Source organism: Priestia sp. 3CA3 (genome assembly GCF_056836725.1).
The window spans coordinates 170,735-228,405 of record NZ_JBXENJ010000007.1; the positions used below are offsets into that span (position 1 = coordinate 170,735).

At 38.0% G+C, this 57,671-nt stretch carries 58 protein-coding genes (2 of these 58 running past the window's edge); 12 read left to right on the forward strand and 46 right to left on the reverse strand.

Annotation, left to right across the window (positions count from 1 at the left end):
• Both fliD and AC1VNJ_RS19375 read right to left on the reverse strand, forming a co-directional pair.
• Positions 1-454: the beginning of a flagellar filament capping protein FliD gene (fliD, locus tag AC1VNJ_RS19370; protein WP_033580411.1), read on the reverse strand. It extends 1,343 nt beyond the left edge of the window; the window shows 454 of its 1,797 coding nt (coding positions 1-454); its start codon is at positions 452-454; the stop codon falls past the left edge of the window.
• 202 nt (positions 455-656) lie between these two features.
• Positions 657-1,337 carry a hypothetical protein gene (locus tag AC1VNJ_RS19375; RefSeq protein ID WP_028412021.1) on the reverse strand — a complete coding sequence of 227 codons (681 nt, stop codon included), beginning with the start codon at positions 1,335-1,337 and terminating at the stop codon, positions 657-659.
• Positions 1,338-1,668: 331 nt separating this feature from the next.
• Here AC1VNJ_RS19375 and AC1VNJ_RS19380 point away from each other — a divergent pair, with 331 nt between their 5' ends.
• On the forward strand, positions 1,669-3,066 hold the full coding sequence (locus tag AC1VNJ_RS19380; protein ID WP_028412020.1) for an amino acid permease: 1,398 nt from the start codon (positions 1,669-1,671) through the stop codon (positions 3,064-3,066).
• A 39-nt stretch (positions 3,067-3,105) separates the two neighbouring features.
• On the opposite strand, the gene AC1VNJ_RS19385 is transcribed toward AC1VNJ_RS19380, so the two are convergent.
• On the reverse strand, positions 3,106-4,818 hold the full coding sequence (locus AC1VNJ_RS19385) for a high affinity choline transporter 1 (protein ID WP_028412019.1): 1,713 nt from the start codon (positions 4,816-4,818) through the stop codon (positions 3,106-3,108).
• A gap of 630 nt (positions 4,819-5,448) precedes the next feature.
• On the opposite strand from AC1VNJ_RS19385, the gene betB reads away from it, so the two are divergent.
• Both betB and AC1VNJ_RS19395 read left to right on the forward strand, forming a co-directional pair.
• Positions 5,449-6,939, forward strand: coding sequence for a betaine-aldehyde dehydrogenase (gene betB / locus AC1VNJ_RS19390; RefSeq protein ID WP_189643484.1), 1,491 nt, complete (start codon positions 5,449-5,451; stop codon positions 6,937-6,939).
• 21 nt (positions 6,940-6,960) lie between these two features.
• Positions 6,961-8,163 (forward strand): iron-containing alcohol dehydrogenase, encoded by a 1,203-nt coding sequence (locus AC1VNJ_RS19395; protein ID WP_016765895.1) that lies wholly within the window; start codon positions 6,961-6,963, stop codon positions 8,161-8,163.
• Positions 8,164-8,205: 42 nt separating this feature from the next.
• On the opposite strand, the gene cudC is transcribed toward AC1VNJ_RS19395, so the two are convergent.
• The 15 genes from cudC to AC1VNJ_RS19470 form a co-directional block, all read right to left on the reverse strand.
• Positions 8,206-8,760, reverse strand: coding sequence for a choline uptake/conversion transcriptional regulator CudC (cudC, locus tag AC1VNJ_RS19400; RefSeq protein ID WP_028409671.1), 555 nt, complete (start codon positions 8,758-8,760; stop codon positions 8,206-8,208).
• 226 nt (positions 8,761-8,986) lie between these two features.
• Complete coding sequence (gene csrA, locus AC1VNJ_RS19405) at positions 8,987-9,217, reverse strand: carbon storage regulator CsrA (RefSeq protein ID WP_028412017.1); 231 nt, start codon at positions 9,215-9,217, stop codon at positions 8,987-8,989.
• A gap of 24 nt (positions 9,218-9,241) precedes the next feature.
• Positions 9,242-9,664, reverse strand: a complete 423-nt coding sequence (gene fliW / locus AC1VNJ_RS19410) for a flagellar assembly protein FliW (protein WP_028412016.1) — start codon at positions 9,662-9,664, stop codon at positions 9,242-9,244.
• An 81-nt stretch (positions 9,665-9,745) separates the two neighbouring features.
• Complete coding sequence (gene flgL / locus AC1VNJ_RS19415; RefSeq protein ID WP_028412015.1) at positions 9,746-10,627, reverse strand: flagellar hook-associated protein FlgL; 882 nt, start codon at positions 10,625-10,627, stop codon at positions 9,746-9,748.
• 2 nt (positions 10,628-10,629) lie between these two features.
• Positions 10,630-12,153, reverse strand: coding sequence for a flagellar hook-associated protein FlgK (gene flgK / locus AC1VNJ_RS19420; RefSeq protein WP_028412014.1), 1,524 nt, complete (start codon positions 12,151-12,153; stop codon positions 10,630-10,632).
• A gap of 18 nt (positions 12,154-12,171) precedes the next feature.
• Positions 12,172-12,633, reverse strand: coding sequence for a flagellar protein FlgN (locus tag AC1VNJ_RS19425; protein WP_223546706.1), 462 nt, complete (start codon positions 12,631-12,633; stop codon positions 12,172-12,174).
• 21 nt (positions 12,634-12,654) lie between these two features.
• A complete protein-coding gene (gene flgM, locus AC1VNJ_RS19430; RefSeq protein WP_014457790.1) occupies positions 12,655-12,909 on the reverse strand; it encodes a flagellar biosynthesis anti-sigma factor FlgM in 255 nt (84 codons plus the stop codon).
• Positions 12,910-13,068: 159 nt separating this feature from the next.
• On the reverse strand, positions 13,069-13,482 hold the full coding sequence (locus AC1VNJ_RS19435) for a TIGR03826 family flagellar region protein (RefSeq protein WP_028412012.1): 414 nt from the start codon (positions 13,480-13,482) through the stop codon (positions 13,069-13,071).
• Between the two features lie 61 nt (positions 13,483-13,543).
• Positions 13,544-14,236 carry a ComF family protein gene (locus tag AC1VNJ_RS19440; RefSeq protein WP_028412011.1) on the reverse strand — a complete coding sequence of 231 codons (693 nt, stop codon included), beginning with the start codon at positions 14,234-14,236 and terminating at the stop codon, positions 13,544-13,546.
• Positions 14,233-15,723 carry an ATP-dependent helicase ComFA gene (locus AC1VNJ_RS19445; protein ID WP_028412010.1) on the reverse strand — a complete coding sequence of 497 codons (1,491 nt, stop codon included), beginning with the start codon at positions 15,721-15,723 and terminating at the stop codon, positions 14,233-14,235. The genes AC1VNJ_RS19440 and AC1VNJ_RS19445 overlap by 4 nt, the downstream gene beginning before the upstream one ends.
• 97 nt (positions 15,724-15,820) lie before the next feature.
• Complete coding sequence (locus AC1VNJ_RS19450; protein WP_028412009.1) at positions 15,821-16,666, reverse strand: DegV family protein; 846 nt, start codon at positions 16,664-16,666, stop codon at positions 15,821-15,823.
• A 106-nt stretch (positions 16,667-16,772) separates the two neighbouring features.
• Complete coding sequence (locus tag AC1VNJ_RS19455; protein WP_028412008.1) at positions 16,773-17,210, reverse strand: YaaR family protein; 438 nt, start codon at positions 17,208-17,210, stop codon at positions 16,773-16,775.
• A gap of 120 nt (positions 17,211-17,330) precedes the next feature.
• Positions 17,331-17,762, reverse strand: a complete 432-nt coding sequence (gene fliS / locus AC1VNJ_RS19460) for a flagellar export chaperone FliS (RefSeq protein ID WP_081732844.1) — start codon at positions 17,760-17,762, stop codon at positions 17,331-17,333.
• A 378-nt stretch (positions 17,763-18,140) separates the two neighbouring features.
• On the reverse strand, positions 18,141-18,824 hold the full coding sequence (locus AC1VNJ_RS19465; RefSeq protein WP_013059772.1) for a response regulator: 684 nt from the start codon (positions 18,822-18,824) through the stop codon (positions 18,141-18,143).
• A gap of 77 nt (positions 18,825-18,901) precedes the next feature.
• The gene (locus tag AC1VNJ_RS19470; protein WP_034264327.1) at positions 18,902-20,050 is read right to left on the reverse strand and encodes a sensor histidine kinase; all 1,149 of its coding nucleotides are present in this window, start codon (positions 20,048-20,050) and stop codon (positions 18,902-18,904) included.
• 438 nt (positions 20,051-20,488) lie between these two features.
• On the opposite strand from AC1VNJ_RS19470, the gene AC1VNJ_RS19475 reads away from it, so the two are divergent.
• Together AC1VNJ_RS19475 and AC1VNJ_RS19480 are read left to right on the forward strand one after the other, a co-directional pair.
• Positions 20,489-21,124, forward strand: a complete 636-nt coding sequence (locus AC1VNJ_RS19475) for a YigZ family protein (protein WP_028412006.1) — start codon at positions 20,489-20,491, stop codon at positions 21,122-21,124.
• A gap of 195 nt (positions 21,125-21,319) precedes the next feature.
• Positions 21,320-22,318 (forward strand): LCP family protein, encoded by a 999-nt coding sequence (locus tag AC1VNJ_RS19480; protein ID WP_028412005.1) that lies wholly within the window; start codon positions 21,320-21,322, stop codon positions 22,316-22,318.
• Between the two features lie 38 nt (positions 22,319-22,356).
• Here the strand turns inward: AC1VNJ_RS19480 and AC1VNJ_RS19485 are convergent, their stop codons facing one another.
• Positions 22,357-23,409 carry a glycosyltransferase family 4 protein gene (locus AC1VNJ_RS19485; RefSeq protein ID WP_013059776.1) on the reverse strand — a complete coding sequence of 351 codons (1,053 nt, stop codon included), beginning with the start codon at positions 23,407-23,409 and terminating at the stop codon, positions 22,357-22,359.
• Positions 23,410-24,038: 629 nt separating this feature from the next.
• Between AC1VNJ_RS19485 and AC1VNJ_RS19490 the strand changes: the two genes are divergently transcribed.
• On the forward strand, positions 24,039-24,572 hold the full coding sequence (locus tag AC1VNJ_RS19490; protein WP_013059777.1) for an NfeD family membrane protein: 534 nt from the start codon (positions 24,039-24,041) through the stop codon (positions 24,570-24,572).
• Between the two features lie 20 nt (positions 24,573-24,592).
• Entirely contained in the window at positions 24,593-26,122 is a 1,530-nt protein-coding gene (locus AC1VNJ_RS19495; protein WP_028412004.1) for a flotillin family protein, read from the forward strand.
• A 36-nt stretch (positions 26,123-26,158) separates the two neighbouring features.
• On the opposite strand, the gene AC1VNJ_RS19500 is transcribed toward AC1VNJ_RS19495, so the two are convergent.
• From AC1VNJ_RS19500 to galU, 3 genes are all read right to left on the reverse strand, one after another.
• Complete coding sequence (locus AC1VNJ_RS19500; protein ID WP_028412003.1) at positions 26,159-26,866, reverse strand: WecB/TagA/CpsF family glycosyltransferase; 708 nt, start codon at positions 26,864-26,866, stop codon at positions 26,159-26,161.
• A gap of 66 nt (positions 26,867-26,932) precedes the next feature.
• Positions 26,933-28,216 (reverse strand): nucleotide sugar dehydrogenase, encoded by a 1,284-nt coding sequence (locus tag AC1VNJ_RS19505; RefSeq protein ID WP_028412002.1) that lies wholly within the window; start codon positions 28,214-28,216, stop codon positions 26,933-26,935.
• A gap of 246 nt (positions 28,217-28,462) precedes the next feature.
• Positions 28,463-29,347, reverse strand: coding sequence for a UTP--glucose-1-phosphate uridylyltransferase GalU (gene galU, locus AC1VNJ_RS19510; protein ID WP_028412001.1), 885 nt, complete (start codon positions 29,345-29,347; stop codon positions 28,463-28,465).
• A 241-nt stretch (positions 29,348-29,588) separates the two neighbouring features.
• Here galU and AC1VNJ_RS19515 point away from each other — a divergent pair, with 241 nt between their 5' ends.
• The 3 genes from AC1VNJ_RS19515 (at position 29,589) to AC1VNJ_RS19525 (ending at position 35,118) form a co-directional block, all read left to right on the forward strand.
• Positions 29,589-31,151: a replication initiation protein gene (locus tag AC1VNJ_RS19515; protein ID WP_482641192.1), complete on the forward strand. Its 1,563-nt coding sequence runs from the start codon at positions 29,589-29,591 to the stop codon at positions 31,149-31,151.
• Positions 31,144-33,774, forward strand: a complete 2,631-nt coding sequence (locus tag AC1VNJ_RS19520; protein ID WP_482641193.1) for a DEAD/DEAH box helicase — start codon at positions 31,144-31,146, stop codon at positions 33,772-33,774. Before AC1VNJ_RS19515 ends, AC1VNJ_RS19520 begins: the two co-directional genes overlap by 8 nt.
• A gap of 297 nt (positions 33,775-34,071) precedes the next feature.
• Entirely contained in the window at positions 34,072-35,118 is a 1,047-nt protein-coding gene (locus AC1VNJ_RS19525) for a C40 family peptidase (RefSeq protein WP_028411998.1), read from the forward strand.
• Between the two features lie 282 nt (positions 35,119-35,400).
• Here AC1VNJ_RS19525 and ssb read toward each other — a convergent pair whose 3' ends face one another.
• A complete protein-coding gene (gene ssb, locus AC1VNJ_RS19530; protein WP_482641194.1) occupies positions 35,401-35,763 on the reverse strand; it encodes a single-stranded DNA-binding protein in 363 nt (120 codons plus the stop codon).
• Between the two features lie 96 nt (positions 35,764-35,859).
• On the opposite strand from ssb, the gene AC1VNJ_RS19535 reads away from it, so the two are divergent.
• Positions 35,860-36,297 carry a YwpF-like family protein gene (locus tag AC1VNJ_RS19535; protein ID WP_028411996.1) on the forward strand — a complete coding sequence of 146 codons (438 nt, stop codon included), beginning with the start codon at positions 35,860-35,862 and terminating at the stop codon, positions 36,295-36,297.
• A 523-nt stretch (positions 36,298-36,820) separates the two neighbouring features.
• The gene (locus AC1VNJ_RS19540) at positions 36,821-37,243 is read left to right on the forward strand and encodes a helix-turn-helix domain-containing protein (RefSeq protein ID WP_028411995.1); all 423 of its coding nucleotides are present in this window, start codon (positions 36,821-36,823) and stop codon (positions 37,241-37,243) included.
• Positions 37,244-37,271: 28 nt separating this feature from the next.
• Here AC1VNJ_RS19540 and fabZ read toward each other — a convergent pair whose 3' ends face one another.
• From fabZ to upp, 23 genes are all read right to left on the reverse strand, one after another.
• Positions 37,272-37,706: a 3-hydroxyacyl-ACP dehydratase FabZ gene (fabZ, locus tag AC1VNJ_RS19545; RefSeq protein WP_013059788.1), complete on the reverse strand. Its 435-nt coding sequence runs from the start codon at positions 37,704-37,706 to the stop codon at positions 37,272-37,274.
• 83 nt (positions 37,707-37,789) lie between these two features.
• Positions 37,790-38,611: a flagellar hook-basal body protein gene (locus AC1VNJ_RS19550; RefSeq protein WP_033580402.1), complete on the reverse strand. Its 822-nt coding sequence runs from the start codon at positions 38,609-38,611 to the stop codon at positions 37,790-37,792.
• 23 nt (positions 38,612-38,634) lie between these two features.
• A complete protein-coding gene (locus AC1VNJ_RS19555) occupies positions 38,635-39,459 on the reverse strand; it encodes a flagellar hook-basal body protein (RefSeq protein WP_482641195.1) in 825 nt (274 codons plus the stop codon).
• 114 nt (positions 39,460-39,573) lie between these two features.
• A complete protein-coding gene (gene mreB, locus AC1VNJ_RS19560; RefSeq protein WP_013059791.1) occupies positions 39,574-40,575 on the reverse strand; it encodes a rod shape-determining protein in 1,002 nt (333 codons plus the stop codon).
• Between the two features lie 186 nt (positions 40,576-40,761).
• Entirely contained in the window at positions 40,762-41,025 is a 264-nt protein-coding gene (gene spoIIID / locus AC1VNJ_RS19565; RefSeq protein WP_013059792.1) for a sporulation transcriptional regulator SpoIIID, read from the reverse strand.
• 275 nt (positions 41,026-41,300) lie between these two features.
• Positions 41,301-42,131, reverse strand: a complete 831-nt coding sequence (gene spoIIQ / locus AC1VNJ_RS19570; protein WP_028409695.1) for a stage II sporulation protein SpoIIQ — start codon at positions 42,129-42,131, stop codon at positions 41,301-41,303.
• Between the two features lie 161 nt (positions 42,132-42,292).
• Complete coding sequence (gene spoIID, locus AC1VNJ_RS19575) at positions 42,293-43,315, reverse strand: stage II sporulation protein D (RefSeq protein ID WP_028411991.1); 1,023 nt, start codon at positions 43,313-43,315, stop codon at positions 42,293-42,295.
• Positions 43,316-43,476: 161 nt separating this feature from the next.
• A complete protein-coding gene (gene murA / locus AC1VNJ_RS19580; protein ID WP_028411990.1) occupies positions 43,477-44,781 on the reverse strand; it encodes a UDP-N-acetylglucosamine 1-carboxyvinyltransferase in 1,305 nt (434 codons plus the stop codon).
• A gap of 31 nt (positions 44,782-44,812) precedes the next feature.
• Positions 44,813-45,553 carry a YwmB family TATA-box binding protein gene (locus AC1VNJ_RS19585; RefSeq protein WP_028411989.1) on the reverse strand — a complete coding sequence of 247 codons (741 nt, stop codon included), beginning with the start codon at positions 45,551-45,553 and terminating at the stop codon, positions 44,813-44,815.
• A 160-nt stretch (positions 45,554-45,713) separates the two neighbouring features.
• Positions 45,714-45,950, reverse strand: a complete 237-nt coding sequence (locus AC1VNJ_RS19590; protein WP_013059797.1) for a DUF1146 family protein — start codon at positions 45,948-45,950, stop codon at positions 45,714-45,716.
• Between the two features lie 274 nt (positions 45,951-46,224).
• Positions 46,225-46,629, reverse strand: coding sequence for a F0F1 ATP synthase subunit epsilon (locus AC1VNJ_RS19595; RefSeq protein WP_028411988.1), 405 nt, complete (start codon positions 46,627-46,629; stop codon positions 46,225-46,227).
• A 26-nt stretch (positions 46,630-46,655) separates the two neighbouring features.
• Entirely contained in the window at positions 46,656-48,077 is a 1,422-nt protein-coding gene (gene atpD / locus AC1VNJ_RS19600; RefSeq protein ID WP_013059799.1) for a F0F1 ATP synthase subunit beta, read from the reverse strand.
• Between the two features lie 36 nt (positions 48,078-48,113).
• Positions 48,114-48,971 (reverse strand): F0F1 ATP synthase subunit gamma, encoded by an 858-nt coding sequence (locus AC1VNJ_RS19605; protein ID WP_013059800.1) that lies wholly within the window; start codon positions 48,969-48,971, stop codon positions 48,114-48,116.
• 105 nt (positions 48,972-49,076) lie between these two features.
• Positions 49,077-50,585 (reverse strand): F0F1 ATP synthase subunit alpha, encoded by a 1,509-nt coding sequence (gene atpA, locus AC1VNJ_RS19610; protein WP_013085461.1) that lies wholly within the window; start codon positions 50,583-50,585, stop codon positions 49,077-49,079.
• A gap of 15 nt (positions 50,586-50,600) precedes the next feature.
• Positions 50,601-51,146, reverse strand: coding sequence for a F0F1 ATP synthase subunit delta (locus AC1VNJ_RS19615; RefSeq protein ID WP_028411987.1), 546 nt, complete (start codon positions 51,144-51,146; stop codon positions 50,601-50,603).
• Positions 51,143-51,661 (reverse strand): F0F1 ATP synthase subunit B, encoded by a 519-nt coding sequence (locus AC1VNJ_RS19620; protein ID WP_013085463.1) that lies wholly within the window; start codon positions 51,659-51,661, stop codon positions 51,143-51,145. Before AC1VNJ_RS19620 ends, AC1VNJ_RS19615 begins: the two co-directional genes overlap by 4 nt.
• A 102-nt stretch (positions 51,662-51,763) precedes the next feature.
• A complete protein-coding gene (atpE, locus tag AC1VNJ_RS19625; protein WP_013059804.1) occupies positions 51,764-51,976 on the reverse strand; it encodes a F0F1 ATP synthase subunit C in 213 nt (70 codons plus the stop codon).
• 90 nt (positions 51,977-52,066) lie between these two features.
• Complete coding sequence (gene atpB / locus AC1VNJ_RS19630) at positions 52,067-52,777, reverse strand: F0F1 ATP synthase subunit A (RefSeq protein ID WP_013059805.1); 711 nt, start codon at positions 52,775-52,777, stop codon at positions 52,067-52,069.
• A gap of 18 nt (positions 52,778-52,795) precedes the next feature.
• Positions 52,796-53,167: an ATP synthase subunit I gene (locus AC1VNJ_RS19635; RefSeq protein ID WP_013059806.1), complete on the reverse strand. Its 372-nt coding sequence runs from the start codon at positions 53,165-53,167 to the stop codon at positions 52,796-52,798.
• A 6-nt stretch (positions 53,168-53,173) separates the two neighbouring features.
• Positions 53,174-53,395, reverse strand: coding sequence for an AtpZ/AtpI family protein (locus AC1VNJ_RS19640; protein ID WP_013085464.1), 222 nt, complete (start codon positions 53,393-53,395; stop codon positions 53,174-53,176).
• A 297-nt stretch (positions 53,396-53,692) separates the two neighbouring features.
• The gene (locus AC1VNJ_RS19645; protein WP_033580400.1) at positions 53,693-55,885 is read right to left on the reverse strand and encodes a S8 family serine peptidase; all 2,193 of its coding nucleotides are present in this window, start codon (positions 55,883-55,885) and stop codon (positions 53,693-53,695) included.
• Positions 55,886-55,952: 67 nt separating this feature from the next.
• Positions 55,953-57,104 carry a non-hydrolyzing UDP-N-acetylglucosamine 2-epimerase gene (gene wecB, locus AC1VNJ_RS19650; RefSeq protein ID WP_033580399.1) on the reverse strand — a complete coding sequence of 384 codons (1,152 nt, stop codon included), beginning with the start codon at positions 57,102-57,104 and terminating at the stop codon, positions 55,953-55,955.
• 22 nt (positions 57,105-57,126) lie between these two features.
• Positions 57,127-57,671: the 3' portion of a uracil phosphoribosyltransferase gene (gene upp, locus AC1VNJ_RS19655; protein WP_013059810.1), read on the reverse strand. Its footprint extends 85 nt past the window's final position; 545 of the gene's 630 nt are visible here — the last part of the coding sequence; its start codon lies off the right edge, out of view; it ends in the stop codon at positions 57,127-57,129.

Consider the following 57,671-nt stretch of genomic DNA (forward strand, 5'->3'; position numbering starts at 1 on the left):
TTGTATCAGCACTTATTGTAATGTCAGGTTGCTTGACCTCTTTTCCACTCCACGCACTGCCAAGCAAGGTTTTTTGTTCCCATAAACTTTTAGTAGGGTCAATAGTGCCTTCTGAAATTTTCCCACTACTGATATTTTGCGCAGCAGTCGCCATTGTCACGTTTGAAAGGGTATAAGACGCATTTCCTGCTGAGGAAGTAGCTGCTGCTTTTACTTTTGTTTCATCTGCTGAAGATACCGTTTTGGACGAATAAGAAGACTGCAAGGTCATATTAAAAGCAAGATTATTAAAGTCTGATAACAGCAAATTCATAGAGCGATAATCGTCGCGCTGCCACTCTAACGTTTGCTTTTGTTTTTTCATCTTATCAATAGGCATTCGTTCAGCCTTCATTAAATCACTGACGATTTGATCAATATCCATCCCACTTGCTAATCCACTTACTCTTACCACTTACCATCACCACCGTTTTTTTATTCATCTATCCATCAACTGCTAGCCATAAAATATAAGTATATTTTTTCGAATCTCCCTATTCGTTCATAGGTTCACCACTTCTCTATTTTGTATCGGTAAAACGAACATTTTTTTCATAGGTCAAAGGGTGCAAGATAGAAAAAGCTCACTTATTTTTTTACAATAAGTGAGCTTTTTATTATTGGCCAAACAAGTTCAGTTTCTGGGATAAATTCCTTTGAATATCCTTAGGAATAAGGTATGGCGCTAGATTTATAATATCTCGTAACGAATCAATGGTTACAGAGGCAGATAAATTTATATATTCATCCGTTGTATCTGCTTGCTCAAACGAAATGGAATCTGGCAAATTATTGAGCAGAGTAATTTCATTCATTTCTTTATCGACCGTGACATCAGAAGACTCGTTAATATTTAAGCGATCCCATACAAGAGACCTCGGAATCGGCATTCTTCCTAAATGCACACTATTCACCTTCAAAACAAGCTTTCCATTCTCGGCATTTGGTGTTACATCAACTACAAACTGTGATTCCATAAAAGATACTACATGTTTATTAATATAAAATTTTATATGTTCCGGAAGCAACTCCGCTTCTGCTCCCTCAACCGTTTCATCATTTTCATAAAGGTAGCTGCGCAAATAATCGTTAACATCGCTCTCGCTCAATCGGTAGCCTAAAATAGGGGAGCCTCCGTTCAGTTCTAGCGACGTCGCACGAGCGGACTTTTCTTGTGCTAGTGAAGATAATGAAGCAGTCTGATCAAGCTTTTCAACATTTCTAACTGGACTAACGAAAAAATACAACCCAAATAAAAGGATAATAAATAGAAAAATAACAGCTATAAATTTTCTCAAACACACGCACCCTTTCAAACATTCTTCTTGGAACATAATACCGATTTATCTTTTATCATACAAGATAAATAAGATGTATGTCGAAAACTTGTATAAAATGTACGTATATACTCGACATCCCAAATGGCGAATAAGTCTATAATGAATAAAACGAGTCTTTTCCGACTTAAAATGCGTCGATTTTAGTAACTTAAAGTCGATTTTTATAGGAATTTGATAATTGGCACACTTCTTGCTTATTATAAAGGTAAGGGGAGGAATTTCTATTTATATTTTCAGAATTTACTTTATTTTCTAATAGTCTTTCGATAATTTTAAAGGAGTGAATACGATGGGAAACAAAACAGAATCACACGGAAAGTTAAAGCAACGTCACGTTTCCATGATTTCCATTGCAGGTATTATCGGGGCCGGCTTGTTTGTAGGAAGCGGATCCGTTATTAACGCAACAGGCCCAGCAGCAGTAGTTTCATATGCAGCAGCCGGACTGTTAGTCGTTCTATTAATGCGTATGCTCGGTGAAATGGCTATGGTAAATCCAGATAAAGGTTCATTCGCGACATATGCTCAGCAAGGAATTGGCCCGTGGGCAGGTTATGCTGTTGGATGGCTTTACTGGTTTTTCTGGCTAATTGTAATTGCAATCGAAGCCACTGCAGGAGGAGCAATTGTTCATGAATGGCTCCCTTCCGTACCAATTTGGCTTTTAAGCTTAATCTTAACCTTTGCATTAACCTTAACAAACTTATTCTCTGTCAAATCATTTGGAGAATTTGAATATTGGTTTGCAATGATTAAAATTGTGGCAATCGTTGCTTTTATGGGAATCGGTTTAGCTATTATTTTCGGATTAATCCCAGGTACATCTTCACCTGGTTTAGCTAATTTAACGGGGCACGGAGGCTTTATGCCAAAAGGTACGAACTCTATCTTTTTAGGAGTTATTACCGTTATTTTCTCTTATTTTGGAGCTGAAATTGCGGCTATTGCAGCTAGTGAATCAGAAAATCCAGCAAAAGCTATTACAACTGCTATTCGCAGTGTCGTATGGCGAATTTTAATTTTCTATATTGGTTCAGTTGCTATTTTAGTAACTCTTTTACCTTGGAACTCAGCTGATTTACTAAAAAGTCCGTACGTAACAATGTTAGAAATGGTCAACATTCCAGCAGCTGCACAAATTATGAATTTAGTCGTATTAGTATCCGTTTTGTCTTGCTTAAACTCTGCTTTATATACGAACTCGCGAATGATTTTATCATTAGCTCAAAAAGGACAAGCTCCTCGTGCTTTAGCAAAGGTAAGCAAATCAGGCGTGCCGGCAAGAGCCGTATGGATTAGCACAGCTGCCGCATATGTATGTGCTATCTTTAGCTTCGTTTCGCCGGATAAACTCTTTTTATTCTTAGTTAACGCATCAGGAGCCATTGCTCTTATTGTGTACTTAGCTATCGCTATTTCGCATTTACGCCTGCGTAAGAAAATGATTCAAGCCAACCAGCCAATTAAAGGAATGAAAATGTGGTTGTTCCCGTATTTAACATACGTAACAATTGCTGTTATTACCGTGATCTTCTTATCAATGGCATTTATTGATTCGATGCGCTCACAGTTTTTCTTAACTCTTGGATTAACCGCTGTTGTTCTTCTTTCATACTCATTCATCAAAAAAACAAATAACAAGCGACCTGACGATCAATTTTCCGAGTCAGAAAATATTGCAAAATAAAAAAAGCCGCATCTGCGGCTTTTTTTATTTTGTTTTTGATTATTTCTCAACCGATATGTCACGATGAAGGTTTCGAAGCGGCTGAGGAGGGCAAATACGTCGCGTTGCGTAAGAAACAATAAAAATAGTTAACAACCCGCCTACCATCGCAAATGTACGAAATGGAAACATGACCACCCCGTCTTCTATCATCGGATACGGAAGCAGCGCTTTTAAATGAAGCAGCGGTTCCCCTCCACCGATTCGAAGAACAAGAGACACAATGAATCCAGCCAAAGATCCGTACCAGTTTGCTCCTTTAAAGAACAAAGCGCAAACCAATTGTGGAAAAAGAATACAATACACTAGGTCCCCTGATAAATACCATAAGGAGTAGACACTCTCAGAGTTTAAAGCAATTAAAGTTGCTCCAGTTCCAATGATAATGATAGAACGTTTAATAACTTTATCTAACTGCGCCTGTGTCGCATTTGGTTTTACAATCGGACGATACACGTTCCAAGCTGCCATTCCCGAAGCTGAAAGTAACGAAGCCGCTACTGCAGCCATGACGGCAGCAGCTAGTCCTCCAAGCGCAATCGCTCCTACTAAATCAGGCGTTAGGTATTTAAATACGTATGTTAAAATCATAGACGCGCTCTCAGGGCTTGACGCTCCAAATGAAGACCAGTCCGCACTGTAACCAATCATTCCTATTAAAGTTGGAGGCAAGGCCGCTAGAGCGCAAAAAATGCCGGCTGTAATAGATAGCCACATTGCTGCTTTTTCATTTTTAGCAGATAACACGCGCTGAAAATAAATCTGCCATGGAATACCACCAAAAATAAGTAAAAATGTGCTATCCCACCATTGCCAATATGTATTTCCCCATTTTGGATCTTCCCAGCCTTTTAATGGAGGAAATAAATGAAGAGAACCAGTCATACCTTCTGAATAAGTAGAAAAAACGGCTCCCACCCCTCCCGTATTCGAAAATGCAAAAGGAAGCACCAGAAATAATCCTAAAAACATAATAGAAAGCTGTAAGATATCGGTATGTGCTACTGCCCACAAGCCGCCAATCACGGTGTATGCAATGGCAATAAGTGCGGAAAGAATGATGGAAATTGAAAAACTGAGGCCTAAAATCACACCGAATGTTGTTCCTAAAGCAGTTAAGATAGCTGCGCTCCAAAACAGCTCTCCTAATATAGCTGGAAAATAAAGAACCGTAGCCATTTTCTTACCGAAACGAGATTCTAGAGGATCGAGCATTGTCATAAACTCAAACCTTCTCATCTTTCTAGCAAAAAAGATACCGCCTAAAATTAAGCTGATTGAATAACACCATGGCGCTTGCGTCCAAGTCAGTCCTGAGGAATAAACAGTTTCGGCCGTTCCAGCAATATACCCTCCACCTACCCAAGTAGCGGTCATTGTGAACATTGAAATCCATAGCGGCATAGATCTTCCCGCAACAAGCATATCATCTGATTTTCCTTTTTTACTTGCAGCAGCTCGAGCACCAATAAAGTAAATAACACCATACATAATGAACATTAAAATGAGGCCTGGCCAATAGAGATCTGGATTATAGAGAGAATAGATAAATGCGACAACCATAAAGATGAAAAATCCTATAATAGTTGTCCATAAGGGGGTTAGTAGACGGTTGTTTCTGTTTGATTTCCCTGAAAAGTCAGAAGTCTCATTCGACTTTTCAGGCCTGGCTTGTTGTGTGTCTGAACGAAATGGCTTTTTAGCATTTTGCATCGTCTCACATCCTTTAAATTGATAAAGAAATCTAAAGACATAACTGTCCTCTATTCCTTTTTCCTACCAGCATACAATTAAACCTAAAAATAGATTTTTTTAGAATAAACTATAAATAGTTGGATTATAAATACCAATACGAAGGGGAGAAATTACGTTTATATAATTATATTAAAATAATTTAAATTGACTTATTTTATTATTCAGCTAAAAATTCATAATTATTTTCATCTTCTCTCTAAACTCCTTTCTTAATTTCCACATTCAAAATCCTTTGTTTCTCAAGGTTTGTATGCAAGCAGATATCGTACTATGGTTAATATATCTGAATGTTTAGGATATTGTCAAAAAAGTTTAAGGGTTTTCATATAAAAAAAGAATAATATTCTCATAGCTCATACATAAAAAAACCTTTTGTATCAAGGGACATAGCAATCAGTATTTTTTAATTACTTTTTGTTAAATTTTTTCTTAATATCCGAATAATCAGCTCTTAATAGAGAAGAAAATCAATTTAAATTCAGAACATTTAAAGTTTTTGGATTTGACTAAATTAAATGGCCGATGCTATAATTCAAATTGTTAAGAACGTTAAATATAAATTTAACAAATTCTATTATTTGGAGGTCGATGCTATTGGAACAAACACTTATGCTTGAGAAAATGCACATAAACGGCCAATGGGTTGAAGCACGCGGCGGCGAGAAAAGAGAAATTGTAAACCCCTTTAATCAAGAGGTTATCGCTGTCGTTACAGAAGGAAATCGTGCTGATGCCATAGAAGCCATTGAATCAGCTAGAAAAGCTTTTGATGCAGGTGAATGGTCTAAATTTACAGCGGCCGAAAGAGGTTCTTTGTTATTTAAAGTAGCGGAAGAAATTCGCAATGATCGCGAGGAACTAGCAAAGCTTGAAACCTTAAATACCGGAAAAACCCTCGTTGAAAGCCTAGCAGACATGGATGGAATTGCTGATGTCTTTCAATACTATGCTGGATTAGCAGATAAAGATGGCGGACAGATGATTGAGTCACCTAATCCCGATTCTGTTAGCCGCGTTGTCCGTGAGCCTGTAGGCGTGTGCAGCCAAATTACTCCTTGGAATTACCCGTTATTGCAAGCCTCTTGGAAATTGGCTCCCGCACTTGCTGCTGGGAACACAATTGTTATTAAACCAAGCGAAATCACCCCTTTAACAACTATTCATATGATGAAAATTTTTGAAAGAGTTGGCTTTCCAGCAGGCGTCATTAACATTGTGCTCGGTCCAGGTGCGACCGTTGGACAAGAAATGGCAGAGAGTCACTTAGTAGATTTAGTTTCCTTTACAGGTGGCGGAGTATCTGGACGTAAAGTCATGCAGGCTGCCGCAGGCAACTTTAAAAAAATTGCTCTTGAACTCGGAGGGAAAAATCCGAATATCGTCTTTGCTGACGCTGACTTTGACACTGCGGTTGACTATGCATTAAATGCGGTCTTCTTTCATGCTGGTCAAGTTTGTTCAGCTGGTGCGAGATTACTCGTTCAAGATGATATTCACGATAAATTTGTTTCAGCAGTTATTGAACAAGCCAAAAAAATTAAGCTAGGGGACGGCATGGACGAAGCCACTCAAATGGGACCCGTTATCTCAAAAGAACATCTAGCTAAAGTGGAACATTATATTGAGCTAGGGAAACAAGAAGGTGCTTCTCTTGTTTTAGGAGGCAAGCGTCCAACTCAGGATTCTTTACAAAAAGGATTATTTATCGAACCAACTATTTTTACAAACTGTCATGGAGACATGAAAGTTGTCCAAGAAGAGTCATTTGGTCCGATTATGACAATTGAGCGCTTCAGTACTGAAGAAGAAGCAGTCGCACTTGCTAATGATACGATCTATGGATTAGCTGGAGCTGTTTGGACAAGTGATATGAACCGAGCTGAACGTGTAGTGAAAGCACTCCGTATGGGAACAACTTGGATTAACGATTATCATCCCTACTTCCCGCAGGCTCCTTGGGGAGGTTATAAGCAATCTGGGATTGGAAGAGAGCTTAGCCATATCGGTCTAGAAGAGTATACGGAAATTAAACATATTTATACCAATACAAATCCACAGCCAATGCGCTGGTTTCAATAAAAATTAAGGGGGAATTTAAAGATGTTTATGCGATTTGAAAGAATGGAACGTTTAAAAAGTTTTGAGATGCCAACGGTTGTAAAACATGGAATTGGTGCTGTAAAACATACTGGAGAGGAAGTAAAAAACCTAGGTGTGTCTAAAGTTTTATTAGTAACAGATCCTGGTGTAAAAAAAGTAGGTTTAGCAGATCCCGTAATCGCTAGTTTAAAAGAAGCGGACGTAGACGTTATTCTATTTGACCAAGTAGAAGCCAACCCTTCTATTCACGTAGTAGCAGACGGCACAAAAATGTACAAGGAAAATGGATGCAACGGACTAGTAGCTGTTGGAGGCGGAAGTTCAATGGATACGGCAAAAGCTATTGGTGTAGAAGTAGCTCATAATGCTCCCGTCTTAGATTATGAAGCAGCTGAAGGAAAAAAACCTTTAACAAAACGTATCCCTCCTTTAACAACAATCCCTACAACTGCGGGTACAGGAAGCGAAGTCACACAATGGGCCGTCATTACGGATCCTGTTCGTGAGTTTAAGTTTAATACAGGTGGACCTTTAATTGCTGCTCACTTAACAATTATTGATCCAGAACTGCACGTATCTATGCCTTCACATATTACGGCCGGTACAGGAATTGACGCATTAGCTCATGCAATTGAGTGTTATACATGCCACTTTGCGCAACCAATGACAGACTCTGTTGCTTTATTGGCTATTGAGTACGTTGGAAAATACTTACGACGTGCAGTTGCAAATGGACAGGATATCGAAGCACGCTATGGAATGGCGCATGCAGCTATGCTTGCTGGCCTTTCATATGGAAGTGAATCTGCAGGAGCAGCTCACGCGATGGCTCAAACATTAGGAGGCATTTATCCAATTGCCCATGGCCCTTGCGTAGCAGCAATGCTAGGTCCTGTAATGGAGTATAACTGGATGGGTGAGCCTGAGAAATTTGCGCGCATAGCTCAAGCTCTAGGGGTTAATACACATGAACTAACACTTGAAGAAGCAGCTCAAGCAGCTGTTCGTGAAGTATATCAATTAGTTAAAGATGTACAAATCCCTTCTTTAGAAGAACAAGGTGTTCCAAAAGAAGCGGTTTCTCGCTTAGCGCAAGAAGCATTTAATGATCCTCAAACAGTTGGGAATCCTCGTGATTTAACTGTAAAAAGTTACGAATGGATTTATAACCGCTGTTTTGAAGCTACACCATTAACCGTATAAAAATGATAAAAGGCTGTTGATTTTTCAACAGCCTTTTTTATGTTACTCTTTCGCTAATTCTTCATTTAAAATATCGATGATTCTTCGGTCGTCAAAAACTTTCACTACTTTTTTCAAGAAATGATAATAATGTTTGGACTCTATAATCTGCGCTAAATTACGCTTTGCTTTTACTGCGATCTCCTCAGGTACATCTTCATCATTTAAAAGAATCTGCAGCTTGTTTTCCGCTTCTTCGATTGCCTCTAAATTAACTGAAATTTCTCTTTGCCACTTCTTACAGAAAAATGAAAAAAAGGACTTAGAAAAATCTTTTTCTGCTTCATATAAGTCTTTTCGAACACCTTTTTTCCACACTTTGTGGACCATGTCAATATTTTGAAGTGAACGAATAGATGTACTCATCGTTGGTTTACTCATACCCAATTCTTCACTCATTTGATCTAATGTAACAGGTTCATCCATAAAATAAAGCATGCCATACAGCCTTCCTACTGAAGGTGTAACACCATATAAATCCATCGTATCAGCTAAAGCACTGACAACCACATCTTCGGCTTCTTTTAATAAATCATGATACTCTTGAACATCACTCATTTACTCTTCTCCTCTTTTGTTAAATTTATTTGAATTATACTTAATAAATTTAATGATACACGATAAAAAGGAAAAAAACAGAAATTCAGTTCAATTTTTTGATAAAAAAGAAGCCTTCTCTTAAAGAGAAAGGCTTAAGACATAGTGGGGAATACTATATGTTTATCTTTCCCGATTTAGATATTATTTATACGGTATATTTTTAATTATTTTCAATCTGATTGTTTTATTTCTTTTTCGGTAATTGTTTCAGCATATCAATAGCATGTAATGTAATTTGAGAAGCACTTTTATTTTCATTACGTATTTCTTCATAAATCTCTTGTCTATGAATATCTACAGACTTTGGAGCTTGAATTCCTAACTTTACTTGATCACCATTAACTGCAAGGACGGTCACTTCAATTTCATCACCTATTTTGATTGTTTCATATAACTTTCGTGTTAAAACAAGCATGGACTCACTCCTTATCTATTCCTCTTACTCAAATAACCTGTGCTTCGTTTCGTAAGCTGTATTCATTAAAATCACTTGCTTAGCAAGCTGTTGCTTTGTATTAATAATAACAGGAGCCTGCAAATTAGCCGTTATCTTTTCCACAGAATCTGACATCGTAAGCAATACGTAAACAGCTGCATCTTCCGCTTGTTGTAATTGAAGCTTTTCGATTTCCTGAGGTTCTAGTTGAAAATCATAATCTAAAAAAAACTGAAATGGATCCGTGATAATAAAAGCTAATTCTTTGGTTTGAGTAGACTGCAGAACTTGGAAAGCTTCGGCTTCCGGAAGTGGTAAAATAACAAATTCAGTTTCTTCCAAAAAACCTGGAATCCCTTGATTAAATGTCAGTGTTTGCTGATTATCTATTTCTATATCTCCATGATAGCTTGTGGAAATTTTCATCTCATCACACCTTTGCTAATTAATTTTTTCTTGTTATCTTTTTTCATTATAAAAAAGCTCCTTCTGTGTAGAAGGAGCTTTTTAACGCAAGAAATCTAGCAGCGTAGGCTGAATAATTTGAGCCCCTACTCCCAAAGCAGCACGATGCACGCTTTCTTGTACGGTTAAATCCGTAATGACTTTTTCAATATCTGCATCTTCATTATTTGAAAGCATCTTAGTAGCCGTAATTTCCTGTGAATCAAGGCGGTTTTCGATCAGCTCAAGCCGATTGCTCCTTGCTCCCAATTCAGATCGCTCCGCTAATAGCGTAGACAGCTGCGTGTCTACCTGTGTAGAAAGATCTTTTAGTGAGTTTACATCGTTTTGTTCAAAAGCTGTTTGAACATTGTTCATTAAGTCGAATGCACCTTGTCCAAAGATGTTTTCAGGATGAATATTGACTCTCAGCTGGATACCTTTTGATACCTCAACCGAAAAAGGATCCAGATTAATATTTGATTCTATCATACCGCTTGCATTCTCACTAATCGGCGGTGCTCCCACATTTACACCGTTAAAGATATAGTTTCCTGCCACCTGCGTATTGCCGACTTGCATATAATCCAGCTTTAACTGTTCAATTTCACGTGCAATCGCTTGTCGGTCATCACTTTCATTCGTACCGTTTAACCCTTGCACGACCAGCTCTTTAGTGCGCTGAAGAATGGAATTGACTTGTTCAAGTCCTGATTCTGAACTATCAAACCAAGACTGAGCTTCTGTTAAATTACGTTTATATTGATTTACTTCAGAAAGATTAGACCGATACGCCATTCCTTTCGTAGCGACTACCGGGTCATCGGAAGGACGAGTAATTTTCTTTCCCGTTGATAATTGGTTTTGAAGGGTTTCCAGCTTATTATAGCTATTGCTAATCTGTTTTAACGAATTAGCCGCTAACATTCCTTGTGTGACACGCATCTTTACCTTCCTCCAGTTCCAAGACCGTTTACAATTTTATCAAGCATTTCATCAATCATCGTCACCATACGGGCACTAGCGTTATATGCATGCTGAAACTGAATCATATTGGTCATCTCTTCATCCAATGAAACTGCACTGGTAGACTGGCGCCTTTGCTCCACAGCTCCTTGGAGAGTTTCTGAATTACTTTTTAAGCGGTTGGCTTGTTGGGCATCTACTGACATTTGGCCAATGACAGATTGATAAAATCCATCTAATGAAACAGCTCCGTTTCCGGAATTAATAAGCACCTTTTGACGAAATTGAGACAACAGCTGAGCATTTTGTCCATCTCCTTTGCGGCCAGTTCCATCATCTTCAGAAGAGGCCGAAGAAGCAGCAGCGATATTGTTTGTGTTTTGTTTGATTTTATCAGCAATAACAATTCCAGTTGCAGCTCCTTCTTTCTGAGAAATCTCATTAAAAAAGGACACACCATTCTCACCATCTAGCGTGACACCTTGTTCGTGCTTATCATTAAACCAGTTCACAAATTCATATGCCATTTCATCTAAATCATCAATCATTGAAGCGTAAACACCAGTTCTATTACCACTATTATCTATATATCCAGAAGCCTCAATTAACCCTTTAAGTTTTCCTTGAGGAAATGACTCAGGGTTCCGTATCTCATCCCCTATATGAATGCCCGTCACATAGGAATCTTGATTTGTTGTCAAACTGATGGCATTTATTTGATGAGTTTTCCCATCTAAAAGAGTAATAGGTCCTTGAGACGTTTGAAGCTGAACCGTTACCACTCCTTCTGACGTTGCAGAAGCGTTCCCGCTGCTTTTTGTATACTCTAAAGAAACCGGCATAAATTTAGAAATCTCATCTAGCAGCCGATCTCTTTCATCATACAAATCATTAGGTAAATAGCCATTTGGTTCTACGTTTTGTATTTGTTGGTTCACATTATTTATTTGCTCTAGCAACGAATTTACTTGTGTTACGGCTACGTCACGCTCGTTTTGTAAATCACCTTGAATCGTTTTTAAAGAAGTAGATAAATAAGAGAAAGTATCGCCTACTGCTTCAGCTCGTTCAATCATAACAGACCTGGCTCCTGCTTCTGAAGGGTGTGAAGCTACATCTTGAATGGCCTCAAAGAATTGATTAAAAACAGCTGAAAGTCCATCTTCAGTAGGTTCATTCATAATTTCCTCCATTTTTTCAAGAGCACCAGCGCGTGCATCCCAATACCCCACTTTAATGGTTTCATCTCGATACTGGGTATCTAAAAATGTATCACGTATTCGCTCTACCGTGCTGGCTTCTACTCCCATTCCTATTTGACCCGCAGTCCCAGTCTGATTCATCCCTGGGGCCGGATAAGCTGGGAACGTTTCTAAACTTACTCGCTGACGCGTATAGCCCGGCGTATTTGCATTAGATACGTTATGGCCAATCGTGTAAAGAGCCGCTTGTTGGGCGTCCATTCCTCGTTTAGCCACCTGCAAACCATGAAATGTTGAACTCATTCTGCTTTCCTCCGTTCTTTATGCCTTCGAATTAAAAATAGAGTTGGACTGAAACGATCTATTATTTGTTTTTGTGTAATTGAACGAATCCTCTCGCTTCGATGGAACAAGAAGGTCTAGTTCGGTATGAATCAGCTGTAAAGACTGTGTGAGCAGCTGATTGTTTAAGTCATTTGCATACTTTATATCTTGAATGATATCTATTAGCTGTTTTTGAAAGGGTATCAAGATGGAGTATTCAGAGAATGAGCCTGCTATTTCTTCAATGGAGCGAGCAGTATGTCCGCTTTTTTCCATTGCTTCTATACGTTTTGTTTCCAGTGCAGAAATAGCAGCTATATGAGATTGCTCTTTTTGCAAAGAAGCCGTCAATGCCTTTACATCTTGTTTAATAATAAAATTCGTTTTCTCTTTAACAATGACATACAAACTTTTATGAAGCGTTACTTGTTTTTCTAGTATCGTTTGAATTTCTTGCACGTTCAATCAATGTCAGTCCTTTTATTTTTTATAGAAATCTACAATACTTTTAGCAATTTCTTTTCCGTTAATTTCGTATGTTCCGCTGTTAATTTGCTGTTTGAGCTTCTCCAATTTTTCAAGTCTTTCTGGAGATGGTTCATTTCCCTGAAGTTTCTTCGCCTCAGATGAAATATGAATCTGATCTTGTGGATTTTTTTTAGAGACCTGTTCTGTTTTTTCTGATTGTTTTTTGTACGGATTTATTCCAAATAAGTTCGATGGGTTAATCTTCATCTCTCTCACCTCTTTTTATATTTGTATCCGTTATCTCTATTCATTATATCGGAATTTCCACCTAAACCTTTAGCATCCGCAAGGAAGTTGAGACCATTTTCACAGTCCACCTTAAACATAGGTCTATAGATAGAGAGTCTGCAAACATTCAGCACACTTTTACTCTTTTTTCCTTTCGTTAGAACGATAGGTGGGACGCGTGGGCTCTTCATTTGAACGAATCATCTCACGATTATGCTTTTCTAACCCATGTTTAATTTCTTGAGAGCATGAATGGCAAAGTTTCCCTTCCCGAATCTGAGCGTTGCATTGCATGCATGGATAGCTTATATTTGGAAAGTTAGCTAACACTAAGCGACCTTGTCGAATAAATTGATGAATTAACAAATCTGAAACGCCCGTTTCTTTCATCACTTCGTAAGTCGTTGCTGTACGATTTGCTCTTTTCTTCAAGAATGAAGAAACACGTTGAAACAGAGCTTCTTCTTTGTCAAAACATGATTTACATATACTTATTGATCCAATTTTCACAAATAAATGACCGCATTCCCTGCAATTATCTAACGTTCCCATATTCGAAACTCCTCATTTGTTTTTTATTTTACTATCGGTCAAAGTTTTAAATTATACATCTTCATGCACGAATTAAAGTGAGCGAACGAACTGAACGTGCCCCAGCTTCCTGCAAACACTTTGCCGCTTGGCGCACGGTTGCTCCTGTTGTATAAATGTCATCAATCAAGAGAAATTCTTGATTCGTAACCATTGAGGAGTCGACTACTTTAAATTCCAGCCTTTCTGTCAGCCGACTTCGCCTATTTTTCTTTGATTGCTTTGTTCCTGAACAACGAACAAGAGGCATTTCTATGTTGTCACTGATCAGTTCAGCTAGTGCTAAAGATTGGTTAAACCCTCTTTCGTATAATCTCTCCTCCGTTAAAGGTACAGGAACTAGTATAGCTTTTGGGTTACATTCTTTTTTATAGAACTTATACCACTGCTCCTTGAATGCTTGGATAATTTCATAGTCTCCTTGAAATTTAAAACGCTCTATTATGCTTTGCATAAAATCACTGTACGTATAAAGAGAACGGTTAAAAAAAGAAGCATCATTCCATTTCTGACAGTCCTTACATGTGTCTAGCTCATAATGAGAAGGAGCCAGGTCTGCAAGAGAGCGGCCGCATCCCCTGCAAACGCTACTGGTGATGATGGGACATCTTTGCAAGCAAACAGTGCAAATCCTATCCGTTGAAGAAGATTTTAACAATGACCTCCAATCGAAAGAAGAGACAAGAGGTTCAAAACAAATCAGACATATTGTCATCGATCAATCAGCCCTTCCTTATAAGCTAGAGCATTCATATGTTCAATATGTCCTTTTGCTTTTCGCATAGACAGAGATTGTCCATAATGAAAAAAGACCACGTCTCCCGTTGGAAATTGAGCACTCCTCCCCACCCTTCCTGAAATCTGCACAAGAGCACTTTCAGTAAAAATCGTTTCTTCTGCTCCCAATACTGCAACATCTATGTTGGGAACCGTTACGCCTCGCTCCAATATGGTTGTCGTTACTAAAATAACGAGCTGCCCTTCTCTAAATTTCATTACTTTTTCTTTTCGCTGGGAATCTTCAGCATGGACACCGTCTACCTTTTCGGTCAGCTTTCGAATCATGTCTGTGATCGGAGCAATCCACTTAATTTGCGGGACGAAGACAAAGCATTGTTTCCCTTCATCTATTCTTTTTTTTACCCATTTCTCAACATTAGCAGGCAAGGTATCTGTTTTTATTTTTTTCTTCCAATTGCCACACCATTCAAACCGAGGAACAGGAATAAGCATTCGGTGATAGCGGGCTGGAATTTTAACTACTTGTTTTTTTCCTTGCTCAACGTCTTTTTTTAATGATTCACTTGGAGTCGCTGTTAAATAAATCTTTGACGCAACGTGTTTAGCTGCTTTTGCAACAGCATAGTGCAGCATAGGCTCTGTTGAATACGGGAATGCATCTACTTCGTCAATAATCAGCACATCGAATGCTTGATAATAATGCAAAAGTTGATGAGTGGTGGAAATAATAAGAGAGGATTCATGAAAACGGTCTTCGCTGCCTCCATACATAGCCAGCACAGATATATCCGGAAATGCCGATTGAATTCTTGGCTTTAACTCAATAACCACGTCTGTTCTTGGAGTAGCAATACAGACTTTCTTTCCGCTGTTCAACGCGGATTCAATACCTTTAAATAAAATTTCCGTTTTTCCTGCTCCGCAAACAGCCCAAATTAACAGCTCTCCATCCTTTTTTATAGCTTGAATGAGTTCATTTGAAGCACGTTCTTGAGCTTTAGACAGCGTGCCTTTCCAATTCATCACGCTGCTTTTTGGCAGGACATTACTTGCTGGCCCTTCCCAGTTTATAAAGGGTGTGCATTCACTTACTTTGCCCATTACAATACATGCTCGGCAATAGTAGCAGTTCTGGTGACATCTACTGCATGGAAATGAAGCGAAATAAAAAGGGCTATCACTTCCACACCGGTTGCATCTATATCGATTTTCTTTTTGGGTGATTGCTTTTTGATAGGAAATATATCCGTTTAGGTAATGTTCATGAATGAGGGGTAAAGGATAGGGAGTCTGATTGAGTAGCAGCTGCTTTCCGCTTAAAGAGCGCTGAAGATCTAAAGAGTAAGGGTATGAAGGATTTAAAGGTGGAGTTCTCCACGTATCGATTTGAGAGAGAGGAAAAGCATCAGGACTAGGCACTTGAACGGGATCTAGCAGTTCTTGTTTAACAGTAAAAAGCATCTCTTCATTCCTTTCCATTTTTATCGTACACATCTATATACGCAAAAAAAGGTGTTTTTTCCTGCAAAAAAACCAAATCAAATGATTTGGTTTTCGATTACTTTTTATACCAGCCTATACCGATGGCACCTTCACCTAAATGCGTGCCAATGACAGCCCCAAAATAAGAAAGGCTCCATTCAATATGAGGATATTCTTGTTCTAAGTCTCGTTGAATTTCTTTTGCTTCATTTTCACGATTAGAATGAATAACTACAGCTTTCATAGGTACGTTTTCTTTTGCATCTTCATCAAGAAGCTCGGTAATTCGTTTTAATGCTCGCTTACGCGTACGAATTTTTTCAAACGGAACGATTTTTTTAGATTCAAAATGGAGCACGGGCTTTACTTGAAGAAGACTGCCAATAATAGCCTGAGCAGCATTTAGGCGACCTCCGCGCTGTAAGTGAGATAAATCATCTACCATAAAATACGCACGCATTGATAGTTTCATCTCTTCGAAACGCGCAATGATTTCGTCAGGATGTTTATTTAATCGTACCATCTCGGCTCCTTCAATCGCATAAAAGCCCTGAACCATACAGCTGATTTCTGAATCAAATACGTGCACATCAAAGTCTTCTACCATGCTACCTGCCGTCAAAGCACCCTGATACGTTCCGCTAATTCCACTAGATAACGTAATAACGATAGCAGCATCGAACTGATCTCGTTTTAACTGTTCAAACAACTCTACAAATTCTCCAATAGCAGGCTGAGAAGTGGTTGGAAGATTTTTTGCTTCTTTAATTTTTTCAAAATATTGTTTTGCAGTCATATCTACTTCTTCACGATATGTTTCTTCACCAAAAATAACGCTTAGCGGTACCATATGTATATGATAGTTTGATCGAATTTCCTCTGATATATAGGCGGTACTATCTGTAATAATTGCTGTTTTCATAAGATAGGGATCCATCCTTTGTTATATAAAATAATTTCACTCTATTCTACAACATTTAGGATTAAAATGCATGTAACGAGAGGTTTACCTATTAGTAAAAGCTCCTTCACGTATACATATTAATTAACAAACCTTGAATTTCCCCTACCTGCTTGAGTAAATTTAAACTGTCTTTTTCTTTTTGAAGGATATCATTTGTCAAGTCAACTAGTTTCGTATCCACTTCTTTCACTAGCTTATATACTTTAGTCGTTCCTCTGTGGTTAAATCCTCTTTCTTCATGCAGTTCAAAACTATTTTTAACGACTTCGTTCATAAACTGCTTCACAAGCGTCTTGTATTTCCGCAAAGAATCAATAGTTTGACTTTTTACTAACTGCTTTCCCTGTTCTTCAATTTTATTTATCACTTGAGTTAAATGTTCATAGGTCAGTTCTTTTTGTTTCTTTACCATTACTCCTGTAAATGAAGCCGAACTACTTACTTCTTTTTCTCTAATGAGATTCACGGAAGAAGAAAGACCGTTAATTCGCTGTAACTCCACTATGTATCTCTCCTTTCTCTGTTAGTATACACTTCATTCAGTTTAGACTTTTAGATGTGCTTGCTTGATTAGCTGAAAAGTTTCGAGAGGCATCTGATGCGTGGATATGATGATTATCCTTTAGCTAAGAGTAATACGTATGTGCTGTTCATAAGAAGACAGCTTGTTTTTGCGGGGCGAAGAGGTAACTTTAGGCGTCTCTTTTAACACTTCATTCCAAGCGTTAGAAAGCTTCTTCATCATTTGTTGAACTTCACATAAAATAAACGTATCTTTTTTTAAATTAGCCATAATTAATCTCTCAGACATATAGTTGTAAAGGGTATCTAACTGCTCTGCAATAATACCTGCTTGATATGTTAAGCCAATTCCTAGACGATATAAAATATCGTTGCACTGTTTAATTTTTTCATTCGCTGTAAAATAATCGCTGTGTTGAATTGCTCTAACAGCTTCATCAATATTTTGAATAAATTTTTCATACATCATAGCTGTTAGCTCTTGAGGAGATTTATGATAGATTAATTCTTCCGTTATAAAATTCAGCTTCATCACCTTCTTGCCTTCTTTAAATCCATTTTCTATGTGTTGCGCTATAACTCTTAAATTTTTAAAGTATACCAGTTGAGGTTTGAATAAATTCTTTTACGACCTCATATGTATCTGAATGTATTGAAGACCTTCCTTTACAAGAGCTTGCATCAAATGGATGGACATTGTTTTGAGGTATGGATGCTTTTGTCGAAAGTTGAAGGACGAGTAAATGCACAGAGCTATCACCCTTCGCCTTCCTAGAAGATATCTTCTTCCCTTAACTTATCGGTTGGTTTCCTCTCTCATTACACATGACTTTTTACCCACAATTTCAAAAAAAGTTATAAAAAGAAAAAAAAAGTCCGATATACCTAGCGGTATATCGGACTTTTGAACTTATCTTACTTCTACCCAACCGTTTTTGATTGCCACAACAACAGCTTGCGTGCGATCATTTACATTCATTTTTTGCAAAATATTACTCACATGGTTTTTAACGGTTTTTTCACTAATATATAATGCTTCTCCGATTCCTCGGTTACTTTTACCATCAGCCAACAATTGTAGCACTTCGCACTCACGACGTGTTAGCAAATGCAGTGGACGGCGAATCTCAATTGGTTCGTGCGGATAAGAAGACGACTGTCCTTGAGCTGCTAGTCGACGGTACTCTTTTACTAAACTATGCGTTACTTTAGGGTGTAAATATGAACCACCTTCTGCAACTACTTTCACCGCTTCAATTAACGCATCCGCATCCATTTCTTTTAGCAGATAGCCTCGTGCCCCTGTTTGCAAGGCATGAGTTACATACGTCTCATCATCATGAATAGATAAGATAATAACTTTAGCATCCGGATTTACTTCTACAAGCTTTTTCGTAGCTTCTACACCATTCACAGCCGGCATGTTAATATCCATGATTACAACATCAGGTTGATGTTCTTCTACAAGGTCAATAACTTCGCTACCGTCGTCACCTTCTGCAACTACTTCAAAATCTTTTTCGAAATCTAAAATTCTTTTTACTCCTTCACGGAATAATTGGTGATCGTCGATTATGATAATTCTTGTCTGCATGTTTGATTCCTCCCCAAATCGAACAACAAATGTTTTACTCTATATTGACCCCTATTTATATACATATCTCTGCCTTTTTAAGCGGCTATAATCGGTACTTTAATCATAACAAGCGTGCCTTGGTTAATTTTCGAATGAACAGAAATAGTCCCATCTAACAAATCAACACGCTCTTTCATTCCTATTAAGCCGAACGAATTCTCTTTTTTCTCTTCTTGATTAAAACCACAGCCGTCATCTTTGACCAGCAAAATAGCGTGTTCATTGTTGAACTCTATCTTCACCTGGATTTCCGTCGCGTCTGCATGTTTTAATGCGTTCGTTACAGCTTCTTGCACTAGACGAAACAGTGCTACTTCTAATTTTGAAGCAGTTCGCTTCTCTTGTCCAATGGAAATAAACGTAATCCGAGGCTTGCCTTCGTTATAATCTTCGATTGTATCAAGATATTTACGCAGCGTCGGAATTAGACCTAAGTCGTCAAGTGCCATCGGTCTTAAATCATATATAATTCGACGTACTTCGTATAGGGCAGAACGAACCATTTTTCGTAAATCTCGAATTTCCTCCATTGCTTCTTTTGCACTACGTTCCCGGTAAATTCGGTCAATTAATTCTGATCTCATCATAACATTTGCAAGCATTTGAGCTGGGCCGTCATGAATCTCTCTTGACAAACGTTTCCGTTCCTCTTCCTGAGCTTCAATAATCCGAAAGCCAAAATACTCTTTTTGAATAGCATCTTCTACTATTTCCCCTACTTGTTTTAAGTCACTTGTTAAATAATTTAACACAACGGAAATTTGACCTACTAAGTGATCTGCACGTTTAATCGTTTCTTCCAATGTAAGCAAGCGTCTTTCTAGTTCATCTCGACGATTACGCAGCTGATATTCGTTTTGCTGATTCATCAGCAGCTTGGTTTGTAATTCGTGTGCTTTTTCATAAGCGTCTTTTACTTCAGGCTCTGAATAAATTTGAAAATGTCGGCTCACATCAGACAAACGCTTTCGAGCCAACCTTGCCTGAGTTTCTAATTTATCACCTTGCTCTATCGTCTCAAGAACTTTTCCTTTTAACACTTCTAACTCTTCTTTAATTTGCTGATATTCTTGTCTGGCATCTTCAGAAAGGCGATAGACTTCATTTTTACTATCTCCCACTGTGCCAATAATCTTCTCAAAAATTTCATCAAGTGCCTTGCTTGTTAATTTATGTTTCGACATTTACTCACCCCAAACTATACTCACATTCGGAGAAATGTCTATACGTTCATGCTATATATAGTATTCGTATGACCTATCTGAATTGTGAGGATAAGATCCATATTTTCTCCCTATCTGACTTTTTATATCCAAAAAGTAACGGTTGTTTTAGTACCCTCAAACTCGACATCAATCGACGCTTGACTCGCGTTATTTGAATAGATTACCATTTACGCTCACTCTTCAACAGTGACTAACTGCCTGTTTAAATCATTTCATTATTTAGCTATACAAGCCTGCACACTATTTTATTATAACGTATATTCTGTATGGCTTGTTTAAGTGATATTGAATTTGATTAATTGATGTCTTTTCATAAACATTTTATACTAATAGCAAGTAAACAGTACGTAAATACCCGTTTTTCTTCTATTTATAACGCTAAGGAGGATTTTTTGATTGTTATCACAATATTATACCGTAAAACAAGAAGGTTCACATGAAATCACTATTCAAAAATCTAGATTCATTTGTCATATGAAACGTGTAACAACTGAGGAAGAAGCTCAGCAATTTATTCAAGACATTAAAAAACAGCACTGGAATGCTACTCATAACTGTTCAGCTTACCTAATTGGAGAACGAGATCAATTTCAAAAAGCAAACGATGATGGAGAACCAAGTGGAACAGCAGGCGTACCAATGTTAGAAGTGCTTAAAAAGAGAGGCTTAAAAGATACGGTAGTCGTCGTTACGCGCTATTTCGGAGGTATTAAATTGGGCGCAGGTGGATTGGTGCGCGCGTATGGAAAATCCGTTTCCGAAGCGTTAAATGAATTAGGTACAGTCAAACGAACTCTCATGGCGGTTATGCATACAACCGTCGACTATACATGGCTTGGAAAATTAGAAAATGAGCTTCGCAGTTCCGTTTATCTATTAAAAGAAATCCACTACGCAGACATGGTAGAGATTGAAACATTTGTAGAGGAAGCTCAAACAGAAGCATTTATTGAATGGATGACCGAGCTAACAAACGGCCAAGCAGATATTCGAGCAGGTGAGACGACCTATTTAGAAGAAGATGTAGAATGAATTATTTACTCTTATTAAAAAACATTGTACAATTGATAAATAGCGCAACTATTCTGATGGTTGCGCTACTTGTCAATGAGTAAAAACCTCGTAAAGACGCATAGCTTTGACGAGTTTGATTCATACATTCCAATTTATAACACATACTAAGTGTCACAATAAGTGTTCGAATATACGAATAAAAGGAGAAACCGTATGGCTCAATATAGACGTTTTCAAAAAAGAGTAAACAAACGGAAAAGAAAACGAAGGCTTTTTACATTTTTTCTGTTACCTATCCTTATTTTAGGGCTTTCTGCAACCGCTTATGGCTCTTATTTATTTGTTAAGGCTAAAACAGTAGCTTCTGATTCTTATGAAGGACTTGGAGATCGCGATAACTCTCCTATGCGTGATCGTAAAATCGATCCCAAAAAAGATGATATATCCATTTTATTTATGGGCGTAGATGACAGTGAAACCAGGAAGTTCGGAAAATCAGCCCGTACAGATGCTTTGATTTTGGCGACCTTTAACGAAACAAATAAAACCGTAAAGCTTGTAAGCATACCTCGAGATTCGCGGGTTTATATACCTGAAGTGAACAAAAAAGATAAAATTACGCATGCGCATGCGTACGGAGGTCCAAAAGCAACTGTAGAAACGGTAGAACAGCTGTTTAATGTCCCTGTTGATTACTATGTTAAAGTGAATTTTAAAGCTTTCACAGACATTGTAGACTCACTTGGGGGAATCGATTTTGATGTACCTTATGCGATGAGTGAAAAGGACTCAAAAGATCGTCATAATGCTATTGTCTTAAAACCAGGAAACCAACATTTGAATGGTGAAGAAGCGTTAGCTGTTGCTCGAACACGAAAACAAGACAACGATATTGAGCGAGGAAAAAGACAACAGCAGTTGATCGAAGCCATGATTAAAAAAGCTGCTTCCATTGGATCACTTAATAAATATGGCAATCTTATCGAAGCGGTTGGCGATAATATGAAAACGAATTTAATGTTCGGTGAAATGCTTTCGTTTTATGATTACGCTTCGAAAAAAGTAGACATCGAAACCATTAACTTAGACGGTAGCGATGAAAAAATTAACGGCGTTTACTACTTCAAACTAGACAATGATTCAGTGGAAAAAGTAAGTGAAAAGCTCCGCAAGCATTTAGGCATTGAATCAACTTCAGATACAACAGAATAATTAAAAAGACCTCTTGGATATCCAAGAGGTCTTTTTAATTAATTTTTTAAACGAAGCCCACGAACCATGTTAAGAATTGGCCTATATGTCTTATCAACTAATCCTATTTTTTCAACGATAATTTCAATCGCCACAAGGAGGATAGCTAGTACAAGAAAAGACCCCCACATTGTTTGTACCTTTGAAAAGATAACTGCCGCTAAGCCAAATATCGCACTCATTCCATAAATAATTAAAACCGTTTGTCTATGGCTGTACCCTAAGCGCAACAAGCAATGATGCAAATGAGATTTATCAGGAGCCGATAGCGGTTGATTTTTTACGATTCGGCGAATAATAGCAAAGAACGTATCTGAAATTGGTACCCCTAAAATAATAACTGGAACAATGAAGGAAATAACCGCTACATTTTTAAATCCTAACAGAGACAATACAGAAATCATATAGCCTAAAAATAGTGCTCCTGTATCGCCCATGAAAATCTTAGCGGGGTGAAAGTTGTAAAACAAAAATCCAAGCGTACTTCCCAATACGATGAAACCCATGCTTGTCACAAACACATTACCCATCATAATAGCCATACCAGAGATGGTAATCAATACAATAGAGGAAACGCCGGCAGCTAATCCATCCAATCCATCAATTAAATTAATAGCATTGGTAATTCCTACAATCCATAATACCGTAATTGGAATACTTAACATTCCGAATTCTAATTTTCCGCCAAACGGCAAGTTAATGAAGTCAATTTGGACTCCACCGTATACAACAACAATTAATGTCGCTACTAGCTGACCGCCTAATTTAATTTTAGCGGATAGCTCAATCATATCATCTAAGACACCGGTAATGATGATAATGATGCTTCCGATTAAAATCGGCAGCGCATATTTACTGTCAGGCTGTAAAACGAGGTATCCAATAAGAAAACTAAAAAATATCGCCAAACCTCCAAGGCGAGGCATAATTTTTTGATGAACTTTTCGTTGATTTGGTTTATCCGTTGCACCTATTTTAAACGCCAGCTTCTTAACCAGCGGAGTGATCAGAATAGATGTAATAAAACAAATAAACAAGGTCAAATATAGCATGGAGACCCTCCTCAGGTTTATGTTAACCAAAACCATAAAAAATGTATCCAACTTTATATAATTGGATAGTATTTCAAATTGCGTATAACAATAATTACTTACTTATTCCCAAAATGGATTATATCACAATGATTCTACTACTTAAATAGAAATTTATTCTCAAAAATTAGCACATTTACAAACTATTAATAGAAAAGAACTGTATTTTTTGGTGTATAAACAGCTGATTTACTTTATTCTTATGTGGTTATTTTATGTAGAACATTTTCTTTACTATATTTGATTAAAATATAAGCGAACTCCCCCCTTTTCGTCTAATTTATTCGTCATCTTTAACTCTTTTTCCTTTTTATTAAGCATATTTAAACCTTTATTTTTATTTCACATGGCCCCACTCATTATATGAACAAACTTTTGACCTATGCATGTCCACTACTTCCAACCACATTCGCTGAATCGTTGTCCTTATCTTATATCATTTAAAAGTTAAAATATAGTGAAATGGACAGAGATAAAATTAAACAAAAAAAGGAATTTTATCAAAAAAATGAAACTTTTTTTGATACGGTTCGTAATACATAGTAGAAACAGTATCATTCATCTTACATAAAGGGGGTGTTGAATGAACTATGTTTGGTCTATCTGTTCAAACAGTGTATTTGTATGGATTAATTATCTGCGGAAGTCTCACCTTCTTATACATTTTATTTAGCGATTTGTTAGATGGATTATCTGAAGCGATACCTTTTTTTAACCCCACTCTTCTTTTTTCTTTTTTAACATTCTTTAGTGCCAGTGGATATTTGTTCACCTATACGTCATTGCAAAATTATTGGATTATTTCGATTTCCGCTCTTATTGCCCTTCTACTCGTTATTTTGCTCAACGTTTTCGTATTGATTCCTTTATCATCGGCTGAAGAGTCTCTTGCTTTTACTGAAGATTCGTTAAAAGGAAGACTTGGTACCATTATTACTTCTGTTCCTGCAGATGGTTATGGAGAAGTATTTATAGAAGGGGTTAGCGGCACGATCTCCAAACCCGCTGCCAGCTTTAAAAACACTGCTATACCTTTAGGCAGCAAAGTGCTTGTGGTAGATATACAAAGGGGCAACGCACTCGTTGTGATTTACGAAGAAGTTATGACCAATCACTCATTATAAATAGTATTAGGGGGAGTTTTATGTTTTCAACACCTATATTAGTTGTCGTTGGAATTGTTGTTTTTTTATTAATTGCGCTGATTGCCGTATTTATTACAAAATACCGTACAGCAGGTCCAGATGAAGCGTTAATTGTAACAGGGAGCTATCTCGGAAATAAAAACGTGCACGTCGATGAATCCGGAAACCGCATTAAAATTGTTCGCGGCGGCGGTACGTTTGTGCTGCCAGTTTTTCAGCAGGCTGAGCCTTTGAGCTTGCTGTCAAGCAAACTGGAAGTATCTACACCTGAAGTATATACAGAACAAGGTGTTCCAGTTATGGCTGATGGGGTATCAATCATCAAAATTGGAGGTTCTATTTCAGAAATCGCAACGGCCGCTGAGCAGTTTTTGGGCAAAGCAAAAGAAGATCGTGAAACCGAAGCTAGAGAAGTCTTAGAAGGTCACCTTCGTTCGATTCTTGGTTCTATGACGGTCGAAGAAATTTATAAAAACCGTGAAAAATTCTCTCAAGAAGTACAGCGCGTAGCTTCACAAGATCTAGCTAAAATGGGATTAATTATTGTATCGTTTACAATTAAAGACGTTCGGGATAAGAACGGCTATCTAGAATCGCTAGGGAAGCCTCGTATTGCTCAAGTTAAGCGAGATGCTGACATTGCAACAGCGGAAGCTGAAAAAGAAACAAGAATCAAGCGTGCCGAGGCTCATAAAGATGCCCAAAAAGCGGAGCTTGAGCGAAATACAGAAATCGCGGAAGCTGAAAAAATGAATCAATTAAAAACCGCTGAATATCGTCGCGAACAAGATATTGCCAAAGCTCGTGCTGACCAAGCGTATGATCTAGAAACAGCTCGCGCGAAACAAGATGTAACAGAACAAGAAATGCAAATCCGCATTATTGAACGTCAGAAACAAATTGAATTAGAAGAAAAAGAAATTCTTCGTCGTGAGCGTCAATACGATTCTGAAGTAAAAAAGAAAGCAGATGCAGATCGTTACTCTGTTGAGCAATCCGCAGAAGCTGAAAAAGCAAAACAGCTTGCGGAAGCTGACGCCAACAAATATCGAATTGAAGCAATGGCTAAAGCTGAAGCTGAACGCGTTCGAATTGATGGTTTAGCAAAAGCTGACGCTCAGCGTGCCCAAGGTGAATCTGAAGCTGAGATTATCCGCTTAAAAGGTTTAGCAGAAGCAGAGGCTAAACAAAAAGTTGCGGAAGCATTCGAGCAGTTTGGTCAAGCGGCTATTTTAGATATGATTATCAAAATGCTTCCTGAATATGCAAAACAAGTTGCAAGTCCTTTAGCAAATATCGATAAAATTACGGTTGTGGATACAGGAAGCAACGGTGAAAACAGCGGAGCTAATAAAGTGACTGGTTATGCAACAAACTTAATGTCTTCTCTTCAAGAATCGCTGAAAGCATCCTCAGGTATAGATGTAAAGGAATTGATTGAGAACTTTTCTGGAAAAGGAAATGTGCGCCAGAGCTTGCACGAACTAACGGATGAAATCAAGCAACAAAACAAAAAAGAAGATATCTAAAAATAAAAAGCATGCGGATATCATCCGCATGCTTTTTTAACCTCTTAACACTCGAAGAAGAAACCTAGGCAATTCTAACTGACGCTTCCATCTCCATGGTTCTTTTAATAGTCGATAAAGCCACTCTAAACCAAATTTTTGAAAAACAGCCGGTGCCCGGTTCAATCGTCCTGAAATAACATCAAACGAGCCGCCTACGCCTTGATAAACAGAAGGATTGAGTTTTTCTTTATGAGCAATAATCCAATTTTCTTGCGCTGGACTGCCTAAAGCGACAAACACAATTTCTGCTCCTGAATCATTAATCGTACGTTCAATGACTTCTTCATTTTTTTCATAGCCATTTAATGTTCCAACAATTAAAATCCCTGGAAACATCTCTTCCAATTTAGCTTTGGCTTCATCTGCAATGCCAGGCTTGGCTCCGTATAAAAAAATTCTTTTACCGTTATTAGTTGCTTCTTTGCACAGCTTCAGCATCATATCAATACCCGTTACACGCTCACGAATACGTCCCTTTTTGAGCTTTGAAGCTAAAATCACACCGATTCCATCTGGAATTTGATAAGTCGCTTGATTTAACAGTGACTTTAGTTCCTGATCTTCTTGTGCTTTCATAATTTTTTCAGGATTGATTGCTACAATAAATGATTTTCGGCCTTTATCTATATCCTGAAGTAACTTTGCCGCTAGCTCATCGTACGTGTCGCTACAAACGTCTATTCCTAAGATGTTTTCCTTCATTAAATCACCCGTATGTTGATTTTTTAGTTTTTTACAAACGAAAGACAGGCTGTTCAGCCCGTCTTTTTATAAAGTAGAAACTTTTGAATCACCAAGTAACACTACGTCAAAGCCTGCTGCTTTCCATTGATCACGCTGAATGCAGTTTTTCGTATCAAAAATAATCTTTGTACGCATATGATTTTCAACAGCTGATGGAAGAAGCTCTTTGAACTCATTATGATCTGTTAAAATAAGAATCACATCTGCATGTGCAACAGCTTCATCCAAACTTTGCGTCTGACGTTCGATTTTATTCTCTTTGATATGAGGATCAAATGCTGTGTAATCAACACCTAGCTTTTCTAAGTGATGAAGCACATCCGTTGATGGACTTTCACGCATATCATCAATATTTCCTTTAAAAGCTAAACCTAAAACAGCTACACGTCCATGTTGAATGCCCTTCTCATCTAGTAGGCTTTTCGTTTTTAATGCTGTATATTCAGGCATTGAATCATTTGTCTGACGAGAAAGAGAAATAATTTTCGCAAGTTCTGGCTGAAGCTCCGTTAAGAACCAAGGGTCAACAGCAATACAGTGGCCACCTACACCAGGACCTGGTAAATGGATGTTTACACGTGGATGATAGTTCGCTAACTTAATCGCTTCCCACGCATTTACACCAATTTTTTCACTGATTTTTGCCAGCTCATTTGCAAAGGCAATGTTCACATCACGATATGTGTTTTCAATTACTTTCACCATTTCAGCTGTTGTAGCATCCGTTACGTGAATATTTCCTTTTACAAATGTTTTATAAAGCTCAACAGTCAAGCGACTGGACTCTTCGTTAATACCACCGACAATACGGTCATTATTTACTAGTTCCTCAAATACTTTTCCTGGAATAACACGTTCAGGTGAGTGAGAAACAAATAACTCACTGCCTAATTCTAAACCAGTTTCTTTTAGCACAGGTAGCATAACGTCTTCTACTGTACGCGGAGGAACTGTGGATTCTAAAATAACTAAATTTCCTTTACGAACGTAAGGAACAATTGATTTTGTCGCTTCTCGAACATAGTTCAAGTTTGCCGTTTTATCTTCATTAATTGGTGATGGTACAGCAATAATAAAAATATCCGCCTCTTCAGCTGTTGTGCCTACCGTAAAGTGGCCGTTGTCAACTGCTGATTCTAAACGTTCTTGTAAGCCGTTTTCTTCTATATGAAGTTGCTTATTTTTAATTAATTCTACTGCTTTTTCATTTACGTCAACACCATGTACATATAAGCCGTGATTGGCAAACATAACAGCTGTCGGTAAACCTATATATCCTAAACCAACTACACACAATTTCTTTGTCATTGCAGAAAATCTCCTTTATATGACATGCTTAATAAATAAAACCTATCTGATATTATATCGAAAAATGTCACTTCATGATAGCATTTATATAAAAACATGAAATAATTTCTTTTACTTATTATTATGTAACATTTTATGAGAATTCATCAATAAACGATATAACCATCTTTTGTACAACGGGCTCTAACCCAAAAGAACTATTGAAAATCTCCATGATTCCCAATAGTTCTCCTAGTAAATCTATTTTTACATATGCCCTTCTTTTTCGACAATTTCTCTAAAATAGCTCACTAACTCTTCTCGCAGCGGTTCTCTTTGTAAGGCTAAATCAATTGTTGCTTTAATGAATCCAAATTTATCTCCAACATCATAACGTTTTCCTTCGAAATAATAAGCAAGAACACGTTGAAATTCATTCAGACGTAAAATAGCATCTGTTAATTGAATTTCTCCACCTGCACCAATCTCTTCTCTGCTTAAGATATCAAAAATTTCCGGTGTTAAAATATAGCGCCCCATAATTGCATAGCCTGAAGGGGCATCTTCTGGATTCGGTTTTTCAACGAGCGTTTCTACGTCTAATAATCCTTTTTCAAGAGGCTCTCCTTTAGGGCCTACAATTCCGTACTTTGAGGTTTCTTTCCTAGGCACCTCCTGTACACCAACTACAGCGCATTCATATTTTTCGTATACGTCCATTAACTGTTTCAAACAAGGTGTTTCTGATTGAACTACATCATCCCCTAGCATAACAGCAAACGGTTCATCTCCGATAAAACTTCTTGCACAGTGAATGGCATGACCTAATCCTTTAGGTTCCTTTTGACGAATGTAGTGAACATTAGCCAAATTCGAAATCCCCTGCACTTCTTCAAGCATGTCCCACTTTTCCTTTGCCGCTAATGTTTCTTCTAGCTCATATGATTTATCAAAATGATCCTCGATTGCTCGTTTTCCGCGACCGCTTACAATTAAAATATCTTCAATACCTGATGCTACTGCTTCTTCCACAATGTATTGAATCGTTGGTTTATCTACAATTGGCAGCATTTCTTTAGGCTGTGCTTTTGTAGCCGGCAAAAAGCGTGTCCCTAATCCAGCTGCTGGAATAATAGCTTTACGAATTTTCACTTACTTTTCCTCCTGTCAATGTCAATCGTGCTTATTGGTTATAGTATAGTAAGTCTTCGATTGAGTATGTACACAAAGTCATGTTGAATCCATTTCTTTTTATAAAGAGTCATGTTGGATTCTGCTTTATCATAACAAAAGATTTTGTATAATTCTATTTTTATCATTTATAATGAAAAGAAAATTAATCACTTATAAATATAATTTTATGTTCCACTTATGTATAGAAAGGAATGGGATTATGAGTTCGTTTTCAGATCACTTACAGCACCAATTTATACATCATTTCCCGTACAGTGATGCAAGCTATCGTACAAATGCCCAAGCAGGACTAGACCTTTACCGTACCCATTCATTCTTCATTTTGCACAATGATGAACAGATATTAAACGTTAAAATCGATTCGTTTTATGTTGAACTAAACAAACAGCTGCTCCCTGAAAGTACCTGTTCTTGTCAGCATAACGGATTTTGTGAACACTGCTTTGCAGCGTTTTTTTATATGTATTCATTAATAGAACCGCTTTCGCCCCTATTCAAAGAATGGCGAAACCATGAGAAAGAAGCTTTGACTATGCTATCTGCCAAACAAGTGTTAAAAAAACCCAAGGCAACTTTTCAAGAGTGGAGACAAACTTTTGAGGAGCAGTATACGCTTTTTATGCAGGGGCGGAACAAAAATGACCGGTCCATTTATCATGAATATTATCAGTACTATTACCGTTCTTTAGTGAAAAAAGCTCCTGAGCATCCATTGCTTTATGCTTTATTTTGTATCTATGGAGCGGTTCATACATTTTATAAACTATCAGCTCAATTACAGGCACATCAGCTTTCTACTAACATCGAGGAATCATTCGTATATAGTCACGTCTACAAAATAACAAATGAAATTTATGCTACCGCTGATTCATTAAAGCAAACGAAATACGATCGGGATGCATTATCTATTATAGAGGACAGCATCCCATACATCCGAGAATTATTGCATAATGATATACCTTTACAATATGAGCGTATTGAAATTTATCGGGTTATTTGGCAAAAAGTCTTCACGTTAGAAAGATGGCGAAAAAATGAGGAACGCGAATTAAAAGCCAAGCATGGTTCTTTTATAAATAATACAGCTCTTTCCTATCTTTTATTTCTTCAAGAAAAAGATAGAGAAGCAAAAGAACGTTTGAGCGATGGAACATTACAAATGATTCCCTATCTTATCCCTTGGTTAAATGATTTATTGCACGAAAAAGAAACTGACCGCTTTGCTCAGTGGGGCTCTTATATAATGACCTATATAGGAGATTACGTACGCACCGTTCCAACTACTTATCAAGGAAGCCGAAATATGGTCTCCATGATTGTAAATTTATTTCAGCACTATAAAGACTTAACGAACGAGCAAACTTTGTATACTGAAGCATTGCAAACATTACTTCCCTATAGTTTTATTGAATACAGTGATTTCCTATATGCTTCTAACCAATTAAAAAAATGGGTTGAATTACAGGTGCTTCTTCAATATGACAGCATCAAATATGACGAGCAAACGATAGAGGCCTTAAAACAAAAAGATGAAAAGCTGGTTATTCCTCTTTATCATCAAATGATTTCAAAGCTGATTTATGAAAAAAAGAAAAGCAGTTATCAAGAAGCCTATATCTACTTACAAGAATTAAAAAGACTTTATCTACAAATGAATCGCTCTCTACTATGGGAACATTATATAGAAGAATTAGCGATAAAAACGAAGAAACAGCGCGCATTTCAACAACTATTAGAAAAAGGAGATTTACTGAATGTTTGATTTGTTTCATTTAACACTTGAAGTCGAACCTGTACACGATGACTTTTTTCTCTACTGTGTATCACCTAGCGGCCAAATTTTGCTCCCTGATACATGGAAAGATGCGCTGTTTCTATGGCATGAACAGACCTATTACGGAAGTGAAGCTACACAGGTTGAGATTAATGGAAAAAAAGGAATTCTTCTTTCTGCATGGCAAATGTTCACTTTCATACAATCACCTATTCAACAGCATGTGTTGAAACCGGCTTTGTCCGCTTCAGCGGAAGATTATCAGCAAATTGCAGTCGATATGACAAAGAAGATTATCCAAGGGAAATTTCATTCTCTTCCTTTAAAAAAACAAATGACCGGATCGCTTTCACAAGCTGATGAGCAAGAGTGGCGAGCACAAATTAAAGAGAGCCTATTAAAAAAAGAAGGAAAAGACTTTTTAATAAGCATAGGAGGCGAGAGCTATAATCCTCCCTTTGACCTTTCATTGCGTGTTGTAGAGCCAACGACCGATGGAGATGTATGGACGGCTGAAACATTTGTGATTCCCCACGATGAAGCCAAAGAACCTTTTATACTGGGAAGAACACTTCCTAAAGAGTGGAATCACTACGAATCATATATCGCTTACGAACACGAACGATGGAAAGCATTGGCTCCTACTTTATACCAAAAAGGAGCGTTTATTCAGTCTGTCCTAACAGATGAGGAAGTATGGGAATTTCTAACTCAAGATAGTGCAGCATTGATTGAACAAGGTGTCTCTATCCATTTGCCAAGCTGGTGGGAATCATTAAAAAAAGCCACCATAAAAGTATCTGGCGCTATAGAAAATACTTCATCTGCATTGTTTGGTAAACAAGCTATCAGCAGCTTCCGCTGGTCATTTTCTATTGGCGATCAAACTTTTTCAGAAGAAGAGTTTCGGAAATTAGTCGAACAAAAACGCCGATTATTATCTATTAACGGACAGTGGATTCAACTGGATTCTAGATTAATTAAACAAGCGCAGAAAATTGTTAAAGAAGCTAGTAAAAAAGGCGTCTCAATTCATGAAATTTTAAAAACGAAGCTAACCTACATGGCAGACAGTAAAACTGATGAAGAAGAGGTAAAAGTTGAATTCCAATTCCCCGCTTCCTTTCAATCATTTATTACATCCTTAACGGATTTAGAACGGCTGCCGGAAGTGCTGCCTCCCTCTGAATTTAAAGGGATATTAAGACCTTATCAGCAGCAAGGCTTGAATTGGCTCATGTTTTTGAGAAAGTTTAACTTAGGAGGATGTCTAGCAGATGACATGGGGCTAGGTAAAACCATTCAATTAATTAGTTATTTAACAAACATTCATCAGTTACATAGCTTTCCTTCTCTTATCGTTTGCCCAACTTCTTTAATTGGAAACTGGGAAAAAGAATTACAGAAATTTGCCCCTTCTCTTCGTGTTCATGTTCATTACGGGCCGAAAAGAACCGGCGGAGATGCATTTGAGAAGATATGTGAAAGTACTGACGTGGTGATTACGACTTATCAAGTTGCCCTTTTGGATGTCGAATTGTTGAAAGGGTTTATATGGAACAGCATTTCCTTAGACGAAGCGCAACATGTTAAAAACCCGCAGACTAAACAGGCGAGAGCCATTCGTCAGCTGCAAGGAAGACACAAAATTGCGCTTACTGGAACTCCAATTGAAAACCGTCTGCTGGAACTATGGTCATTATTTGAATTCATCAATCCCGGTTACTTAGGAACAATCAATTCATTTAAAAACCGATTTGTAGCCGGCATTGAAAAAGGCGAGAAACCTGAACGAACTGTTGAGCTTAAAGCACTCATTCAACCTTTCTTATTGAGAAGAACAAAACAAGATAAAAGCATCGCCCGCTCACTGCCTGATAAACAAGAACAAAAAGAATATATCCCGCTGACAGCGGAACAAGCTTCACTTTACCAGGAGCTAGTTCAAGAAATGCTTCAAGAAACAGAGGAAAAAACAGGATTTAAACGAAAAGGCATGATTTTGCAAACACTAAATAAGCTAAAATTATTATGCAATCATCCAGCTTTGTACTTAAAGGAAAGTTCAGCTAAACAAACGGTACGGCGATCTCATAAAAGTGAAAAAATTATTGAACTCGTAGAGAGCATTCGCACACAGCAAGAAAGCTGTTTAATCTTTACTCAGTATATTGAAACAGGACTCATGCTACAACGAACCTTAGAAAAAGAAATCAACGAGCCGGTTTTATTCCTTCACGGAAGCTTGTCAAAAGAGCAAAGAGATGAAATGGTTGCTCAATTTCAAGCAAGGAAAAAAGCCATCTTTATCCTTTCTCTTCGCGCAGGTGGAACTGGATTGAATTTAACAGCTGCAAATCACGTTATTCATTTTGACCGATGGTGGAACCCAGCCGTTGAAAACCAGGCAACCGATCGGGCCCATCGCATTGGTCAGAATAAATTTGTTCATGTTCATAAATTCATTACAAGAGGAACGATTGAAGAAAAAATTGATGAAGTGATCAATCAAAAACAACATCTCAACAATGAACTCATCCAAGGAGATCAATGGGTAACAGAACTTTCGAATAAAGAGCTACAAGAGCTTCTTGCTTACAGAAATGAATAAGAAAAATTATAAAATGTGTTACACCGTTACCAAAAAGAGGACTTTTTTACTTGTCCTCTTTTTTTATTAGATCATTCGACACAAAAAATTAAGTGTAAATCGTTCTTCAACTACTGATAAAGATACAAAAAACGCGATAAATATCGTTTTTTGAATAAAAAGGTATTTTTATAGCGAAAAAGACCCTTTACTTTCTCTTTAAATTCCAGCATATTTATACATATAATATTTTTGTAATTTAATAGACATATTGGAAAAATAAACACGAAACATTTACATAATTAGGGGGATTTATTAATGAAAAAAAGGCAGCTCGCTTTATCTCTAGGCGCCATTGTTGGCGGGACATTCTTATATCAAGCTTCAGCTGAAGCATCTGCTTCAACTGTTCAAGTGAAAGCTGGAGATACACTTTGGTCGTTATCTACTAAATATCATACAACGATAGAAGCTTTAAAAAGCGTAAATAAGTTATCTTCAAATACAATTCGTATAGGACAAACGTTATCGATTCCTTCTGCTTCAACCTCTCAACCATCTAATAAGGAAGAAAAGCCTTCAGCTCCTGCTACTGGTTCAACCTATAAAGTTCAAAGCGGCGATACCCTTTGGAAAGTGGCTACTCGTTTTAATATGAGCGTAGAAGAATTAAAACGTTTGAACACTCTTTCTTCCAACATCATTTATATTAACCAAACGTTAAAAGTAAATGGAAGCAACAGCGCATCGACTCCAACTACGAGTAAACCAGCAGAAACTCCTTCTAAGGATGCAAACGGAACTTACAAAGTTCAGCGTGGAGATAGCCTGTCTAAAATAGCTTCGGCATTTCACATGAGCGTGAGCGAATTAAAACAAATAAATGGATTAACGTCTAATACGATTTATGTAAATCAACAATTAAAGGTATCAAAAAGCGCTCAAACAACTACGCCAACAACAAAACCAAGTACATCAACACCTTCAACTTCTAGCGGAACATTAAATGTATCGCAAATGATTTCAGATGCAAAACGTTATATGGGTGTTCCTTACAAATGGGGTGGCACAACTCCTTCTGGTTTCGACTGCAGCGGATTCATTTATTACGTAATGAAACAACAAATTTCTACAACGCGCTATACGACGGCTGGTTATTGGAGTGTATCAACACCCGTAAGTAATCCACAGCCTGGTGACCTAGTGTTTTTTAATACATATTCTAGCGGCCCTACACATATGGGCATTTACCTTGGTAATCGTCAATTTATTCATGCTGGATCTTCTACCGGTGTAACCATTGCAAGCTTAGATAACAGCTACTGGAGCAAGCGCTACTTAGGTGCAAAAAGGTTTGCTAAATAACTGATAGAAGCTGAGACAAGAGTATGTTAGCTGAAGGAAGATCCGAATGAGTTTGATTCTTGATGGAGAATTAAACTCGTTCGGATCTTTTCATTAAAAAAACCGTTAAATAATTTAACGGCTGAAATAGAGGAATAATTCGGGGATAGTGAATACTTTAATTTTCTCTCTTGAGAATATAGAAAGAGCCTTGCTCTTAAGGAGGATCTATCTTCTATTATGATAGATAAGGGGAATTAAAACCTTAGCTGAACTAATCACCCCCTTTCATACTAGATCACTTTATTCTTCTTGTTGATTTGAACCAAATGAAGAAGAATCAGATGGCTTTCCACTTAAAAATTTAACCGCATCAGCCACAACGTCGGTCATATATACTCGTTGCTGAAGATTATTTTCAAATGTGCGCGTTTGTACACGCCCTACCACGCCTACAACCGCTCCTTTATCACAGTAAGCAGCTGTATTTTCTGCATTTTTTCTCCACAGAGTAATGTTGACAAAATCAGCATCATATTCACCTTCAACATTTCGAAACGTTCGATTAATTGCTAACGTAATAGTAGATACGGCAATCCCTTCATGGGTATATTGAAGCTCCGGCTTTTTTGTCAGTCTTCCTACAAGAACAATATGGTTAATCATAGTCTACCACTCCAACTGATTGAATAATGGGAATCTTTAAGCTCATTCATGTTATAATATGGATAACCTACTATTTACGTAAAGGAGGAAACATCAATGAAAACATTTAAACTTGTGTCATTTCAATTGGTTGATGATCAAGAAAAGCGTCAGTCTGTCTCACTAACTAATGGCCTTATTATTAATAAAGAAGACGGCGAAAATAACTGGATTTTAGAAGCAGTTATCGATAAGAAATGGTACGATGAATTTCATGTTTTGTTGAAAGATAAACAAAAAGTGACGGTAGAAGCTAAAATTACGAAAGAAACAAATGATCCAGCTACCTTTATAGCTACCGTGGCTTCCATTACTTCAATTGGTGAAAATCGTATTAGTTTGTTGATGAAAGGTGTTTTAAAAGAACGGAGACTTCATTATGCTGAAATGCTCTTAGAGGATTTAATTAACCAAGGGTTATCAGGTCAAGATTTACTTCAACAGTTCAAACTGCAGCTTCGAAACAGACCAGTAAAAAGTACATCTAAAAAATAAGTCAAGTCATCTCAAGATGTCTGGATTTAAAAGAGAGGATTATTGTTTGAGGTCTTTTTCGTTGGTCCATGAGAAGGGTAAAGAAAAGAGAACTCACTGGAGAGGTACCTTTCTTTTTTTCCTAAAAATAAATGTGCATGACTAGAACGTTTGAAGCGATTATCTCTTATGCGAGCACCTTGCCTTTTCAAATAAAAATTTGTCATTTTTTCACTCCTTTTTCTTTGTAATTCGTATATTAATGCATTTTTCCCCGTTATTCAACCATTTTTTTCAATATACCGAACAAAAAATAGGATTTTTTTACTATAAAAACCTCTATTTTTGTTCTTTTTTTTATATCCATGCAGAAAAATGAATCTTTTTAGAGAAAAAAAAGAAATAAAAACAGGTTTTATTCCCTCTATTGCAGAAAGTAAAGTGTATATGTTTCATATTGTGCAAATTAAGCATGTTACAAAGAACATGAACTACATTCGAACAATAAGACATATACTTATCTTTACGAAATCAGGTGATGCATATGAAAGATTTTGGAGAAAGAATTAAACATTTCAGACTAAAAGGAGGATTTTCACAAGAAGAATTAGCAAATCAGTTGAATGTTTCTCGTACAACTATTTCAAAATGGGAATGTTCGAAACAAACGCCTTCCATTTTTGATTTTCTATCTCTATGTAATTGTTTTCAAATTACGCTCGACCAACTTATTGAGCCTTCCTCTTATAAACAAGATTATTTACATGACTTCCAACTTCTTTACTTAACAAGAAAACGTGAATCGGATTCACAGGAAAATACCATTTTAACCCTCATAGATAAACAGCCCTTATTAAAACATGTGCTCTTACAATTTTCATCTCTGTCACCAACTCTTCAAAAAGAGTTGCTAACGGATATTATACCTTTATTAAAGAAACTTTTTTCTGCTTTGCAGCGCCAATAAAAAAAGCTGCATCAGCAGCTCTTATGTACTATTCTTTTTTATCGCCTAAAGCAAACATAATATCTGTTTCGCAGACTAACTCTCCATCTACAGTTGCGATACCTTTTCCTTTGCCAATAGATCCACGCGCACGTACAATTTCAACCTCTAAACGCAGTTGATCACCAGGTCTTACTTGCTTTTTAAAACGGCAGTTGTCAATGCCTGCAAAAAATGCTAAACGTCCTTGATTTTCCTCTTTTTTTAGCATAGCTACTGCTCCTACCTGAGCCAAAGCTTCTACAATTAAAACCCCTGGCATCACAGGATAGTCAGGGAAATGCCCGTTAAAAAATTCTTCATTGGCAGATACGTTTTTTAAACCAACTGCTTTCTTTCCCTCTTCCACTTCTAAAATACGATCGACCAATAAAAATGGATATCGGTGTGGAATAATTTCTTTAATTTGTTCAATATCAAGCATAAATAAGTCTCCTTTCAAACCGCATGTAACATACGATACTATTATCAATATACAGAATGCTCAATTGAGAAGCAACTACTTGCTTAAGCTCTGATTCCATTCACCAAGCCCATCATTTGGTCTGCAATTGAAATAGAGCGGGAATTAAACTGATACGCACGTTGGGCAATGGACATATCAGTGAGTTCTTTGCTCAAATCTACATTTGACTGTTCCAATTTCCCTTGATCTACGCCTGCTGTTTCTCGAGCTTTTCCAGTCAGATCTGTAAACATATTCGGTTGGTTCATCCCAGCTGGAAAAGCAAATAGATTTTCTCCTTTAGCTTCTAGCTCCTGCGGCTTTTGGACATTTGTTAACCCAAGGGTAAACTGGTCAACGCCCGTATTCGTAGTAACCGTTATCGTTCCACTTCCATCAATCTGTATATCTTTAAATGCGTTACTGAAAATAATAGCTTGACCATTTTCCCCCAGCACATCCTGGCCAGAACCGTTTACTAATTTAACATTGTTGGGGCCTTCAGGCCTAAGGTGAAATGAACCATCTCGCGTATATTGTACAGGCTGTTCGGAATCGTTTACGGCAACTTGAAAATAAACGTTTGGATTTGATGCAGCTACATCTAATGGTTTGTCTGTATTTTCAAAAGCACCTTGCGTCATATTTAAGCGTGTTTGGTCTAGATAAGCTCCTGAACCTTGTCGAATTCCAGACGGTGTAAGCCGCTTTTCTGTTCCCTGGTCTACTTGATTATTTACTTGTTGATACAGCATATCGTTAAATGAAGCGTCTCTCGATTTATATCCTGTCGTATTTGTATTAGATAAATTGTGACTGATGACATCAAGCTGCTGCTGTAGCTGCCCCATTGTATTAGCCGCTGTTATCATTGTACGGTTCATTCTCTTCATCTCCCCTGTTGCTTTTAGCGCACACGTCCAATTTCATTTGCCGCTTTATCCATGCTTCTATCGTAAGCTTGCACTATTTTTTGATTTGCTTCAAAAGCTCTGTAAGCTGTTAGTAAATCCGTCATACTTTGAGCAGCATCTACATTGGAACGTTCAACAAATCCTTGCTTTAACTGATAAAAAATGCCTGGATTATTTCTTGCTGAAGGCAAGGACTGATTGTTCAACGTTTCATACAATCCATTCCCTGCCTTTTTAACCGTTTGTAAATCACTAGAATAAGCAATACCGATTTGTGCAATCTGCTGATTATTTTCCGTTACGTTACCCTGTGAATCAACTGTAAAGTTTTCACTTTTCAGTTGAATTGGCTGATTATTTGTATTTAATACATAAGCTCCCGTAGACGTAGTTAAAAACCCTTCTTGATCTAATGTAAAATTACTGTTTCTTGTATATTGAGGCGTATTATTAGGGCTTTGTACCACAAAAAATAGGCCGCCCTCTTTTGTAGGCATATTTTGCTCCATCAATGCAATATCAGTTGATTGAGACGTTTGCTGAAGATCACCTTGTGTAAAATTTGGAACTGTTTCTTGCATATACACACCCGTATTAATTGTACCTATGTCTTTTTTGTTCTGAACAGAGATGTTACGGTCAGTGGGTAAATCTTCAGATTCCATTCGCTGCAGTAACATATCAGGAAATGCCTTTAACGTACCTTGATCTGCTTTAAATCCTGGCGTATTAGCATTTGCTATGTTATTCGTTAATAAGTCAGTTTGACGCTGCTGAGACAGCATACCCGCTGCTGCCGTGTAAAACCCTTTAAACATACTTCATCCTCCTTACAAGTAAACGTTGTTCGTTATAGCCGGCTGACAGAGTATAATAAATAAAAGAAGAGACTCCTCTGTATGAAACGAGCCAATAGAGGAGTCTTCATTTATTTAAACAATATTGCGACGAGATAGTTTATCAATATTATCAAGCATAATACCTGTTCCAACAGCTACACAACCCATTGGATTTTCTGCAATTAGCACAGGCACCTTTAATTCTTCCGCTAACAGCTGATCCATACCGTGAAGCAATGCTCCACCGCCAGTTAAAATAACGCCTCTGTCTATAATATCGGCAGAAAGTTCGGGAGGTGTACGCTCTAATACACTTTTCGAAGCTTGTACAATGACGCTGACAGACTCTCTAAGTGCCTCCTCTACTTCCTCAGAATAAACAGTAACCGTACGAGGTAAGCCTGAAACCATGTCTCGCCCTCGAATGTCCAGCTCTTCATTACGAGCTTTAGGAAACACTGTGCCAATTTTCACTTTAATTTCTTCTGCTGTACGCTCTCCAATTAAGAGCTTATATTTTTGCTTAATGTACTGCAAAATTTCCGCATCAAAACGATCACCAGCCATCTTAATAGAAGCTGCTGTTACAATATCGCCCATTGAAAGGACAGCCACATCGGTTGTACCTCCACCAATATCTACGACCATGTTTCCGCTCGGCTGAAAGATATCCATTCCAGCGCCAATAGCCGCGACTTTTGGTTCTTCTTCCAAATAAATGGTTTTTCCACCGCTTTTTTCAGCAGCTTCGCGAATTGCTTTTTGTTCAACAGAGGTAATATTTGTTGGACAACAAATTAAAATACGAGGCTTGGATAAAAAACCTTTTACATTTAATTTATTAATAAAGTGTTTGAGCATAGACTCGGTAATTTCGAAGTCAGCGATAACGCCATCTTTTAATGGACGAATGGCAATAATATTACTGGGCGTTCTTCCTACCATACGTCTCGCTTCTTCCCCTACTGCTAGCACTCTATTTGTATTTTTATCAATCGCCACAACAGACGGTTCATTTAACACAATTCCTTTGCCTTTAACGTGAATTAAGACGTTAGCTGTACCTAAATCGATACCAATGTCTTTTGCTAACATACCTTAAATCCTCCTTCTATTTACATATCTTTGCATGATAACCATTCTTTTTTCCTAATTTACTATTTTATCACAATTTGTATATGTATGTTGTTATTAGCAAAAATATTTATTATATACCTATTTTATCCAAAAATTAAAATGCCCTATACTACCTCTATAAAAAAGGCAATATCGGGCATTCTTTTACTTTACAGTTTCTTCTTCTTTTTTGTACTTTAATTTTGTTGCTTCTCCTCCACGCAAATGCCGAATAGATTTATGATAATCAAGAATTTCTTTTACTTCATTTGCTAACTCAGGATTTATTTCTGGTAGACGCTCTGTTAAATCTTTATGGACAGTACTTTTCGAAACGCCAAATTCTTTCGCAATTACACGAACTGTTTTCTTTGTTTCTACAATATACTTTCCAATCTTGATAGTTCTCTCTTTGATGTAATCGTGCACACTACTCGCCCTCCCCAAATTGGATATGAGAAGTATCCAAGGGAATGTATATATTATCCCTTTTCTAACATTCTCTTTATAGGTTTGTAACAGTTTATTAGCTTGTGTGCAGATATATGCTAGAAAAGTCAGTAAGGACAAGTGATTTCTTATATTTTTTTGAAAATTTAGTGTTTTTTATTTACTTTTTTAACATAATGCATCTCATTTTAGAAAAATTCATAAAAAAAGAAGCTCGGTTTTATCCAGCTTCTTTTCGTATTTATGGTCTTGCTTTATGCATTTGGTTTAGACGTATCTGTTGAAGGTTGTTTTGAATCTTTATCTTCTTTAGTCTTTTCATCAGATGATTTTTCGCTATCCTTTGATTCTTCAGAAGAAGAGTCGTCTTTTGGTTCTGTCACTTCAGCTGCTTTGACTTCTTTGATAGAACTAACCGATTTTCCAAAATAACTGCTTGGATTAATTGCTACACCATCTTTACGAACTTCAAAGTGCACATGTGTTTTTGCTTCTTGATTATATAAGCTTTTTCCAGCTTTTGCGATCGTTTGGCCTTGTTTAACAATATCTCCTACTTCTACATCAGCTTTCTCAAGAGATTGATACTGTGTTACTAAACCATCTTTGTGATCAATTTCTACTACATAACCTAGTAAAGGATCTTTTGTTGCTTTTGTTACTGTACCGCTAGCTGCTGCTACAACATCAAATGATTTATCTCCCTTAACAGCTAAATCAACACCTGTGTTTGGATGATACGTATTGTTGTAGAAAACTAGTGCTTCTTCTTGTTGTTTTTCAGATGCTTGATCGTCGTAGAAAGGCTTTTTCACGATAGCTGATGCTTCACTAGCAACTGGCATTTTTAAATTTTCAAGCGAAGCATTTACCTCTACAGCGTCGTCTCGATAAGCCGTACCGTCTTGGCTATAGCCGCTTTTGTCTTCTTTGCTAATATCATTTCCATTAGCTTGAAACCAAAGGACTGCTGTAAGAATAATTGCTGCACTCGCTAAATAGATAGCCGGGAACACCCAACGCTTTCTAACTAATTTTTGAACTTTCGATTTTGGAGAAGTACGTTTCTTTTCTTCCTCTCTCATATATCATCACCTCAGCAATCAGTCTGAACACAATTGAATGAATATATACACAGCGATAAAAAATTTTTTTCGATTATTTTTCAACAGATGAATCTAAAATATACATTTTATTTAAAAAAAGTGAAAAACATAAAAAAGACCCTGCTATAAGGGTCGTTGAATTAGCGTTTAGCTGTCAATTGTGCAACAAACTGATCGTTAGGAGTAATTGCAACACCTGTATAATAATGAGTAACAATATCTTTATACGTTTTTCCTTCCAGTGCCATACCATTTGCTCCGTACTGACTCATCCCAATACCATGTCCATATCCTTTTGTATTGATGATAATTTCATTCCCTTTTTTTGTCCAATGAAAGTCGGCTGACGATAAATCCAGTTTTTCCCGAACATCTTTTCCCGACAGTTCTTTACCGTTTATCTTTACGTAATCTACGCGCTGCCCCGGCGTTCTAGAGACGATTTCACCTACTGATCCACTGTTTGTTAATTTCACTCCAAGCCTCTGTTCAAAGCTAGCAACAGACATTACTTTCTGATTTGTAAATTCAGGAGACTTTTTATCCCATGGACTAGCTACACTTTTTAGATAAGGAATGGAATTCTTCCAATACGCTTCTGAATTTTCAGTGTAACCATTGCTGGTAGAAAAGAACGTAGCATTAATTGGCTTATTTTTATACGTAAGAATTTGACCTTGGGTGTCCTTCACTGCTTCTTGAATTTTTTTGATTTTCCAATCATAGTCTTTGTTCCATCGGCTTCTTAGCTCATCTTTATTTAAATATACTTGGTACTCTACGGTATCAGTCACATCCGCTCCTTGGGGAAGATGACTATTTCCATTCATCATAGTTTGCACAATATAGGTTCTGGCTGCCAAACTTTGAGCCTTAAGTGCTTCAAGTTCAAAAGTAGCAGGCATTTCAGCTGCTACTACCCCTACAAGATAGTCTTCGAGCGGCAGTTTTTCTACTTTTTTCGTTTCCGTACGATAAACACTGACATCAAGAGGAGACGCTGTCACTTTTTGTAGTTTTTCGGTTTTTGGGGTCTGTTTGACATTTTCATGTAGCTTTCCATCTGTCTTTTCAGTAAAAGGAACAACGAGAAGTGTTGGGATGAGTAACACAACGAAAAAAAAGATGACTCCTAGTACGACGATTGGCTTTGCTTGTTTCATGAACGCCTAGCCTCCATATCTATTATTTTGACAAGGAACACCTATATCCCTATATTCCATATGTATGGAGGTGGACAACCTTTTATGACAGCAAACCGGCCATAAGGGTCGTCCAACGACAAAAAAAGCATCTCGCTATGAGATGCTTTTTTATGACATATTTACTTGACGTCTGAAGCCTGTTGAGTTTGTTCTACCTGCTTTGTTTCGTCATTTACACGTTCAATATCAGCGCCTAAAGCGGCTAATTTATTGTGGAAATTTACATAACCACGATCAAGGTGTTTTAATTCCGTTACACGCGTATAACCGTCTGCTACAAGTCCTGCTAATGTTAACGCTGCTGCTGCACGAAGATCTGTTGCTGCTACTTCAGCGCCTTGTAGTTGAGAAGGTCCGTTAATAATAACAGAGCGTCCTTCAATTTTAATATCAGCGTTCATGCGGCGAAACTCTTCTACGTGCATAAAGCGGTTTTCAAAAACTGTTTCTGTAATCATACTTGTGCCTTCTGCTGCTAATAATAATGCCATCATTTGAGATTGCATATCCGTAGGGAACCCTGGATGAGGCATTGTTTTAATATCTACTGATTTTAGCTTTTCAGGTCCTACAACACGTAAGCCGTCGCCTTCTTCAGTAATTTCAACACCCATTTCTTCCATTTTAGCAACAAGTGAACTGATGTGCTCTGCTACTGCACCGCGTACAAGTACGTTTCCACCTGTAATAGCTGCTGCTACCATGAATGTTCCAGCTTCGATACGATCTGGAATAATTGCATGTTCTGCACCATATAATTTATTAACACCTTCAATACGGATCGTACCAGTTCCTGCACCGCGAACTTTAGCGCCCATTGCGTTTAAGAAGTTTGCTAAGTCGACAATTTCAGGTTCTTTTGCTACGTTTTCCATAATTGTAGTGCCTTCCGCTAATGCTGCTGCCATCATAATATTTTCTGTGGCACCTACACTTGGGAAGTCTAAATAAATTTTAGCACCTTTTAGTCTTCCTTCAACTTTTGCATCAATAAAACCATTTCCTACTTGAACTTTAGCACCCATTGCTTCAAATCCTTTAAGGTGCTGATCAATCGGTCTTGATCCAATCGCACATCCACCAGGTAAAGCTACACGAGCCTCACCCATACGCGCCAATAAAGGACCCATTACAAGTACTGAAGCGCGCATTTTTCTTACATATTCAAAAGGTGCATCTGTTTTTAACTCTCTTGATGCATCTACAACTACACGATTTGTTTCAAAATCTACTTCTGCATTCAGATGTCTTAAAACTTCGCCAATCGTAAATACATCGGAGAGAGCTGGTACATCATTTAGAATTGTTTTTCCTTCACTAGCTAATAAGGTTGCAGTGATAATAGGTAAAACGGCGTTTTTTGCTCCTTCAACTTTAACTGTACCGCTTAATCTATTTCCACCGCGGACGATGATTTTTTCCAAGGTATTCCCCTCCGCGTCCATTTTCTCTATATTAATATTCAGACGTAATGATAGGTGTGCCAACAACTATGGTTGTTTGACCGCCCATTCTTGTCTTGCGTAATGCAATTTGTAAGTTCATTTCCTGCTTTTTCGTTTGAAGAGCTTCTTTCCACAGTCCAGTATATGCTGAAACAGAGGTAAATGACTCTTCCACTAGAGATTCCACTGGTTTAGCATTGAAAGCTCGTAATAGGTCTTGAATTTCAACAGACAAAACACTTTCCATCTTATCATTGATTTCCCCTGTTGCACAAGAGAAAATTATGGGTTCTGACAGGAAAATTTTTTCATAATTTGTCTGAAATACATTTTGAAAATGGGTCATATTTTTTTCTTTTAAACCTTGTCCCGTTACATGATACGATATGTACGCATTGCTGTGTTCATCGATCGCATAAGTTAACAGAATGACTTCGTTCACATCTTCACTTTTGCGTGTACCTATTGCTTTCCATAGGTCTCTTTCCCTCTTCACTTCCCATTTAAAACCTCTAAAATTACTTTTAATACTTTCAGCTTGCGAATAGAAGGTTTTTTGGTCAGTAACAGCTTTTACTTCTTCTCTTGCATACAACGATACTTCAGTTAACGAAACATGCTGCTTATTTAAGGTGTGAACAATCTTCTCAATAGTAGTTTCATTGTTTTGGGCATTGCTCACATAACTTCCATGATATACGAATAAGCCAGTAATGAAAATAGCCAAAAAGACACTAATTTTTTTAAACATTTCGCCACTCCCTCTCCGTACTCATCAGTCTTTCCAGAAGGCGATGATACATACATGAAAAGGGTCGTCATATTTAGACATAGCGACATACATTAGCGTATAAATTCGTATATCTTCAACGAATGAACGTCTATTTTATCATAGACTCATAGCTTGCCAATCATTGAAAAAATGAGGGAATGCGCTGTGACCAAAATAAATAATCCAAAAAGAAATTACTTACTGTTGATGAAATAGTAATGGTCAATAAAATAAGCATTAATTTTGCTTGAAACACATGATTAGGTTTCATCAGCTTTTCAATTTGAAAGCCTTGCAAAGCATACCAAGTAATCACAATAAAAATCAAATGTGAAATCATGGTTAGTAACGTTTGCTGCTCAATTCCTCCAAACAATAAAAGCACTCCTTTTAAACACCATATGAAAAGAAGAGACGATCATCGTCTCTTCTTTTCATATTAAAGCACACTTATGCAAATTCGTAAACGGTAACATGAAAAACATTTATTTTATTCCCTATTTTAAGATCCTTTTCCATTATTAAGAAAAATAAAGAAGACGGATACGCTTAGTTAAATAGAATATATAATCATAGACGAATGCTATTTGCTCTTCCTCTTTTATATAATAGAGCAAAAAAGCCCTCTCATTCGTTTGAGAGGGCTTTTTTTAGAACTTACGTTGACTAATATCTAAACGATTGACTGCCCGTTTTAAGGCAATTTCAGCACGCTTAACATCAACGTCGTCTTGTTTGCTATCAAGGCGCATTTCAGCGCGCTTTTTCGCTTCTTCTGCACGAGCTACGTCAATCGCTTCAGCTGTTTCAGCAGCCTGTGCAAGAATTGTTACTTTGTCAGGTCTTACTTCAAGAAATCCTCCGCTAACAGCCACAAGTTCTGTACTGCTTGCTTTCTTCAAGCGGACGGCTCCAATTTGTAAAGGAGCAACCATCGGAATATGGCCATGTAAAATACCAAGCTCACCGCTCTGTGCTCGGGTACTTACCATTTCCACTTCTGATTCGTAAACTGGGCCATCAGGAGTCACTACACTGACATGGATTGTCTTCATTTAAAAAACCTCCTATGTCCCTTAAATTAAACTTCTACTCCCATACGTTTCGCATTTTCAATAACTTCTTCAATGCGACCAACTAAACGGAACGCATCTTCAGGTAAATGATCGTATTTACCTTCCAAGATCTCTTTAAATCCTTTAACAGTTTCTTTTACAGGAACATAAGAACCTTTTTGACCTGTAAATTGTTCTGCTACGTGGAAGTTTTGGGACAAGAAGAATTGAACGCGACGAGCACGTTGTACAACAAGTTTATCTTCATCAGATAACTCATCCATACCTAGGATTGCAATGATATCTTGTAACTCTTTATAACGCTGTAACGTTTGTTGAACTTGACGCGCAATTGCATAGTGCTCTTCTCCAACAATTTCAGGAGATAAAGCGCGAGATGTAGATGCTAATGGATCTACCGCAGGGTAAATACCCATCTCTGATAATTTACGCTCTAAGTTTGTTGTTGCATCTAAGTGAGCAAATGTTGTCGCTGGAGCTGGATCCGTATAGTCATCGGCTGGTACGTAAATCGCTTGAATCGATGTTACAGAACCTACGCTTGTTGACGTGATACGCTCTTGAAGCTGACCCATTTCTGTCGCTAATGTTGGCTGATAACCTACTGCTGATGGCATACGGCCAAGTAATGCTGATACTTCTGAACCCGCTTGTGTGAAACGGAAGATATTATCGATAAAGAATAATACGTCTTGACCTTGTTCGTCACGGAAGTATTCTGCCATTGTTAATCCTGTTAATGCAACACGCTGACGTGCACCAGGCGGCTCATTCATTTGTCCAAATACCATAGCCGTCTTCTTAATAACACCAGAGTCTGTCATTTCATGGTATAAGTCATTACCTTCACGCGTACGCTCACCTACACCAGCGAATACCGAAATACCGCCGTGCTCTTGAGCAATGTTATTGATTAACTCTTGAATTAATACTGTTTTACCTACACCGGCACCACCGAATAGACCGATTTTTCCACCTTTAATGTAAGGAGCTAATAAGTCTACTACTTTAATACCTGTTTCAAGAATTTCAGCTTGTGTAGATAGATTTTCGAACTTTGGTGCTTGACGGTGGATCGGATCACGACGTGCACCTGCATCGATTGGGGCGTCTAAGTCGATTTTTTCACCTAATACGTTAAATACACGACCTAACGTAACGTCACCAACTGGTACTGAGATTGCTGCACCTGTATCTTCTACTTCTAATCCACGAACTAAGCCGTCAGTGGATGACATTGCTACTGTACGAACTGTGTTATCACCTAAGTGAATCGCAACTTCTAATGTTAATTCGATTGCAACTTCACTTGCACTGCTCGGTTTATGTGAAATTTTAAGGGCGTTATAAATTGCCGGAAGGTGTCCGTTGTCAAACTTTACGTCTACAACTGGACCCATGATTTGAGTAACGCGTCCTTTTGTCATCGTGTTCCCTCCTAACTTGCTTTTCCATTAAACTTTCTATTCTAACGCTGCCGCTCCGCCAACAATTTCCGTAATTTCCTGGGTAATTGCCGCTTGACGTGCACGGTTATATGACAATGTAAGATTATTGATAAGATCTTTTGCATTGTCTGTTGCACTTTTCATCGCTGTCATACGAGCAGCATGCTCACTTGCTTTTCCATCAAGCAGGCCGCCGTAAATTAAACTCTCTGCATACTGAGGAAGTAATACTTCTAAAATCTCTTCTTGTGATGGTTCAAATTCATAACCAACAAGTTTACCAGAAGGTTGAAGATCTGTTAGAGGCAATAGCTTCTTCTCCGTCACTTCTTGTGAAATCGTATTGATAAAGTGATTGTAGTATAAGTAAAGTTCATCAAACGTACCGTCCGCAAACATTTGAACTGTTTGTGAAGCAATTCCTTGAATGTCAGCAAAAGCTGGCTGATCTGCTAAGCCTGTGATTTCAAGCAAAACCGGAATACCGCGTTTTACGAAGAAATCTCTCCCTACTCGTCCAATTGCAATCACACCGTATTCATCAGGTGATTGATGGCGTTCTTCAATAGCTTGAGATACTTTTCGCAAAATATTACTGTTATATGCTCCTGCTAGACCGCGATCTGAAGTGATTACGATATAACCAGTCTTCTTCACGCTGCGCGCAGTTAACATTGGATGTGAAGCGCCTCTGCTGCCTAGGGCTACACTTGAGACTACCTCTTGAATTTTTTCCATATATGGAACAAACGATTTTGCATTTTGTTCCGCTCTATTCAGCTTTGCAGCTGAAACCATTTCCATTGCTTTCGTAATCTGGCTCGTTTTTTTCGTCGATGTGATTCGAGTTTGTATATCACGTAATGATGCCAAAGGTTTCACCACCTTGTTTTAGAAGATCACGTGGTATGAAAGGTGAACAAATGTTCACCTTCACCTTATTGAAAGATTGTCTTAACATACCATGCTGACAATATATTATTCAGATGCAATAAATGTTTTCTTGAATTCTTCAAGTGCTGATTCGAATACGCCAGCTTCAGGAAGGCCACCAGTTGTACGGATTGATTCAAGTACTTCTTTACGGTTTGATTCTAACCATGTTAAGTACTCGTCTTCAAAGCGTGTAATATCTGATACTGGAACATCATCTAAGAAGCCTTTTGTTAATGCGTAAAGCACAGCTACTTGTTTTTCTACGCGAAGCGGTTTGTGTAAACCTTGTTTTAAGATTTCAACTGTACGCGCTCCTCGATTTAATTTTGCTTGAGTTGCTTGGTCAAGATCAGAACCGAACTGAGCAAACGATTCAAGCTCACGATAAGATGCAAGGTCTAGACGCAGTGTACCTGCTACCTTTTTCATCGCTTTAATTTGTGCAGATCCCCCTACACGTGATACAGAAAGACCAGCATTAATCGCAGGACGTACGCCTGAGAAGAATAGATCTGACTGTAAGAAAATTTGTCCGTCTGTAATCGAAATTACGTTCGTTGGGATATAAGCAGATACGTCTCCTGCTTGCGTTTCAATAAATGGAAGAGCTGTTAATGAACCTCCACCTTTTGCGTCCGATAACTTTGCCGCACGCTCTAATAAACGAGAGTGCAGATAGAATACATCCCCTGGGTACGCTTCACGACCTGGAGGACGGCGTAATAGTAATGAAAGTTCACGATAAGCTGATGCTTGTTTTGTTAAGTCATCGTAAATAACAAGTACGTGCTTACCGTTATACATAAACTCTTCACCCATTGTTACTCCAGCGTATGGTGCTAAGAATAATAGTGGAGCTGGTTGTGAAGCTGATGCTGTTACAACGATTGTGTAATCTAGAGCACCGTGTTTACGTAATGTCTCTACTACGTTACGAACTGTTGATTCTTTTTGGCCAATCGCTACATAGATACATACCATATCTTGATCTTTTTGGTTTAAGATTGTATCGATTGCTACCGATGTTTTACCCGTTTGACGGTCACCGATAATTAACTCACGCTGTCCACGGCCGATCGGCACAAGTGCGTCAATTGCCTTGATACCTGTTTGAAGCGGCTCATGTACTGATTTACGATCCATAACGCCAGGTGCAGCACCTTCAATTGGACGTGTTTTTGTTGTTTCTACCGGGCCTAAGCCGTCTACTGGCTGACCTAATGAGTTAACAACACGACCGATTAACTGCTCCCCTACTGGAACTTCCATGATGCGTCCTGTACGGCGAACTTCGTCACCTTCACGAATTTCTGTATATGGTCCTAAAATAATGATACCTACATTGTTTTCTTCTAAGTTTTGTGCCATTCCCATGACACCATTTGAAAATTCAACCAGTTCTCCAGCCATGACATTGTCGAGGCCATGAGCACGTGCGATACCATCCCCAACTTGGATAACAGTACCTACATCACTCACTTTAATCTCAGACTGATAGTTTTCAATTTGCTGCTTGATCAGCGCACTAATTTCTTCAGCTTTGATGCTCATGAATTTCACCCCTATCTACGATCTGTGTGCAAGAAGTCCTCGGTGGATCGTTTCTAATTTGCTGCTAATGCTGCCATCATAGATACGATTACCAATGCGAAGCTTCACGCCGCCGATTAGGCTTTTATCTACTACATTTGAAATATTTAACGTATGTTTTCCAACTTTTGAAGCAAATGATTGCGAGATTGCTCGTTTCTCATCTGCGCTTAAAGGTTTGACAGAATAAACAGTTGCGTCTGCCACGCCACGTACTTCGTTCGCTAGGAAACGATACTCTTGCACCATTTGGCTAACAATTTGAATGCGGTGACGCTCTAATAATAGAAGAACCGTATGTTGAACAGTTGGTGAAAGTTCAGCAAATGCCTCACTTACAAACTGTTTTTTTCGCTCAATTGTAATTTTTGGATGAGTTAATACATCCATTAATTCAGGTGTTTTAGCAAACACCTCTTCAACGATTTGTAGCTGGTCTTGCATTTCATCGATCATCTGTTTTTCTGTTGCTAATTGAAAAAGAGCTAGTGCATAGCGCTTGGCTACAGCTGGTTGACTCATCGTACATCCCCTACTTCTTGGATATATTCATGAATTAACTTCTCTTGATCTTGTTCAGAAAGTTCTTTTTCAATAACTTTCGACGCAATTAAAACAGATAATGAAGCAACTTGCTCACGTAACGCAGCAACTGCTTGATCTTTTTGCTGTTCGATTTCTTGTTTTGCTGCAGCTTTTAGACGCTCAGACTCTTCGCGTGCTGCCGCAATGATTTCTTCTTTTTTATCTTCTGCAGACTTTCTAGCGTTTTCCATCATTACTTGCACTTCTTGACGAGATTGCTTTAAGATTTCACGCTGCTCTTCAACAAGCTTCTTCGCTTCCTCATTTTGCTTTTCTGCTTCATCAATCTCACCGGCAATATGCTCTTCACGTTTTTTCATGATTCCCATTACAGGACCAAACGCGAATTTTTGAAGTAACGCAAGTAGGATAAGGAACATCACTAATTGGAAAAGAATATCTCCACCATTAATGCCTGCTGCTCCTAACACAAACATGTTCGACACGGCCATGTTCACTCCCTTCAGAGACTCCACATATATAATTTACTTCTTAAAGACATAAAGTAATGGCGAAGGTTCTTTTGAATGATCTTCGCCACATGTAACACATTATTATTTACCTTGTACCATGAATGCAATAACTACGGCGATAATTGGAAGCGCCTCAACTAAGGCAACCCCAACGAACATCATTGAAGTTAATGTACCACGTGCTTCTGGTTGGCGAGCTGTGCCTTCAATCGTCTTAGAAACGATAAGACCGTTACCAATACCAGCACCTAGTGCCGCTAAACCAATCGCAATTGCAGATGCTATTAAACCCATTTTATAAAGTCCTCCCTTAATATATATGATTTTGTTTAACTAAGTTTTGTTTTGTCCAAATTGGGTATTACTTGAACAAAGCTTTATAAATTAATGGTCGCTACTCACTTTGTGAGATAAATAAACCATCGTTAACATTGTGAAAATGAAGGCCTGAATTGCGCCTACAAAAATACTGAATCCTTGCCATAAAAGCATTGGGATAGCAGCTCCAATTGTACCTAGGAAGCCTGTTGTTGCTAAACCAGCTAGCAAGCTTAACAAAATTTCCCCAGCATAAATATTACCGTAAAGACGAAGGCCAAGCGTTAACGTATTGGCAAACTCCTCGATAATCTTAAGCGGGAATAAAAATGCCATTGGCTTGAAGTAATCTTTCGTGTATGCAGAGAAACCTCGCATTTTAATACCATAATAATGTGATAGTACAACTACCATAACGGCTAACGTCAGCGTAATTGCTGGATCAGCGGTTGGCGATTTCCACCATAAGTTATGGTCAATCACGATGGCGAATGGAAGACCCAACATATTTGACACAAAAATGTACATAAGTAAAGTTACACCTAGCGTCAAAAAGCGGCCACCTGTTTTCCAATCCATATTGCTATTAACGAGTCCTTTAACAAAATCTAAGACCCATTCAATAAAGTTTTGTGCACCGCTTGGCTTCATAGCAAGAGTACGAGTACATAAAACTGCAATTAAGAATACAATAACAGAAGCTACGGTAACCATAAGCAAGTTACTTTGACTAAAAGTAAGGCCTAGAAACTCTATAGTTGGTGATTCATGACCCAACTGTGTTCACCTCTCTTTCTATCTTCTACGCATATTTTGAACAACTAAATCTATGATAATGACAACATAATACGTCATTAATCCCACAACTACACTAATAATATGAAAGGTTTTTGGATAAGAGATGGTAATCACAACTGCGAGAGCAGCTGTTGCAAATCTTACAACAGTCCCAATTGAACGGGGCTTTTTCCCCTCATCCAACGCCTGTCCAAACTGCTCAAACTTTCTTACTAAGTTCCACAAATTATACAAACTCAGGGCGGTTCCTAAAATTAAACCTGCAAAAACAGCCTTATAACTTGTAAATCCCCAGCCGAGAACGTATAATGCTAACAAATACAATATGTATGAACGAAGTCTTGGAAAAACGTGCTGCAAATCCTGCATGAATTATTAATCTCCTGAAAAAAAATGGTGGACTGTCCGCAGCATCATAAAAACACCTGCTGCTAGCCCTGAAAGAAGGCCTAAAATCAAAAATAGTGGTTCGGTGTCAAGCCATTGATCAGCCCATCTTCCAGAGAATAAGCCAATTAAGACTGAACCTGCTAACTGTGATAGAATGATTGACACTAATGCCATCGCTTGCAAAGGATGACGGTTGCGATCTTTCATAAGCTCATACCCCTTTTGCAAAATTTTCTTTTTTCCGAATTCTCTATCGTTTTCATAGCTCAATATATGATAGAAAGGCAAAAAAAATTGCTAAAAAAGGTAAAAACAGCTAATAAAATACGCAGAAATATCAACGGTTTTCACAGGTTGAAAACCTTATCATTTATATTCCCTGTAAGCATACAATAGCGTATATTTAATGTCAATGTGTTTAAGCTAAAAACTTCACAACCTCTTCTTATTGTTCACATTTCTGCCACACATAAAACCTCTTCAAATGAAAACATTTAAAGAGGTTCATTCAATCGTTATTGTACTGTGTACAACCTGCTCTTGTCTATGCTTTTTCACAAATGCAAATATTTGGTACACTCCTGGTACAAGCGATTCATCAATCGTTATTTTTCGTTTTCTCATGCCTCTTTCTACATCCACGTCAACATCTAAATACGATACAAACTGTAAAGACTGCTTATCAAAAAGAGCGACGCCTAACTGATCTGCTCCTTCAGGCAAAAACAGTTCATAGCTATACGTATTTTTCTCTTTTTCCGCTGCTACTTGCAATCCCATGACACGAGGATAATCTGGAATGCTAATCATGTACATATAGGGAAGCGAAAATGTTTCACGTGAATCATTTATTTCCAAATATCCGTCATATATACCTTTATTTTTAAAACGGGGCTGCACCGATAAAGTGACAGCTATCTCTTTTGTCTGACGGGGTGGCACCGTGACGGGTAATGGAACATCCCAGTTCACTCCTTCATCCCTTTTTGGAACGTTTAAGCGATACGTTTTTGCTTTATCAGACTGGTTATCAATTTTAAAAGATAAAACTTTCTTTGATGGACGCGTAAAAATACCAAAAGATAAAGAAGATGGATAAAACAAAGATTCTGCTGTGACGGCTTTTGCTATTTGAATTCTTCCCGCTCCTTGTTCATATACGCGATACGTTTGACCGTTTAGCTGCTGCATTACTTTACTGGTGTTCATCAATGAAGCTTTGACTTGTTCAGGAGACCAGTTCGGGTGAGCTTGTAAAATCAGCGCACACGCTCCAGCTACATGGGGCGCAGCCATACTTGTGCCATGCATGCGTTCATATCCTCCAGGAACTGTACTATTAATGAAGTAACCTGGTGCGACGACGTCTGGTTTGATTCCCCAAGTAGTCGTTACAGGCCCTCTTGAACTGAAAGATGTGAGCAAGTCTTGCACCACTTGCTGCCCAGTGCGTAAGTACGGTTGTTGAGACTGAATGTGTTGGCTAATGGTGTCACCGCTTTTTTTACTTACCCATATCACGGGAATATTTACTGACTCTTTTAGTTTACTGACTATGCTTTTTTCTGTCGGGCTATATAAAATAACCGCTTTGGCTCCCGCCTGTTCAGCTTGTTTAATCTTTTTTTGAACCGCATTTCCTTCTGCTTTTAGCAAAATGACGTTACCCGACGCATGCTTTTGCTCTTTGGAATCTTCTTCATTTATTACACGCAGCGTTTGATTAAACGTCCATGGACGAGACCCTTCTACTGGCGCCATCATAATTTTTTCTTTGTTAAATCCAATTGTTAGAAATTGAACTGTTGTCGGAGAAACAGAAGCGCCAACGGAAATAGCTTTTCCCGCTGTACCCGGAGAGCCCACCGTCCATAAACCTGGACCTGAATTGCCGCTAGATGTAACCGTTACAATTCCTTTTTCAACAGCTCGATCTAACGCTAAGCTTGTTGGTAAATCAGGGCCATTCACATCATTTCCTAATGATAAATTAATAATATCTACATCATCTTGAATTGCTTTTTCAATAGCTAGAATAACACTTTCAGACGTTCCAGCTCCTCCAGGTCCAAGAGCTCGGTATGCATAGATTTCCGCTTGGGGTGCTACGCCTTTAATATTCCCATTCGCTGCAATAATACCAGCTACATGAGTACCGTGCAGAGTCGGTTCTCCTTGCTCACGAGTGGTTTCCATCGGCTCATAATCTTCATCTATTACATCGTAACCCCCTCTGTAGGTTTGTTTTAAATCAGGGTGAGAATAATCAACCCCCGTATCGATAACGCCTACTTTGATCCCTTTTCCTGTTAAACGCTGATTGTGAGTATCAAACAAGCCTCTTACCTGTTCTGAGCCAATGAACGTTACGCTATTTTCTTCTGTAACCTGATAGTTTTTAATAGAATGTGAACTAATAATAGATGGATTCTGAGATAGTTTTTCCAAATCCGAGATGGAGCCGTTTAATGAAAGTCCTGTAAACACCGTGTGAAATTCGCTCTTAATCTTTATATTAGGATAATTTTTTTGTAGCTGACTTTTAAATTTCGTGAATTTTTCTTTTTTAATCATCACAATGATTGATTTTTCCTGATGATTCATTTCTTGTTTTATAGAAGGAAATGTCGGATTGAGCGACATTTGCCCTCCCCCACTCCCCAATATAAAGCTAATCATTAACCATTTAATCCACATAAAAAAACACCTCTCACACTATCGTGTCTCAAAGAGACGCTTTTCATGTGAAAGGTGTTTAGAAATCTTACGAAAGCGGATTAAAAGCTTCCGGTCTGTTTTCACGGCGGTTGAAATAGTAGCTAATAGCATCACAAATTCGTTTAGAAGCTAAGCCGTCTCCGTAAGGATTCGATGCTTGTGACATTTGCTTATATACGTCTTCATCTATTAACAGCTCTTTTGCTAGCGTATAAATCGTTTCTTCTTCCGTGCCTGCTAGTTTGAGCGTTCCTGCTTCAATTCCTTCCGGGCGCTCTGTTGTATCGCGAAGTACCAATACAGGTACGCCTAATGAAGGAGCTTCTTCTTGAACACCGCCCGAATCTGTCAAAATAATATGAGCGCGCTCAGCGAAGTTATGGAAGTCAATTACATCTAACGGTTCAATTAAATGAATGCGCGGGTCATTTCCTAAGATATCGTTTGCTGTTTCTCTAACTACTGGATTCAAATGAACAGGATACACAACTTGCACATCTTCATGTTCATCTACAATACGCTTAACAGCACGGAACATATTTTTCATTGGTTCGCCTAAATTTTCGCGGCGATGTGCCGTTAACAAAATAAGACGATCATCTCCCAATTTCGTTAACACTTCATGCTCATATGTCTCTTTTACTGTTGTTTTTAGCGCATCGATAGCTGTATTTCCAGTCACAAAGATTCGCTCTTCTTTTTTGTTCTCTGCTTGCAAATTAGCTGCAGACTTATCTGTTGGAGCAAAGTGCAAATCAGCGAGAACACCTGTAAGCTGACGGTTCATTTCTTCCGGGTATGGAGAATATTTATTCCATGTGCGCAAACCTGCTTCAACATGCCCGACCTGAATCTGATTATAAAAAGCTGCTAGCCCAGCAATAAACGTCGTAGTTGTATCACCGTGTACAAGTACCATGTCCGGCTTTACTTTTTTCATTACGTCGTCCAAGCCTTGTAATCCTCTGGTCGTTACGTCCATAAGGGTTTGGCGATCCTTCATAATGTTCAGGTCATAGTCAGGCTGAATGTCAAAGATGCTCAATACTTGGTCTAACATTTCACGGTGCTGAGCCGTTACTGTAACAATTGCTTCGAACTCTTCTGGTCGCTTTTTAAGCTCTAATACTAGAGGAGCCATTTTAATTGCTTCTGGTCTTGTCCCGAATATCGTCATTACTTTAATTGGCTGCTTCATGTTCATCACCCAAATCTACAAATTATTTTGTACCGAATAAACGATCCCCTGCATCACCTAAACCTGGAACAATATATCCATGGTCATTTAATTTTTCATCTAATGCTGCAATGTAAATATCTACGTCAGGGTGTGCTTCTTTTACAATTTCCACGCCTTCAGGAGCAGCAATTAAACACATAAATTTAATGTTTTTAGCGCCTCTTTTTTTCAGAGAGTTGATTGCTTCTACAGCTGACCCTCCTGTTGCAAGCATAGGATCTACTACAATAAAGTCACGCTCTTCTACATCATTAGGTAGCTTTACATAATATTCAACAGGCTGTAATGTTTCTGGATCACGATATAAGCCAACGTGTCCAACTTTAGCAGCTGGCATTAGTTTTAAAAATCCATCTACCATGCCGATACCAGCACGAAGAATTGGAACGATACCAAGCTTTTTCCCTGCAATAACTTTTGACTTTGTTTTGCAAACCGGTGTTTCAATTTCAACATCTTCTAGCGGTAAATCACGTGTTGCTTCAAAAGCCATTAAGCTTGCCACTTCATCAACTAATTCACGAA

Bases quoted from the DNA above. Each gene is read 5' to 3' on its own strand.
- AC1VNJ_RS19380 (WP_028412020.1), top strand. From the start codon at position 1,669: ATGGGAAACAAAACAGAATCACACGGAAAGTTAAAGCAACGTCACGTT.
- AC1VNJ_RS19385 (WP_028412019.1), bottom strand. From the start codon at position 4,818: ATGCAAAATGCTAAAAAGCCATTTCGTTCAGACACACAACAAGCCAGG.
- betB (WP_189643484.1), top strand. From the start codon at position 5,449: ATGCTATTGGAACAAACACTTATGCTTGAGAAAATGCACATAAACGGC.
- AC1VNJ_RS19395 (WP_016765895.1), top strand. From the start codon at position 6,961: ATGTTTATGCGATTTGAAAGAATGGAACGTTTAAAAAGTTTTGAGATG.
- cudC (WP_028409671.1), bottom strand. From the start codon at position 8,760: ATGAGTGATGTTCAAGAGTATCATGATTTATTAAAAGAAGCCGAAGAT.
- csrA (WP_028412017.1), bottom strand. From the start codon at position 9,217: ATGCTTGTTTTAACACGAAAGTTATATGAAACAATCAAAATAGGTGAT.
- fliW (WP_028412016.1), bottom strand. From the start codon at position 9,664: ATGAAAATTTCCACAAGCTATCATGGAGATATAGAAATAGATAATCAG.
- flgL (WP_028412015.1), bottom strand. From the start codon at position 10,627: ATGCGTGTCACACAAGGAATGTTAGCGGCTAATTCGTTAAAACAGATT.
- flgK (WP_028412014.1), bottom strand. From the start codon at position 12,153: ATGAGTTCAACATTTCATGGTTTGCAGGTGGCTAAACGAGGAATGGAC.
- flgM (WP_014457790.1), bottom strand. From the start codon at position 12,909: ATGAAGATTAACCCATCGAACTTATTTGGAATAAATCCGTACAAAAAA.
- AC1VNJ_RS19435 (WP_028412012.1), bottom strand. From the start codon at position 13,482: ATGGGAACGTTAGATAATTGCAGGGAATGCGGTCATTTATTTGTGAAA.
- AC1VNJ_RS19440 (WP_028412011.1), bottom strand. From the start codon at position 14,236: ATGACAATATGTCTGATTTGTTTTGAACCTCTTGTCTCTTCTTTCGAT.
- AC1VNJ_RS19445 (WP_028412010.1), bottom strand. From the start codon at position 15,723: ATGCTTTTTACTGTTAAACAAGAACTGCTAGATCCCGTTCAAGTGCCT.
- AC1VNJ_RS19450 (WP_028412009.1), bottom strand. From the start codon at position 16,666: ATGAAAACAGCAATTATTACAGATAGTACCGCCTATATATCAGAGGAA.
- fliS (WP_081732844.1), bottom strand. From the start codon at position 17,762: ATGAAGCTGAATTTTATAACGGAAGAATTAATCTATCATAAATCTCCT.
- AC1VNJ_RS19465 (WP_013059772.1), bottom strand. From the start codon at position 18,824: ATGCAGACAAGAATTATCATAATCGACGATCACCAATTATTCCGTGAA.
- AC1VNJ_RS19470 (WP_034264327.1), bottom strand. From the start codon at position 20,050: ATGTCGAAACATAAATTAACAAGCAAGGCACTTGATGAAATTTTTGAG.
- AC1VNJ_RS19480 (WP_028412005.1), top strand. From the start codon at position 21,320: ATGGCTCAATATAGACGTTTTCAAAAAAGAGTAAACAAACGGAAAAGA.
- AC1VNJ_RS19485 (WP_013059776.1), bottom strand. From the start codon at position 23,409: ATGCTATATTTGACCTTGTTTATTTGTTTTATTACATCTATTCTGATC.
- AC1VNJ_RS19490 (WP_013059777.1), top strand. From the start codon at position 24,039: ATGTTTGGTCTATCTGTTCAAACAGTGTATTTGTATGGATTAATTATC.
- AC1VNJ_RS19495 (WP_028412004.1), top strand. From the start codon at position 24,593: ATGTTTTCAACACCTATATTAGTTGTCGTTGGAATTGTTGTTTTTTTA.
- AC1VNJ_RS19500 (WP_028412003.1), bottom strand. From the start codon at position 26,866: ATGAAGGAAAACATCTTAGGAATAGACGTTTGTAGCGACACGTACGAT.
- AC1VNJ_RS19505 (WP_028412002.1), bottom strand. From the start codon at position 28,216: ATGACAAAGAAATTGTGTGTAGTTGGTTTAGGATATATAGGTTTACCG.
- AC1VNJ_RS19515 (WP_482641192.1), top strand. From the start codon at position 29,589: ATGAGTTCGTTTTCAGATCACTTACAGCACCAATTTATACATCATTTC.
- AC1VNJ_RS19520 (WP_482641193.1), top strand. From the start codon at position 31,144: ATGTTTGATTTGTTTCATTTAACACTTGAAGTCGAACCTGTACACGAT.
- AC1VNJ_RS19525 (WP_028411998.1), top strand. From the start codon at position 34,072: ATGAAAAAAAGGCAGCTCGCTTTATCTCTAGGCGCCATTGTTGGCGGG.
- ssb (WP_482641194.1), bottom strand. From the start codon at position 35,763: ATGATTAACCATATTGTTCTTGTAGGAAGACTGACAAAAAAGCCGGAG.
- AC1VNJ_RS19535 (WP_028411996.1), top strand. From the start codon at position 35,860: ATGAAAACATTTAAACTTGTGTCATTTCAATTGGTTGATGATCAAGAA.
- AC1VNJ_RS19540 (WP_028411995.1), top strand. From the start codon at position 36,821: ATGAAAGATTTTGGAGAAAGAATTAAACATTTCAGACTAAAAGGAGGA.
- fabZ (WP_013059788.1), bottom strand. From the start codon at position 37,706: ATGCTTGATATTGAACAAATTAAAGAAATTATTCCACACCGATATCCA.
- AC1VNJ_RS19550 (WP_033580402.1), bottom strand. From the start codon at position 38,611: ATGAACCGTACAATGATAACAGCGGCTAATACAATGGGGCAGCTACAG.
- AC1VNJ_RS19555 (WP_482641195.1), bottom strand. From the start codon at position 39,459: ATGTTTAAAGGGTTTTACACGGCAGCAGCGGGTATGCTGTCTCAGCAG.
- mreB (WP_013059791.1), bottom strand. From the start codon at position 40,575: ATGTTAGCAAAAGACATTGGTATCGATTTAGGTACAGCTAACGTCTTA.
- spoIIQ (WP_028409695.1), bottom strand. From the start codon at position 42,131: ATGAGAGAGGAAGAAAAGAAACGTACTTCTCCAAAATCGAAAGTTCAA.
- spoIID (WP_028411991.1), bottom strand. From the start codon at position 43,315: ATGAAACAAGCAAAGCCAATCGTCGTACTAGGAGTCATCTTTTTTTTC.
- AC1VNJ_RS19585 (WP_028411989.1), bottom strand. From the start codon at position 45,553: ATGTTTAAAAAAATTAGTGTCTTTTTGGCTATTTTCATTACTGGCTTA.
- AC1VNJ_RS19595 (WP_028411988.1), bottom strand. From the start codon at position 46,629: ATGAAGACAATCCATGTCAGTGTAGTGACTCCTGATGGCCCAGTTTAC.
- atpD (WP_013059799.1), bottom strand. From the start codon at position 48,077: ATGACAAAAGGACGCGTTACTCAAATCATGGGTCCAGTTGTAGACGTA.
- atpA (WP_013085461.1), bottom strand. From the start codon at position 50,585: ATGAGCATCAAAGCTGAAGAAATTAGTGCGCTGATCAAGCAGCAAATT.
- AC1VNJ_RS19615 (WP_028411987.1), bottom strand. From the start codon at position 51,146: ATGAGTCAACCAGCTGTAGCCAAGCGCTATGCACTAGCTCTTTTTCAA.
- AC1VNJ_RS19620 (WP_013085463.1), bottom strand. From the start codon at position 51,661: ATGGCCGTGTCGAACATGTTTGTGTTAGGAGCAGCAGGCATTAATGGT.
- atpE (WP_013059804.1), bottom strand. From the start codon at position 51,976: ATGGGTTTAATAGCATCTGCAATTGCGATTGGTTTAGCGGCACTAGGT.
- AC1VNJ_RS19635 (WP_013059806.1), bottom strand. From the start codon at position 53,167: ATGCAGGATTTGCAGCACGTTTTTCCAAGACTTCGTTCATACATATTG.
- AC1VNJ_RS19640 (WP_013085464.1), bottom strand. From the start codon at position 53,395: ATGAAAGATCGCAACCGTCATCCTTTGCAAGCGATGGCATTAGTGTCA.
- AC1VNJ_RS19645 (WP_033580400.1), bottom strand. From the start codon at position 55,885: ATGTGGATTAAATGGTTAATGATTAGCTTTATATTGGGGAGTGGGGGA.
- wecB (WP_033580399.1), bottom strand. From the start codon at position 57,104: ATGAAGCAGCCAATTAAAGTAATGACGATATTCGGGACAAGACCAGAA.